The sequence below is a fragment of the Thermincola ferriacetica genome (assembly GCF_001263415.1).
Classification (GTDB): Bacteria; Bacillota; Thermincolia; order Thermincolales; family Thermincolaceae; genus Thermincola; species Thermincola ferriacetica.
The window spans coordinates 1-56708 of the sequence record NZ_LGTE01000016.1; the positions used below are offsets into that span (position 1 = coordinate 1).

General features: G+C 45.8%; 62 protein-coding genes. 13 read left to right on the top strand and 49 right to left on the bottom strand.

All coding sequences use genetic code 11. The features are described from left to right. The 3 genes from Tfer_RS16805 to Tfer_RS10480 form a co-directional block, all read left to right on the top strand. Positions 1-210 (top strand): hypothetical protein (locus tag Tfer_RS16805; RefSeq protein WP_207642445.1); only part of this gene is annotated, 210 nt, incomplete at its 5' end. Positions 211-612: 402 nt separating this feature from the next. Continuing rightward, the gene (cobS, locus tag Tfer_RS10475; RefSeq protein ID WP_052218365.1) at positions 613-1359 is read left to right on the top strand and encodes an adenosylcobinamide-GDP ribazoletransferase; all 747 of its coding nucleotides are present in this window, start codon (positions 613-615) and stop codon (positions 1357-1359) included. A gap of 163 nt (positions 1360-1522) precedes the next feature. Then, a complete protein-coding gene (locus Tfer_RS10480; RefSeq protein WP_013119431.1) occupies positions 1523-2563 on the top strand; it encodes a YeiH family protein in 1041 nt (346 codons plus the stop codon). A gap of 30 nt (positions 2564-2593) precedes the next feature. Here the strand turns inward: Tfer_RS10480 and Tfer_RS10485 are convergent, their stop codons facing one another. From Tfer_RS10485 to Tfer_RS10535, 11 genes are all read right to left on the bottom strand, one after another. Next, positions 2594-3490, bottom strand: a complete 897-nt coding sequence (locus tag Tfer_RS10485) for a selenium metabolism-associated LysR family transcriptional regulator (RefSeq protein WP_052218366.1) — start codon at positions 3488-3490, stop codon at positions 2594-2596. 110 nt (positions 3491-3600) lie between these two features. Next, positions 3601-5505 (bottom strand): bifunctional acetyl-CoA hydrolase/transferase family protein/GNAT family N-acetyltransferase, encoded by a 1905-nt coding sequence (locus Tfer_RS10490; protein WP_052218428.1) that lies wholly within the window; start codon positions 5503-5505, stop codon positions 3601-3603. A 995-nt stretch (positions 5506-6500) separates the two neighbouring features. Continuing rightward, a complete protein-coding gene (locus tag Tfer_RS10495) occupies positions 6501-7238 on the bottom strand; it encodes a methyltransferase domain-containing protein (RefSeq protein ID WP_052218367.1) in 738 nt (245 codons plus the stop codon). Between the two features lie 214 nt (positions 7239-7452). Further along, a complete protein-coding gene (locus tag Tfer_RS10500; protein WP_052218368.1) occupies positions 7453-8712 on the bottom strand; it encodes an MFS transporter in 1260 nt (419 codons plus the stop codon). Between the two features lie 36 nt (positions 8713-8748). Further along, entirely contained in the window at positions 8749-10215 is a 1467-nt protein-coding gene (locus Tfer_RS10505) for an MFS transporter (RefSeq protein ID WP_052218369.1), read from the bottom strand. After that, positions 10205-10654: a MarR family winged helix-turn-helix transcriptional regulator gene (locus tag Tfer_RS10510; RefSeq protein ID WP_052218370.1), complete on the bottom strand. Its 450-nt coding sequence runs from the start codon at positions 10652-10654 to the stop codon at positions 10205-10207. Before Tfer_RS10510 ends, Tfer_RS10505 begins: the two co-directional genes overlap by 11 nt. Before the next feature lie 110 nt (positions 10655-10764). Beyond that, complete coding sequence (locus Tfer_RS16065; protein ID WP_083436900.1) at positions 10765-12036, bottom strand: phosphatase PAP2 family protein; 1272 nt, start codon at positions 12034-12036, stop codon at positions 10765-10767. 23 nt (positions 12037-12059) lie between these two features. Then, on the bottom strand, positions 12060-12494 hold the full coding sequence (locus Tfer_RS10520) for a DMT family transporter (protein WP_052218371.1): 435 nt from the start codon (positions 12492-12494) through the stop codon (positions 12060-12062). Between the two features lie 83 nt (positions 12495-12577). Then, positions 12578-13489: a LysR family transcriptional regulator gene (locus Tfer_RS10525; protein WP_013119415.1), complete on the bottom strand. Its 912-nt coding sequence runs from the start codon at positions 13487-13489 to the stop codon at positions 12578-12580. Between the two features lie 463 nt (positions 13490-13952). Further along, a complete protein-coding gene (locus Tfer_RS10530) occupies positions 13953-14465 on the bottom strand; it encodes a NapC/NirT family cytochrome c (RefSeq protein ID WP_052218372.1) in 513 nt (170 codons plus the stop codon). A gap of 70 nt (positions 14466-14535) precedes the next feature. After that, positions 14536-15408, bottom strand: coding sequence for a C-GCAxxG-C-C family (seleno)protein (locus tag Tfer_RS10535; RefSeq protein WP_052218373.1), 873 nt, complete (start codon positions 15406-15408; stop codon positions 14536-14538). A gap of 259 nt (positions 15409-15667) precedes the next feature. Between Tfer_RS10535 and Tfer_RS10540 the strand changes: the two genes are divergently transcribed. The 3 genes from Tfer_RS10540 to Tfer_RS10550 are packed head-to-tail and all read left to right on the top strand — an operon-like array spanning position 15668 to position 17092. Continuing rightward, the gene (locus Tfer_RS10540) at positions 15668-16318 is read left to right on the top strand and encodes a YeeE/YedE thiosulfate transporter family protein (RefSeq protein ID WP_052218374.1); all 651 of its coding nucleotides are present in this window, start codon (positions 15668-15670) and stop codon (positions 16316-16318) included. Further along, a complete protein-coding gene (locus Tfer_RS10545) occupies positions 16300-16524 on the top strand; it encodes a sulfurtransferase TusA family protein (protein WP_013119411.1) in 225 nt (74 codons plus the stop codon). Before Tfer_RS10540 ends, Tfer_RS10545 begins: the two co-directional genes overlap by 19 nt. Positions 16525-16555: 31 nt before the next feature. Further along, a complete protein-coding gene (locus Tfer_RS10550; RefSeq protein WP_052218375.1) occupies positions 16556-17092 on the top strand; it encodes a YeeE/YedE thiosulfate transporter family protein in 537 nt (178 codons plus the stop codon). Here Tfer_RS10550 and Tfer_RS10555 read toward each other — a convergent pair. The 8 genes from Tfer_RS10555 to Tfer_RS10590 form a co-directional block, all read right to left on the bottom strand. After that, on the bottom strand, positions 17063-18007 hold the full coding sequence (locus tag Tfer_RS10555; protein ID WP_052218376.1) for a LysR family transcriptional regulator: 945 nt from the start codon (positions 18005-18007) through the stop codon (positions 17063-17065). The two genes, Tfer_RS10550 and Tfer_RS10555, sit on opposite strands and share 30 nt — an antisense overlap. A 171-nt stretch (positions 18008-18178) precedes the next feature. After that, positions 18179-18955, bottom strand: coding sequence for an ABC transporter ATP-binding protein (locus Tfer_RS10560; protein WP_052218377.1), 777 nt, complete (start codon positions 18953-18955; stop codon positions 18179-18181). A gap of 9 nt (positions 18956-18964) precedes the next feature. Continuing rightward, entirely contained in the window at positions 18965-19735 is a 771-nt protein-coding gene (locus Tfer_RS10565) for an ABC transporter permease (RefSeq protein ID WP_052218378.1), read from the bottom strand. 7 nt (positions 19736-19742) lie between these two features. Continuing rightward, on the bottom strand, positions 19743-20807 hold the full coding sequence (locus tag Tfer_RS10570; protein ID WP_052218379.1) for an ABC transporter substrate-binding protein: 1065 nt from the start codon (positions 20805-20807) through the stop codon (positions 19743-19745). A gap of 51 nt (positions 20808-20858) precedes the next feature. Continuing rightward, complete coding sequence (locus Tfer_RS10575) at positions 20859-21203, bottom strand: DMT family transporter (RefSeq protein ID WP_013119405.1); 345 nt, start codon at positions 21201-21203, stop codon at positions 20859-20861. Then, a complete protein-coding gene (locus Tfer_RS10580) occupies positions 21204-21557 on the bottom strand; it encodes an EamA family transporter (RefSeq protein ID WP_052218380.1) in 354 nt (117 codons plus the stop codon). A 5-nt stretch (positions 21558-21562) separates the two neighbouring features. Continuing rightward, positions 21563-22792, bottom strand: coding sequence for an ATP-grasp domain-containing protein (locus tag Tfer_RS10585; RefSeq protein ID WP_052218381.1), 1230 nt, complete (start codon positions 22790-22792; stop codon positions 21563-21565). Positions 22793-22821: 29 nt separating this feature from the next. Then, positions 22822-23562: a glycosyltransferase family 2 protein gene (locus tag Tfer_RS10590; RefSeq protein WP_013119402.1), complete on the bottom strand. Its 741-nt coding sequence runs from the start codon at positions 23560-23562 to the stop codon at positions 22822-22824. A 428-nt stretch (positions 23563-23990) separates the two neighbouring features. Here Tfer_RS10590 and Tfer_RS10600 point away from each other — a divergent pair, with 428 nt between their 5' ends. Together Tfer_RS10600 and Tfer_RS17135 are read left to right on the top strand one after the other, a co-directional pair. Next, entirely contained in the window at positions 23991-26213 is a 2223-nt protein-coding gene (locus tag Tfer_RS10600; protein WP_052218383.1) for a rhodanese-like domain-containing protein, read from the top strand. A gap of 441 nt (positions 26214-26654) precedes the next feature. Then, the gene (locus Tfer_RS17135; RefSeq protein ID WP_282432067.1) at positions 26655-26789 is read left to right on the top strand and encodes a hypothetical protein; all 135 of its coding nucleotides are present in this window, start codon (positions 26655-26657) and stop codon (positions 26787-26789) included. Positions 26790-27023: 234 nt separating this feature from the next. On the opposite strand, the gene Tfer_RS10605 is transcribed toward Tfer_RS17135, so the two are convergent. After that, positions 27024-28805, bottom strand: a complete 1782-nt coding sequence (locus tag Tfer_RS10605; RefSeq protein ID WP_052218384.1) for a hypothetical protein — start codon at positions 28803-28805, stop codon at positions 27024-27026. Next, the gene (gene rffA / locus Tfer_RS10610; RefSeq protein ID WP_052218385.1) at positions 28798-29931 is read right to left on the bottom strand and encodes a dTDP-4-amino-4,6-dideoxygalactose transaminase; all 1134 of its coding nucleotides are present in this window, start codon (positions 29929-29931) and stop codon (positions 28798-28800) included. The genes Tfer_RS10605 and rffA overlap by 8 nt, the downstream gene beginning before the upstream one ends. Before the next feature lie 464 nt (positions 29932-30395). Between rffA and Tfer_RS10615 the strand changes: the two genes are divergently transcribed. Further along, positions 30396-31265 (top strand): C-GCAxxG-C-C family protein, encoded by an 870-nt coding sequence (locus tag Tfer_RS10615; RefSeq protein ID WP_052218386.1) that lies wholly within the window; start codon positions 30396-30398, stop codon positions 31263-31265. A gap of 102 nt (positions 31266-31367) precedes the next feature. Here Tfer_RS10615 and Tfer_RS10620 read toward each other — a convergent pair whose 3' ends face one another. The 20 genes from Tfer_RS10620 to Tfer_RS10715 form a co-directional block, all read right to left on the bottom strand. Further along, a complete protein-coding gene (locus Tfer_RS10620; protein ID WP_013119396.1) occupies positions 31368-31967 on the bottom strand; it encodes a YeeE/YedE thiosulfate transporter family protein in 600 nt (199 codons plus the stop codon). Next, positions 31967-32491 carry a YeeE/YedE thiosulfate transporter family protein gene (locus Tfer_RS10625; protein WP_013119395.1) on the bottom strand — a complete coding sequence of 175 codons (525 nt, stop codon included), beginning with the start codon at positions 32489-32491 and terminating at the stop codon, positions 31967-31969. The genes Tfer_RS10620 and Tfer_RS10625 overlap by 1 nt, the downstream gene beginning before the upstream one ends. A 175-nt stretch (positions 32492-32666) precedes the next feature. Further along, the gene (locus Tfer_RS10630) at positions 32667-32999 is read right to left on the bottom strand and encodes a CGGC domain-containing protein (protein WP_052218387.1); all 333 of its coding nucleotides are present in this window, start codon (positions 32997-32999) and stop codon (positions 32667-32669) included. 26 nt (positions 33000-33025) lie between these two features. Beyond that, a complete protein-coding gene (locus tag Tfer_RS10635) occupies positions 33026-33205 on the bottom strand; it encodes an MBL fold metallo-hydrolase (RefSeq protein ID WP_052218388.1) in 180 nt (59 codons plus the stop codon). Then, complete coding sequence (locus Tfer_RS10640; protein WP_052218389.1) at positions 33184-33456, bottom strand: MBL fold metallo-hydrolase; 273 nt, start codon at positions 33454-33456, stop codon at positions 33184-33186. Before Tfer_RS10640 ends, Tfer_RS10635 begins: the two co-directional genes overlap by 22 nt. A gap of 68 nt (positions 33457-33524) precedes the next feature. Then, a complete protein-coding gene (locus Tfer_RS10645; protein WP_152909034.1) occupies positions 33525-34103 on the bottom strand; it encodes a hypothetical protein in 579 nt (192 codons plus the stop codon). A 54-nt stretch (positions 34104-34157) separates the two neighbouring features. Next, a complete protein-coding gene (locus Tfer_RS10650) occupies positions 34158-35414 on the bottom strand; it encodes a (Fe-S)-binding protein (RefSeq protein ID WP_083436905.1) in 1257 nt (418 codons plus the stop codon). Then, the gene (locus tag Tfer_RS10655) at positions 35380-36189 is read right to left on the bottom strand and encodes a respiratory nitrate reductase subunit gamma (RefSeq protein WP_052218392.1); all 810 of its coding nucleotides are present in this window, start codon (positions 36187-36189) and stop codon (positions 35380-35382) included. The genes Tfer_RS10650 and Tfer_RS10655 overlap by 35 nt, the downstream gene beginning before the upstream one ends. Continuing rightward, on the bottom strand, positions 36176-37090 hold the full coding sequence (locus Tfer_RS10660) for a CobW family GTP-binding protein (RefSeq protein WP_052218393.1): 915 nt from the start codon (positions 37088-37090) through the stop codon (positions 36176-36178). Before Tfer_RS10660 ends, Tfer_RS10655 begins: the two co-directional genes overlap by 14 nt. Positions 37091-37112: 22 nt before the next feature. Next, on the bottom strand, positions 37113-37460 hold the full coding sequence (locus Tfer_RS10665) for a DUF6951 family protein (protein ID WP_052218394.1): 348 nt from the start codon (positions 37458-37460) through the stop codon (positions 37113-37115). Beyond that, positions 37414-38259: a 4Fe-4S double cluster binding domain-containing protein gene (locus tag Tfer_RS10670; RefSeq protein ID WP_242843584.1), complete on the bottom strand. Its 846-nt coding sequence runs from the start codon at positions 38257-38259 to the stop codon at positions 37414-37416. Before Tfer_RS10670 ends, Tfer_RS10665 begins: the two co-directional genes overlap by 47 nt. Positions 38260-38289: 30 nt before the next feature. Then, positions 38290-38736 (bottom strand): carboxymuconolactone decarboxylase family protein, encoded by a 447-nt coding sequence (locus tag Tfer_RS10675; protein ID WP_052218395.1) that lies wholly within the window; start codon positions 38734-38736, stop codon positions 38290-38292. 110 nt (positions 38737-38846) lie between these two features. Continuing rightward, positions 38847-39599: an ABC transporter ATP-binding protein gene (locus tag Tfer_RS10680; protein ID WP_052218396.1), complete on the bottom strand. Its 753-nt coding sequence runs from the start codon at positions 39597-39599 to the stop codon at positions 38847-38849. Then, complete coding sequence (locus Tfer_RS10685; protein WP_052218397.1) at positions 39590-40426, bottom strand: ABC transporter permease; 837 nt, start codon at positions 40424-40426, stop codon at positions 39590-39592. The genes Tfer_RS10680 and Tfer_RS10685 overlap by 10 nt, the downstream gene beginning before the upstream one ends. A gap of 14 nt (positions 40427-40440) precedes the next feature. Next, positions 40441-41529, bottom strand: coding sequence for an ABC transporter substrate-binding protein (locus Tfer_RS10690; protein WP_052218398.1), 1089 nt, complete (start codon positions 41527-41529; stop codon positions 40441-40443). Between the two features lie 106 nt (positions 41530-41635). Then, positions 41636-42691 (bottom strand): uroporphyrinogen decarboxylase family protein, encoded by a 1056-nt coding sequence (locus Tfer_RS10695; RefSeq protein WP_083436906.1) that lies wholly within the window; start codon positions 42689-42691, stop codon positions 41636-41638. Positions 42692-42707: 16 nt separating this feature from the next. Next, a complete protein-coding gene (locus Tfer_RS10700; protein ID WP_052218400.1) occupies positions 42708-43676 on the bottom strand; it encodes a tetrahydromethanopterin S-methyltransferase subunit H family protein in 969 nt (322 codons plus the stop codon). Positions 43677-43782: 106 nt separating this feature from the next. Further along, a complete protein-coding gene (locus tag Tfer_RS10705; RefSeq protein WP_052218401.1) occupies positions 43783-44829 on the bottom strand; it encodes a uroporphyrinogen decarboxylase family protein in 1047 nt (348 codons plus the stop codon). 40 nt (positions 44830-44869) lie between these two features. After that, the gene (locus Tfer_RS10710; RefSeq protein ID WP_052218402.1) at positions 44870-46819 is read right to left on the bottom strand and encodes an ASKHA domain-containing protein; all 1950 of its coding nucleotides are present in this window, start codon (positions 46817-46819) and stop codon (positions 44870-44872) included. Between the two features lie 35 nt (positions 46820-46854). After that, positions 46855-47520 (bottom strand): cobalamin B12-binding domain-containing protein, encoded by a 666-nt coding sequence (locus Tfer_RS10715; RefSeq protein WP_052218403.1) that lies wholly within the window; start codon positions 47518-47520, stop codon positions 46855-46857. 696 nt (positions 47521-48216) lie between these two features. Between Tfer_RS10715 and Tfer_RS10720 the strand changes: the two genes are divergently transcribed. Genes Tfer_RS10720 through Tfer_RS10730 form a run of 3 tightly spaced genes read left to right on the top strand, consistent with a single transcriptional unit; the run spans position 48217 to position 50114 of the window. Beyond that, the gene (locus tag Tfer_RS10720; RefSeq protein ID WP_052218404.1) at positions 48217-48990 is read left to right on the top strand and encodes a helix-turn-helix domain-containing protein; all 774 of its coding nucleotides are present in this window, start codon (positions 48217-48219) and stop codon (positions 48988-48990) included. A gap of 48 nt (positions 48991-49038) precedes the next feature. Beyond that, a complete protein-coding gene (locus Tfer_RS10725; RefSeq protein ID WP_052218405.1) occupies positions 49039-49722 on the top strand; it encodes a corrinoid protein in 684 nt (227 codons plus the stop codon). Positions 49723-49763: 41 nt separating this feature from the next. Then, entirely contained in the window at positions 49764-50114 is a 351-nt protein-coding gene (locus tag Tfer_RS10730; RefSeq protein ID WP_052218406.1) for a DUF6951 family protein, read from the top strand. A 116-nt stretch (positions 50115-50230) separates the two neighbouring features. Here Tfer_RS10730 and tnpA read toward each other — a convergent pair whose 3' ends face one another. From tnpA to Tfer_RS10745, 3 genes are all read right to left on the bottom strand, one after another. Continuing rightward, positions 50231-50707 (bottom strand): IS200/IS605 family transposase, encoded by a 477-nt coding sequence (gene tnpA, locus Tfer_RS10735; protein WP_052218407.1) that lies wholly within the window; start codon positions 50705-50707, stop codon positions 50231-50233. A 175-nt stretch (positions 50708-50882) separates the two neighbouring features. After that, positions 50883-51251, bottom strand: coding sequence for a DnaJ family domain-containing protein (locus Tfer_RS10740; protein WP_052218408.1), 369 nt, complete (start codon positions 51249-51251; stop codon positions 50883-50885). An 11-nt stretch (positions 51252-51262) separates the two neighbouring features. Beyond that, positions 51263-51559: a carboxymuconolactone decarboxylase family protein gene (locus Tfer_RS10745; RefSeq protein ID WP_013119392.1), complete on the bottom strand. Its 297-nt coding sequence runs from the start codon at positions 51557-51559 to the stop codon at positions 51263-51265. 222 nt (positions 51560-51781) lie between these two features. Here Tfer_RS10745 and Tfer_RS10750 point away from each other — a divergent pair, with 222 nt between their 5' ends. Further along, entirely contained in the window at positions 51782-52468 is a 687-nt protein-coding gene (locus Tfer_RS10750; RefSeq protein ID WP_052218409.1) for a hypothetical protein, read from the top strand. On the opposite strand, the gene Tfer_RS10755 is transcribed toward Tfer_RS10750, so the two are convergent. From Tfer_RS10755 to murJ, 5 genes are all read right to left on the bottom strand, one after another. Next, a complete protein-coding gene (locus Tfer_RS10755) occupies positions 52465-53055 on the bottom strand; it encodes a DedA family protein (protein ID WP_083436908.1) in 591 nt (196 codons plus the stop codon). The genes Tfer_RS10750 and Tfer_RS10755 overlap by 4 nt on opposite strands. Before the next feature lie 48 nt (positions 53056-53103). Further along, a complete protein-coding gene (locus Tfer_RS10760; RefSeq protein ID WP_052218411.1) occupies positions 53104-53946 on the bottom strand; it encodes a hypothetical protein in 843 nt (280 codons plus the stop codon). Further along, on the bottom strand, positions 53939-54460 hold the full coding sequence (locus Tfer_RS10765) for an anti-sigma factor family protein (RefSeq protein WP_052218412.1): 522 nt from the start codon (positions 54458-54460) through the stop codon (positions 53939-53941). The genes Tfer_RS10760 and Tfer_RS10765 overlap by 8 nt, the downstream gene beginning before the upstream one ends. Continuing rightward, positions 54457-55020: an RNA polymerase sigma factor gene (locus tag Tfer_RS10770; RefSeq protein ID WP_207642446.1), complete on the bottom strand. Its 564-nt coding sequence runs from the start codon at positions 55018-55020 to the stop codon at positions 54457-54459. The genes Tfer_RS10765 and Tfer_RS10770 overlap by 4 nt, the downstream gene beginning before the upstream one ends. Before the next feature lie 73 nt (positions 55021-55093). After that, positions 55094-56695, bottom strand: coding sequence for a murein biosynthesis integral membrane protein MurJ (gene murJ, locus Tfer_RS10775; protein ID WP_242843585.1), 1602 nt, complete (start codon positions 56693-56695; stop codon positions 55094-55096). Positions 56696-56708: the final 13 nt, after the last annotated feature.

Here is a 56708-nt window from a genome sequence, read left to right on the forward strand (position 1 = left end):
CAATTTCAAGCCCTCACTGTCGTAAACACTGTCTATCCGCCCTCCACTAAGTCGCAACTCATCACTTTAATGTGCAGCGGTTTTTGGATATCCTGCAGAGTAAATGCAGTAGTAAAGCCTCAAAACGGTATTTTCGCCATCTTCGGGCATGCGGGAACTCCCTGCCTGCCCGGCAACGGGTTTGCGGGCGCAGTCGCTCCCAAACGGTAAGCGGAGAACCCTCCCTATCCTGCCGTAGGAGGGGAGAAAGAAAAATAGAAGCCGCTGTATAGTGAAGTAACCGTTGCTCCGAGGTTACGGCCAGCAACCATCTACCACAAAGGACTCAGAGAACACAGAGAAAAACCGAGAAAAAACCGAACAAGAAAATTACTAAGTGGATTCTCTGTGGATTCTGCGGTTTAAATAATTACGTCCTCGGGATTGAGGCGTCCGTGCCGGAAACAGCGATTTCAAGCCTTCACTGTCGTTACGATGCAACGATTATTTCACCGTTACAGACAGTGAAAATAAGTATTAAAACTAAAAGTTGAGTAAAGGAATTAGCCGCTGGCTGGCGAAATAGTTGAACATTAACGTTTTATTCAAAACAGTATAGGAGACGTGACAATAGTGGAATTTTTGCTGGCCCTGCAGTTTTTAACCAGAATCCCGGTGACCGTTCGCGGAAATGTGGAAGAAAAAAACCTCGCCCGTTCGATGGCCTATTATCCGGTAGTGGGGCTGCTATTAGGCATACTCACTGCGGCAGTCTATATTATCCTGTCCCAGTTTTTCAGCCCACCTGTTTGTGACCTTTTCGCCGTGGCTTTTACCGTATTTATAACCGGCAATATGCATACCGACGCGCTGATGGACACAGCCGACGGATTTTTTAGCGGCAAACCTAAAGACCGGATACTGGAAATTATGAAAGACAGCCGGGTCGGTTCCCATGGCGTAATCGCCGGTTGCCTTGACCTGTTGTTTAAATTCATACTGCTGGGCCAAATTCCGCCTGACGCGAAACTGGCCGGCCTTGTCCTTGTTCCGGCCCTGGGGCGCTGGTCCCTGGTTTATGGCTCCGCCGTTTACGATTATGCCCGTTCAGGTGGAGGGACGGGCACATTCACCGACCTGGTTGGCAGGCGGGAACTGGCCTGGGCATCTGTAACGGTAATTATAGCGGGCCTTTTTCTGCTCAACCTGCCCGGCTTCATCCTGACAGCCTGTGCCTTTGCCGGGTCCGTACTTTTAGGACGATATATAAATAAAAAAATCGGGGGCGTCACCGGCGACACCCTTGGAGCCATGAACGAATGCATTGAAGTACTTACCCTGGCGCTGATACCCTTGCTCCTAAAGTTAAATTTATTTTAGCAATAACGAAACGGAATTTATAAGTACTCATTATAAAACTTATGGTGAATTCGAATTTCATATTTCATTTTTTCCATGATATACTTAGGCCAGATAGTTAAGGCCTATTTTTATTTTTCCCGACATATTAGTGTTAATTATTAATGTTGGAGGTGTTCCGATAATGCAAACATATGAAAACTCCGGGAGAAACAGTATTTCTTTGCTTCAACCCAGACCAACGGGGTACCTGCAGGGCATCGCATTAACACTGGTATTAAGTGTGGTGGCACAAAAAATTGTGACTTTCCCTTATGTCTCCGTAATGGGGACCATGGTTACCGCCATTTTGCTGGGAATCACCTGGCGGGCAGTTATGAACGTACCTCTCGAGGCAAAAACGGGTATCGACTTTACAGCAAAAATAATTCTGCGACTGGGAATAATTCTCATGGGTGTGAGGTTGAATATCGATGATATCATTTCGGCCGGGCCCCGGATTGTACTGCTGGACATTACTGTAATCACCTTTGCCATAATCTTTATATACTTCCTTGGCAGGCAAATGCAGGTGGATAAAAAAATGGCTCTGCTCACCGGAGTTGGAACAGGGGTCTGTGGTGCCGCTGCCGTAGCCGCTGCCGCTCCGGTAGTAGATGCAACAGAAGAACAAACGGCTATTTCCGTGGCCATTGTAGCCCTGCTGGGCACTATCGGCACGGTGGTATATACTTTTCTGTTAAAAGCCGGAGTAATGGCTGGGCGTCTGTACGGCATTTTTGCCGGGTCAACTTTGCATGAACTGGCTCACGTAGTTGCCGCTGCCCAACCAGCCGGCGCCACGGCAACGGACATTGCTGTGTTGGTGAAATTGGGCAGGGTCGCTTTATTGGCCCCCGCCGTCCTGGTTATTGGCCTCCTGTTCAACAGAAAACAAGCCACCGGTCAGAAACCCGGCCTTCGCAACTTGCCTATTCCCTGGTTCATCTTCGGTTTCCTGGGAGTTAGCATTATCAATACGACAGGTATTCTTCCCCATCAGGTTATAGCTTTCATTTTAAACCTAAGTATCTTTTTATTAACCATGGCTATGGCTGCTTTGGGTTTAAATGTGGATATTTCCTCTTTCCGGCGCTTGGGTATAAAATCTTTTGCTATTGGCTTCTGCGGTTCAGTGGTCCTTTCTGCACTGGGCTTCGTGCTGGTCACCCACTTTAGATTTTAGCCCTTAAAACCCAAATCACCCATCAAAAAATCATGACAGGTTGAGCCCGGCAATAAAATTTAGGAAGTGTTCCACCGCAGGGGTGCGATGCCTTTTGGGATTATAGACTACATAAAAATTTCTTATTATTTTCAACCCATCTATAGCCAGCAGTTTCAGCGAATTTAACTGCAATTCTTTTTGCACTGTACGTTTGGACAGAATAGATATACCCAGGTTTGCTTCCACTGCGGCCTTAACAGCTTCTGTACTACCCAATTCCAAATTTATCAGCATTTCTTTAGGGTCCCACCCGGCATTGCGCAAGGCTTCCTCCATCACTTCCCGGGTGCCGGACCCTTTTTCACGCAGTACAAAAGGAAAACATGCCAATTCCTCCAGAGATACGGAATTTCGTCCGGCCAGCGAATGTTTTTGGCTCACTATAACACAAAGTTCATCCTCCATTATGGGCTCCACCGATAAGTCATCGTTATTTACCGGCCCTTCCACCAGACCTACATCAATATTTTGTTCCAGCAGGCGGCGTACGATATGCTTTGTATTAAAAACGTCCAGTATAATCTGAACTTGCGGGTACTCCACCTTAAAAGCGCCAATTATATTAGGCAGCAAATATTCTCCGATCGTCAGGCTGGCTCCAATCGTCAGCGTCCCTTTCACCACGCCGGTGAATTCGCTAAGGGCCCGTTCTGCATCGTCAAAAAGTTTACAGATCTGAATGGCATATTGGTAAAGTATTTTGCCTTCTTCGGTCAGGGTTACTTTTCTGGTCGTGCGGTTTAAAAGCTTAACGCCCAGGTACTCTTCAAGGGCATTAATTTGCTGGGAAATGGCAGGCTGACTAATATGCAAAGCCTCAGACGCCTTGGAAAAGCTCTTTTTCTCAGCGACAGTTTTAAATAATTCCAGGTGCTGGCGGTTCATCGGATCATAACCTCCTTAAGCAAAGGCCAATCACTTATCATAATACCTAGTTTATCAGAAATGTCAAAGAAAAACCACGGTACAAACCGTGGTTCGCCGGCAGGGGAGAATCACTCAACCTCCTCTTGCCCTTTCAAAGCCATTTTCAATTCATATACTCCGTCTGAACTTTTCCGTTCCATATCAAAACCCATTTTTTCAAACAAATGGAGCATTGGTATATTATCAAGTAATACCTCCGCTGTAAAATAAGCAATACCCTGTTTCTTGGCCAGATAAGTCAGGTAAGACATCAGTTCGGTGCATACCCCCTGGTTCTGGTATTCGTCCCTAACGACAAAGGCAACTTCTGCCGCAAGAGAATGTTCATCCACACCGTATTGGCCCATACCAACCACTGTTTCTTTATGCCCCTCTTTCAAAACGGCCAGAATTATCATATCGTTGGTATAATCCACTACCACAAATTGCTGAAGATGTTCATGGGGCATACTTCTGCGCCAGGAAATAAAACGATTGTACATGCTTTGTTCGGAAAGGGAATAGAAGAATTCCTTCAATAACGGTTCGTCACTTATTTTTACCGGTCTAAGCAACAACGTTAAACCTTTTTTGGTAGTCCGGTAGGTTTCCAATTCTTCCGGATATTCTCCTCTTTCCCCGGATATAAAGGCCTGGTCTTTATATATCAGGTTTAACTTTTTGGCTTTTTCGACCAGCCAGGGCCTGAATTTGGGATGAGCAATGGAAATCAGAGCCATAGCCCGCTCACGGATATTTTTGCCGTGCAAATAGGCAATGCCGTACTCTGTGACTACATAGTGAACATCCCCCCGGGTAGTGGTCACCCCTGCCCCTTCAAATAGAAAAGGAACGATCCTGGATACAGTTCCATTATTCGCTGTAGACTGCAGCGCTAAAATTGTTTTGCCGCCCGGCGACAAACAAGCACCCCGCATAAAATCGGCCTGTCCCCCAATCCCACTGTAAAAAGTCCGGCCAATGGATTCCGCAGTAGCTTGTCCCGTTAAATCAATGCCCAAAACACTGTTGATAGCTGTCATTTTATAATTTCTGGCTATCACTAGAGGGTTGTTGGTATAGTCAACGGTGCGAAACTCAATAGCGGGATTATCGTGGATGTATTCGTAAGTTTCTCTTTTCCCCATGCAAAAAGCGGCCACCGTCTTATTCCGGTCGATTGTCTTCCTACTGTTATCAATAACTCCGGCTTTCATTAGCTTCACTATCCCGTCTGTCAACAGCTCCGTATGTACGCCCAGGTGTTTTTTATCCCGCAGGCAGGTTAAGACCGCATTCGGTATGCTGCCGTACCCCACCTGGATGGTGTCACCGTCTTCCACAATACGGGCCACATATTTGCCAATGCGCATGGCAATTTCATCGGAAACCCTGGCATTATACTCAAGCAGCGGCTCATTAAACGGGATAATAAAATCCACGTCCCTGATGTGTACAAAGGTATCGCCATGCACTCTGGGCATATAAGAGTTTACCTGAGCTATTACCACCGAAGCGGCCTTAACAGCTTCCTTGACAATATCCACACTTATTCCGAGACTCATGTACCCGTGTTTGTCGGGCAGGGAGGTCTGGATCAAGGCCACGTCAATGGGTGTTATCCCGCGCCTGATCAAACCCGGCACTTCCGATAAAAATACCGGCGTATAATCAGCCACCCCCTGGTTAACTGCATTTCTGGTATTACTGCCGATAAAAAAGGAGTTATGGCGGAAATAATCCCGGAACTTATTATCTGTATATGGGGCCACGCCGAGAGTCCAGACATGCAGCACTTCCGTATCACAAAAGGCCTTGGGATGTTTCTGCACATAACTGACCAAAGCCTGTACCAGGAACTGGGGCTCCCCGCAAGCCGTACCGATAAAAATCCGGTCTCCGGGGCGGATATGGCTAAATACCTTTTCTTGTGAAACAAACTTTTGGGGATAGACTTTGCGTATTTCTTCGATGATGCCGACAGTCTCTTCCATACTCACCCTGGACACTCCTTTCTAAGCTTGTGCATTTTTTCACGTTCTCTCTTATTTTATAATACCATATTTTTATATTCCCGAGCAGCCTATTTTTCGTAAAAAACGATATTTCATAAAAAATAAACACCGCCCCTAAGGACTCAGGAAGCGGTGTCAATTCAGTATTAGCTATGACTTTAATTTTACCATACGCCATCGCCGAAGAAAAGGAGAATCAGAATCAAGAAGAGGATAAAAGCAAAGTTACCCCAAGCAACCTCTTGAGTTCTTATCATCCGCAGGCCCTCCTTTCTGTTTGCGGTATCAGGCACAGCTTTGGTTGTTTTTTACCAAACCCCATCCCCGAAGAAAAGAAGAATTAAAATCAGGAAAAGAATAAACGCGAAGTTGCCAAACCATTCCTGAGTTCGTACTTCAGCCACTCCAAACCCTCCTTTACTCTAGTTTTGCTCCCAAAGGGTACCTAAATTCAGTTAAAAGTTTTTCAAATCTGTCCAGGGGTCCATACTATTTAAATTAAAAATTGTCCGGCCCGTTGCAGGGCCGGAACTGTTTCTGCGTTTTTAAAACAATTCGGCTCTTTTACCATACTCCGTCTCCGAAGAAGAGAAGGATCAGAATCAGGAAAAGGATAAACGCAAAGTTAGCAAACCATTCCTGAGTTTTAACGTCTGCCATTTTATACCCCCCTTTACTACTGATTTTCAACTAACCTTCATTAAATACTATGTATATTTACTGCTATTGGTGCTTGTTCCTAAAATTATACCCTTTACCACCAACCGCCGACAAAAAAGAAAATAATGATTATGAAGAAAAAGAACCCGAAGCCGAAAATAAATTGCTGCTGCTTAGCTTCCGCCATATGAAAACCCTCCTTTTCCGTTCCACTTGAATCTCTGTGCAGTCAAATTTTCGGTCTTATTAAATACTACGCAAAGGGCCTTTTAAGGGTTACAGTTGGCTCGCTCAGTGGTTGATCAACTCCTGTGTTATTTTTTTTCAGCTTTTTTAAATGACAGGCAGTACAGATGCCCGTAGTAAATTTCTTTGTACTCCGGTCCTACTATTTCACGGGGAAGCAGGTGCAAAGGCGCTCCGGTTTTAGCCTGGTCTACTATGGTAATCCGGGCCCCCGGTTTCGCAACCCGTAGCATTTCTCTTATAGCGCCGCCTTTATCATTAAATAGTCTTAATCCCAAAACATTGAATACCACGTCAAAAACATTGTCTACAAAGGGTAGTTTTTCTGCTGCCGCCATGGCCAGTTCAACGTCAATGCCCTTTCTTTGCATGGACTTCTTGCATCGCCTCAGCATTTCCCAGGAAATATCAATGCCAAAACATTGTGCTGTTCTTGGAAGGTAAAGCAAATTTGCGCCCGTCCCTATGGATACTTCCAGGACCTTATCTTTATCGCCTATTCCCAACTCTTTAATATACTCCATGCGCATCAAATGCTCGCCACCCTGTCGGGCAGTTTGCATCCGGTGCAAAAAGTCGTAAAAAGGGGCCACTAAGTTATAAAACTTCTGTTGTTTGCGGTTATTGCCCGGCATCTGGCTTTTATCGAGAAACAGGGGAATACCCTCCCGCACAGGGAACTTTGCCCCCGTTTTTTGGCCTACCAGCAGTTCTACCGGCCTACCCCCAGCTCCCTGTTCGACTATTAACTCCAACCTCTCACCTGTGTGGGGACTGCATAAAAACTGTACATTTTCCGATTTCATGGAAATCTCCCTTCGTTTTTTTAAATTGCATAACAATAAATCTTTAAATCATTATACGAAGATCAATGCCATTAGGCCTATCTAAAATCAACCGGCCAAAACTTTTTTATTGAAACAACCGTTGCCCTGTGGATGCCGCTGTACTGCCGTCCGTAACTCATGGCCGGGTTTTAGGCAACTGACAAAAAAAAAAAACAGGACATCAGCCCTGCCATTAGAAGTTAATTTCTTGTTTTAACAGGGACGGTCTCCAAATAACCAAGGCCACAGTAAAAGCTAAGCTTATCAAAGCCCCTAATCCCAATGCTGCCGGGGCCCCCCAGGCATGGGCCATGGAGCCGCTCAAAAAACTACCAAGCGGGACAAGACCGCCAAAAACCAGAGTATATATGCTCATTACCCGGCCCCGCATATTTGGCGGAGATTGTACCTGCAGCAGCGAATTGCAGTTAGTCGTAAAGGTGATGACCCATAATCCTGTAATCCCCAGTAAAAGGTAGGCCAGGGCGTAACTTTTGGCCGGTACCAGCAATAGCTCAAAAATGCTTACCCCAGCCGCCGCTATAAAAAGGCTGCGCATTTTCGGCCCGTGCGCGCTCCTAATGGCCAAAATTACAGAACCTATAATAGCGCCGACACCGTTAGCGCCCATCAAAAAACCATAGGTTTTCGCCCCCGCATGAAATACGTTCTTCGCATATAAAGGTACCAGGACGTTGAAATTGAAGGCAAAAACATTTATAACGGCCAGCAGCGCCAGGGGTACGAAAATGCCCGGCGTCTTCCGGACATAATCCAAACCGGCTTTTATTCCCTGCCAAACCCCCTCCTGGCAGCGCCGGCTTGCCGGTTGGACAGGCTTTGGCAAACGAATCAGCCATATTCCCGTTATGACGGGAAGGAAACTTACCGCATTTATTAAAAAACATAAAGCAATGCCCAACTTGGCAATTACCAGTCCGGATACCGAAGGACCTACAACCCTCGCAGCATTAAAAATGGAAGAATTGAGCACAATAGCATTCATCAGGTCCGCTTCTCCGACCAATTCTATCATAAAAGCCTGCCTGGCCGGCATGTCAAAAGTATTCATTACCCCCAAAAGAACGGCCAGGATAAGCACATGCCATAATTTTACCGTGTGCATCCAGGTATCCACTGCCAGAATAAAAGCCAAAGTCATCAGCCCGGCCTGAGTAAAAATGAGCATTTTCTTTTTGGGAAACCGGTCTATCAGCGTACCGGCATACAGAGAAAACAACGTCATAGGCAGAAATTGAAATGTACTTACAACCCCCAACCAAAAAGCAGACCTGGTTAGCTCGAGAACCAACCAGGACTGGGCCACATTTTGCATCCAGGTGCCGATTAAGGAGATACACTGCCCTCCCCAAAATAAGCGGAAATTTCTATGTTTCAGCGCCGCAACTACCTGGGGAATCTGCAACCTTTTTTTTGACAACACCTTTTCCATTATTCATCTGTTCCCCCAATAAAACTGATGTAAAAGTCAATGCATATTCGGAACATTAGCCGGTCCCCGGACCAGGGAAGTGAAAACAGCCAACAAGGCAATGCCGCATGCAACAAGAAAGGCGAGCTGTATGGACCCGGTAAAGGCTTGAATTTTCAACGGCGCGCCGGCCATGCCGGCTGCTGCCAGCTTTTTCATAAGGTAATTCTGCCGGCCGGTAAATACGGCTCCTGATATGGCCACACCCAAAACCATGCCCACATTCCGCATGCCCGCCAGCAGACTGGAAGCTATACCCCTGCGGTATGGCGGTACCGCCCCCATTATGGCGCTGTTGTTGGGTGTCTGGAATATTCCCGAACCGAGCCCCACCGTAACCAGCGCCAACACCACCGTTAAATTGGAAGACTCGAAATTCAGGTTGCTCAACAACCACATACCCAGAGCCGTGATGGCCATTCCCAGGGAACTGATATAACGGGTATCCACCCTGTCGGATAAGGATCCGCTGATAGGCGCAATCAACATGGTGGTTAAGGGCATGGGAATAAGCATCAACCCCGCTTTGGAAGGAGGCATACCCCGCAGTTGCTGCAGATAAAAGGGCATCAGCAAAACAACCGAAAACATGGCCACATAATTCAACAGCGCTGATAAATTGGACATGGAAAAAAGCCTGTTCTTAAAGAGGGAAAGGTCAACCATGGGATGGGCCAGCCGCTTTTCCAGGAACAGGAATGCAACAAACAATAATATCCCCACCGCCAGCGAAGTAATGATATAAGGATTGCTCCAACCTACTTTTTCGGCATAACTCAAAGGGAGCAGAATAGCAACCAGGGCAAGGAAAACCAAGGCCGCTCCTTTAATGTCAAAAGGCTGGGCCCCTTGCCCCCCGGAATCAGGGATAACCTGTTGGGCTAAAATGATAGACAAGATACCAACTGGAACGTTAATATAAAAAATGCTCGGCCAGCCAAACTTGGCAGTCAGGAACCCACCAAGTACAGGCCCTGTGGAAAGGGCAATGGATACTGAAACAGCAATCACTCCCATGTATTTCCCCCGTTCTTGGGGTGGAGCAACATCAGTAACTATAGCCGGCCCCATTGACATTAGCATGCCGGCCCCAATGGCCTGCAGAACGCGGAAAGCGATTAGAAAGCCGATGGACGGGGCCAGGCCGCAGAGCAATGAGCCGATGGTGAAAACAACAAAACCCCAGATATAAATGCGTTTATGTCCATAAAGGTCTCCCAACCGGCCAAAAGTAAGCAGGAGACTGCTGATGATAAGTAAATAGGCCATAACAACCCATTCCACAGAGGAAAATGAAACCTGGAAATAGGAACGGATGCTCGGCAGAGCTATATTGACTACGCTGGAATCCAACGGTCCCATAAAGGTGCCCACTGCTACCGCTATGAGGACTTGAAACCGGCGACTTGGAGTTAACTGCTCATGTAAAGTCGGTAATGGTTTTATAATTTGGTCAGCCTTCATGTTCTTCCTCCCTGTCAGTTAAATTAGTAAAGATTTTTTCCAATAAGTTTTTCAATTGTTGAATTTCCCCGGTGTCAAACCCCTGTAACGCCTCATCAAGCGCTTTTGTTGCCGCAGTCACTAACACACCTTTGAGTCCATACCCCTTTTCGGTAAGAAATACAGAAAAGGCTCGCCTGTCATCAGGATTCTCCTGCCTTTTAATAAGGCCTTTTTCCTCGAGTTTATCCAGGATTCTGGTAACATTGGGCTGGTCCTTAAAACTCTTTTCCGATAGCTCCTTTTGAGAAATTCCTTCCTTTTCCCATAGCCAGTTCAAGATTCCCCACTGTTCAGGCGTAATTTCATATGGCTTGAGATGTCGGGCCAGATTATTTTTCATCTTTAAAGCAGTTTTATTGATAATAAATCCCAAAGAATCTTCCATTTTAAATTCCATAAGAACTCCTCTTATATCTTTGCCGATACAAATTCCCAAACCCAACAACAACATTAAATCATTGCCGAAACAATAATTGCTATGACAATTATTATAGCAAAAATTTTACTCTAATAATACTGTTTTTTATACCTTATAGTTTGCAACGCCAAAATGCAGCCGGCCAGCCAAAATCCCCCGCCTGCCCAGCCGGCCAGGACATCGCTGGGGTAATGAGCGCCTAAATAAATCCGGCTAATTCCGATCAAAACAACTAACAGGGTCAGTCCAGCAACTACCAAAACCCTAAACCGGGAATGGCGAAGGTACAACCAGGTCAGAAAAGCCAAAAAACCATAAAAGGCAGCGCTGGTCATGGTATGGCCGCTGGGGAAACTGTAGCCGCTAACCTCCACCAACGGAGTAAGTTCCGGCCTGGGCCTTTGAAAAATCATCTTCAGAGCTTCATTGAGTAGCCACCCGCCCAAAAGTGATATAACCACCATAGCAGAATCCCAATAATGTTTTTTCTGTCTGATCAAAATAAATACAACCAGCAAAGCAATTATCGCCAAAACTCCTGCTGAGCCAAAATTGGTAATTAATTTCATAGTTTCAGTGAGGGCCGGGCTGCTCAAACCGGTGATAAAGTTCGTCACTACAGTGTCGAAGAGTCTTAACTCGTTAAATATCAGGTCTTCAGCCAGTTTAGCAAAGATTAAAAGAGACATGGCCGCCAGGATGCTTCCGGAAACAAGATATGTTCCAAATTCCCCTAGCGGGCTCAATTTCTTTTCAATCAGTAATTCTATTTTCTTTGTCCAGACAGCAAAAATACCGCCGGCCGGTACACCTTGATGCCTAACTTTGTAAAGCAGATAAATAAGCAGAACTACTGCAGCCACAACCAGTGTCCCCGCACCAAGGTACTTGTTCAGGAATTGTTCCGCTGCCCGGCCCAACAGCATAATAATAAGTCCCTCCAAAAAAAACCGGGCGCCGCGGCCCAACAAGGAAGCCAATAAAAATGTATTCTTATTTACCTTAAACACTCCAGAAGCAATGGTAAAGACTTTAAAGGGTATGGGGGTAAAAGCCGAAATAGCCACTGCCCAGCCGCCGTATTTTCCAAACATCTCCTCAACCTTATGTATTCTGGCCCCGGAAACAAACCTATCCAGAACAGGCCGCCCCGCCCGCCAACCGATGAAATAGCCGAATACGGCTCCCGCCACCGAAGCCACAGTGGTGATCAAAGCCAGGAGCAAAGCTGAAGATGGATTTTTTATCGCCAGCGGTATTAAGAGCACATCCGGAGGTACAGGAAAAAAAGATGATTCCGCAAATGAAACCAAAAACAAACCCAAAGCACCGTATTGTAGAAAATAAGACGTGATATTCATTTACATTTCACCAACTCGTTAACCTACTTGCTCATAAGTCTTACACCAAGGAGCAGGAGCAGGGCGCCCATACCACGCACCCAATTCAGGCTATGTTTGGCCACGCCGAACCAGCCAAAGTGGTCTATCGCCATAGCCAACAGCAACTGCCCGGCAATAACTCCGGCTGAAGCGCTGCTTACCCCGATACGTGGAACCAATTTTATCATACCAAAAACAAACATAGCTCCGAACATACCGCCAATAAGCAGGTAGGGGGCAACCCTGGTTACGCCTTTTAAGCCTCCTTCACCCGAAAACAGATAAAAAACAACCAAAGTAGTTGTCCCAACGGTAAAGCTAACCAGGGCAGCCGCCACACCGCCAATGTATTTGCCCAATTCAGAATTAACGGCTGATTGAATGGAGGTCAAAGCTCCAATAACAACTGCCAGGCCCACCGCGAAAAAGTTGCTCATATTTTCACCCCGTAAGACACGGAATTCGTAACACCGACTTAATTTTACCATATTTCCGCTTGGGACTACAAACCAAAAAACAGCTAGCAGAACAGCGGGTCACCGGGCCCGGCCAGAAACCGGATAAACCTCTTACCTGTTATATTAAAGGGTTTCTTCGTCTTAAACACTAACTGGTAATTAATCTTAATGGATTTGCCCTCAATGGTCAGCGGGTGAATCAACCCGGCCCGAATAGCTGTCCGGCAGGCAATGCGGCTGCTGATGGACAAACCAAGTCCGGCCTCAACGGTGGATTTAATGGCATTGATACTGCTCATTTCCGCTTTTACGTTAAATTCGTCCAGCTTCAGCCCCCAGGAAGCCAGCGCTTCCTCAAAAATACGCCGGATGCCGGAACCTTTCTCCCGCATAATTAACGGCGCCTTTTTCAATTCATGTAGCGTGATCGTGGTACGGTTTATCCAGGGCTCACGGGGAGGAGCAATGACCAGCAATTCATCGTTGGAAACCGTCCGGGTAACGAAATCGTCTGTAAAATTGGACATGGGTTCTTCCAGAATAGCTATGTCTATTTGATCGTTTTTTAACATGTTCAGTATAGTGTCCGTATTATTTACCACCTGCTGAATTTCAGCTGAAGGATATTTTTCCTTAAAAGTCCAGATAGTACAGGGTAAAGCATAATTACCCACATTAGAACTGGCCCCGATGACCAGCTTCTGGTTTTCCGTTCTTAACAGAGCATCAACTTCTTTTTCCAACGCTTCGTGCAGTTTCAGAATTTCCTTGGCATAACTATAAACGATTTTTCCCGCTTCCGTCAGGGTAACACCGCTGCTGCTCCGTTCAAAAAGCTGGGTGCCGTAAAAGTCTTCAATAGAGTTAATCTGGGCGCTGACTGCCGGCTGGCTTAAGTGCAGGAGCTTGGCCGCTTTGGAAAAACTCTTGACCCGGGCAACCTCGCAAAGCAATTCGAACTGGCTCAGGTTCATAATAAAACCCCTTTATAATTAAATATTACTTTTATTATAGACTAAGAGACAAAGATATACAATCGGTTACCGCCGCAACGATGAATCATCACTTGCTTCAAAGCTACGGGCGAAAACCGTTTGCCACAGAGAGTTCGTTACACTAAAATGTTCTTTTTACCGCAATTTACGGTTTAAAAAAAATCACCACAGAGGGCCCAGAGAGCACAGAGCTTTTCCAATTAATTCTCCGTGTCCTCTGTGTACTCCGTGGTTCTGACAAATATTCAAAAAACCCCTCTCGCTGCGCTCGGGGGTGCAAAGGTTGGTTTGCCCGGCAAACCTCACATCAAGAGGGCATATTATTCTGGAGCGGAAACTAAAATCGTCCTCCGGCCCGCAATCCACACAGTGGGAGCGGCTGCCGGAGGAGATTTCGTCCGTTGAGCGGAAGAATAATATGCCCTCCTATTTTCCTACCTACTTATTTACTGGCTGTTTTTTGGGCTAAATGACAGGCTTTACAGGAATCAATAAATCCAACGAAGCCCTCTTTGGTATGCCCCACCGTTCTGTGGCAGGTTAAACAATCAAACTTATACTCCTTGTGCTGGGCATGGAATGCTGCGATTCTTTGTCCCGGCACAGTATTTTTGTACTTATCACCTGTAAAGTCATGGCACTTAGCGCACCTGCGGTCAGGAACATCGGCAACTACTTTGTCCATGTTTACTTCCTCAGTTAAGTGGATGTACACTTCGCGCAGACCGTTAACCTTAACTTTTGCTTTAGCAATGATTCCTTCGTCAGTATGACATCCGTAACAGTGCTCTCCACTATGGATCCCGGTCTGCCAGCCGGCATAAGTTTCATTCATCTCATGACAGCTATTGCAAAACCCCGTCTGTGAAGTATACTCAACTGCTCCTATGCTTACTGCCGCTATAACAACGGCCGCAATTATAATGATAAGCCGGAGCTTTTTCGGGTTATCCACACGCTATCCCCCCTCTGCCACAAATTGGTCTTTATCTCAACATCAACACAAATGCAAAATTTTTCGCCGATTACTGTTTCTTACCGGTCTTGGTATGATCGCCATGGCAGTACAAACAATCCATCTTTCCTTGTTCGTTGTCCAGCAAGCTCTTTTCACTCTGGTGACAGGACATACAATGTGAAAACTCATCAGGAACCTTGTATGTGGCCACAATAGCGCCTTTTTCGAGGGCTTCGTTTAATAATTCCGCTGCCCGCGCCGCAGTATCGCCGGACAGTTTGGCGCAGCGGTCTTTTTTCGCCTTCTCGTTAATCCTGGCGCCGGCCGCAGCGGCCCATTTGCTGACAGAAACATGGCAAAGAGGAGAATCAGATACGGTAGTAACCTGATTTTTGAAATGGCAGTATGCCTCATGTTTATTGGACGGAAATGGGAACTTGGTATACCAGCCGATTAATTCGTTTCCGATTTCAGCGTGTTTGGCAGATGCCAGGTTGATAACAGCCAGAGAACCATTGAGCGCACCGCACAGAGTTCCCCAACCGTATGCGCCAGCCGCTCCGTACTGGAACATATCCAGCGGAATGGTATCCCAGGGAGTCCCGTTATCTTCAGCCAAAGTGGTGAGCAGTGCGGAAGCTGCGGCATACATGCAGCCATATTTGAAATAGTTTTCGTAACCCCTTTTCCTTACCTTATCAACATCGATCTTCTTGTACTTCCAGGGCAGCGCCGGGGCCGGACCGTTGGTGTTTGTCTTGGTTTCGGCAGCATCAGTATTGCCGGTAGCGGCAGTTTTCGCCGGCTCCGATGTGCTGCAGCCGGTAATACCGGTGGCAATAAGCCCTGTAGCCAACGCACCGGCTGTAAGTAAAAACTTCCTCCTTGTGACAACTTTCTCGTTCTCATGCACTTGTTCTTTTTCTTTCTGCTCCAACATAATTATCCCCCTTATCATTATTTTTAGAGTAAAATTTAGTATAAGCGGAAAATCTTTACGAAACCCATAATAATATTTATTAATTCTCGCTTTAATTATAACACTGTTTATTGGACAGATGCTATAGTATTACTTTATACCCCCATCAAAGTTGCTGATAAATATTTTCGTCATATTTCGACAAAAAAGAGGATATTTGTACCCAAAAAGCTAATTTATAAAAAGCTACCCTTTCCTCAATTTTTTGGAGGTGGCTTACTTGAAACGGTTTTCACAATCAAAATTAGCTTTGGCAACCGGTTTGGCGATTTTAGTTTTCGGCATAAAGTTATATTTTGTCCAGCCCAAGCTTGTTTATCTGTGGTTGATTGGAATAGCCCTGGGCTTTGTATTGTACCGCTCCGGAATATGCTTCGCCGCCGCGTACCAAAACCTTTTCCTTTTTCGCAATTACAGTTTGGCCAGGGCTGTAATTCTCATGATCATTATTTCCCTGGCCGGTATCAGTCTGCTGCAGGCTCACGCTCATTTCCACGGTCAGGTCATTCCCGGCCGGTTCCATTCCTTCGGATTGCATACAGTCGTCGGCGGTTTTCTTTTTGGCCTGGGTATGGTCCTGGCCGGTGGCTGTGCCGCCGGCAGTTTGCAGAGAATTGGCGAAGGTTTTATAATTTTTATTCCCGTGCTTATAGCCGTAATGGTTGGTTCTACCTTCGGCGCATACCATTTCTCCTGGTGGAAAAGAAATTTTATTACCCATGAGCCAGTGTTTTTGCCTGATGTTTTTGGCTGGATAAACAGCATACTGGCGGCAATAATAATTCTAACTTCCATTTATTTTATAACCTTAATATTGGAGAAGAAGTTTTTCACGGCAAAGGAGTGGCAAAAATGGCGCAAAAAAAGTTAGACCTGCTGGGCGAAGTCTGTCCTTTCCCCCTGTTTAAGACCCAGGCCGAATTGGAACAAATGAATTCAGGCGACGTACTGCTAATAGAAGTTGATTTCAACCAAAGCGTCCGCAACATAATAAAATGGTGCGAAGACCAGGGACATAATTATGAGCTTGACGAAACCGGCCAAGGAATTTGGTTGGTTACTATTACCAAGAAATAACAAAAACCCACTTGTTAGGTAGTGAGCTACTATGAAAAGTAAACAATTCGATTTAAAATGGCTGCTCGGGAGCTTCTGGCCTGATTGGGTCGGCGGCATACTGCTGGCTTTATTAAATATCCTGCTTACAGCTATTTACAAACCCTGGGGGGTTACCAGCACCATCACCGACTGGGGAATGCGCATATGGGCTCTCCTGGGAGGGCATCCCGAAAAATGGGTTGATTATTTAAAAGAAGCCGATTATAATTTCCTGTCCAAACATCCGTTTTTTAGTGAAGAAACAATTCTTAATCTGGGCGTAATCACCGGGGTCCTTTTTGCTTCTGCCCTGGCTGCTCAGTTTCGTATTAAGCTGCCCCGAGGATATCGCCAGCTTGTATTGGGTTTAACCGGCGGAATTTTGATGGGCTACGGCGCCAGACTGGCAGCCGGCTGCAACATCGGAGCAGTAGTTGGCGGTATCGCCTCACAATCGCTGCACGGATGGATTGCTGGAATATTTTTATTCTTCGGCGCCCTGGCCGGAAGCATGGTCCTAAAATATTTCTTTATGCGAACCAGATAACCGGCAGGAAGGGGGACTGCCCGAATCCATCAACATCCGGATAAACCTCTTGCCGGCGCTGTTCAAAACCGAATCATCACGATAAATCAAAACATAATGAAATTTAATGGCCTCTCCTTCTATCCTCAGGGGATGCAGCCGGCGGGTATGGATTTCTTTCCCCACAGCTATCCTGGTACATATGGCTAAACCTACTCCCGCTTCCACTGCCATCTTGAGTGCGTTCATACTGTCCACTTCTTTTTTCACCACTAACTGATTTAAAGCAATCCCTTTAGAATTCAGTGTATTTTCGAAGACCCTCCTTATTCCGGAACCCTCACAGGGAACAATCAGCGCGGCCTTGCTCAATTCTTCCCAACTGATTGAATTTTTTCCGATCCACGGCAGTTCATAAGGAGCTATAACCAATAGTTCATCATCAGAAACAGGGTAAATAACGTATTTGTCCATGTCTTCAATTACCGCATCCTCTTCCACAACAGCCAGGTGAATTTTACCCTTTTTTAATAAGGACAATACTGTTTGGGAATGATGGACCTGCATGTCTACCCGGGTTAACGGGTACTTTTCCTGAAAATTCCATAAAATGCAGGGCAGCACATAATTGCTCACCGTATGGCTTGCACCGATAATTATTCTATTATTCTCAGCTTCCTGGTAGCTGTCTATCTTCTTTTCCAGGGCATTATGCATTTTTATGATTTCCCTGGCATGGCGGACTACTTCCTCTCCTATTTCAGTCAAAACAACCTCGCCGGTATCCCGTTCAAATATCTGAACGCCATAGTAGTTCTCTACGGCAGCTATTTGATTCCTCAGGAAAAACTCTCCCAGGTTAAGAAGCTTTGCGGCTTTGGAAAAACTTTTTACCCTTACCACTTCACATAGCAGTTCCAATTGGGAAAGGTACATAAGAAATGACCTCTTTCGCAAACAAATTAACAATTTCCCTCTGTTTATTATAGCACCTGCACCGACTACCCGGTCATAGTATTACATTATAGCGCCATCATGGATGGTAATATTGCTCATTACCGGGAAACTGAAAGGCTGCAAGGTGCAAAACCTTACAGCCTTAGTTTGTTATGCCGAAGGCATGATGCGATTATAATCCAGCAGGGCATGGAGTTCCTGCCACATTTCGTCAAAACCGGGGTAGCCCACAAATCGCGGTCTGCCCAGTTGGTTGGTAATAATTTTTTTAATAGTACCGGGACGCTTGCTCATCACGGCTATCTTACTGCCAAGAATAATTGCTTCCTGAATATTATGGGTAATAAAAATTATGGTGGGACGGAATTTTTCCCAGATACCGATTAATTCTGTCTGCAAGACAGTCCTGGTTTGCGCATCCAGGCTGGCAAAGGGCTCATCCATCAACAATACTTTTGGTTTTAGAGCCAACGCCCGGGCAATGGCGACCCGCTGCTTCATGCCCCCTGACAACTGGTGCGGATAGTTATCTTTAAATTCACTGAGCCCTACAAGTTCCAGAAATTCTGCCGCCCGTTCCCTTCGTTCCGTAGGAGAACCCAGTTTGTTTACCCTTAATGGGTATTCCACGTTTTCCAGCACCGTTTTCCACGGGAGCAATTGGTCGAAGCCCTGAAATACCATGGTTCGGTCCGGCCCCGGTTTATCCACGGGCCGACCGCCAACCAGTATTTCCCCTTCTGTCACCTGTTCGAAACCGGCAATACACCGTAAAAGTGTTGATTTGCCGCATCCCGAGGGCCCCAAAATACACAATAATTCCCCCTCATCAATTTCAAAACTTATTTTATCCAGGGCCACTATCTGTTGCTGCCTGTTGGTATATACTTTTGTCACGTTTTTTATTTCCAAATGATTTACTGCCATATCTCAACCTCACACCGTCATTCCCCATCGTTTGATGGTTTTCTTTTCAATATAGCCGAATAACAAATCTTCAACAAGTATACCGATTATTACTATTACCACTAACGCAGCAAATACGCCTGAAATATCCATCAGATACCTCTGCTGATATATGTACCAGCCAAGGCCGCCGCTGACACCGGCCGTACCGAAAACCATTTCCGCCGCTATCAAAGCCCGCCATGCTCTAGACCACCCAATTTTAACCCCTGTCAAAAGGTAGGGAAAGGCAGCCGGTACCATAATGCCCAGCACCAACCTGGGCCCTCGCAGGCCGATATTTTCTCCCACTTCTTTATAAATGGGGGGTACTGTTTTAAAACCGGTAACTGTATTTAATATCATAGGCCATAATGTAGAATGGACAATAATAAATATTATAGCCTTTTGCCCCGTTCCAAACCATAGAATGGCCAAGGGGAGAAGGGCGATACCGGGCAAAGGGTCCATTACCGCCACTGCCGTATTAATGAAGTCATCAAAGGTCCTGGACATTATCGCCACAGTAGATAAAATTATAGTCAGGAACACGGAGATGACCAGACCTATGATAATTAAATACAAGGAAAAACTTGCGTTATCAATTAATTCCCCACCGAAAATCCCGCTTTTAAAGGCCTGCCAGATGCTGCCCAGGGTAGGGAACATCATCCGGGGAAATATGCCCGTAAGAGCCGTTGCTTCCCACAATCCTAACAAAATGATGATAAATAATATCCTTTTCCGAAAAATTTCCCTCATGCTATTACTACCTCTTATTATTTTTGTTGCTGTCCCGATATTGAGCCTTTTCTACAGGAGATAAGCCGCCAGACTTTTTGCCGATGGCTGCTGTAACATTCTCCCAGCAAACTTCATCCAAACTTTTGGGCACCTTACTGATATATCCCGCTTTTTTCATAAACTCGGCAAATCCCAATAACCCGTACGGAGTGGAAGTATAGTTGGTGCCCGGCCAGGTAAGATATTTTTCCACTTTCTCCGCCGGCATCTTGTAGCTAGGGGCCAGGATCTTGGCTGCTTCCTCGGGACTGTTATTAATGAAGGTAATTGCCTCATCCATGGCCATGACAAAGGCCGCATAAGCCGTAGGATGGTTATCATGAAAATCCCTGGTTGCCGAACCCACCAAAAAACCAAACTCGCCGCCAAAGGCATCTTCCCCGTTTAAAACAAGTTCCACTCCCGGTGTATCTAACTCCTCATACAAGTACGGCGGAGCAGAAAAATGGGCGGCAATAGCCCTTTTGCTTACCACGGCAGTAGCTGCATCAGGGTGCTGCATAGACACCAGGTTTTTGTCCATGGCTTTGGGGTTGCCCAGTTCCTTTTCCGCGGCCATGGCCAACAGCATATGTTGAATACTGCCGGAATAGGGGGTCGCTATCTTATCTCCTATCTTAAAGTCCTTTAATGACTTTAAATCCTCGCGGTAGGTCACCAGACCCAGGGGCGCAGTCCCGAGGGCTGTACATATCTTCCAGTCAGCGCCTTTATCCCATGCTATCCAGAAGGGCGTCTGCCCCGTAAACCCAATATCCAGGTCGCCGGAAACCATAGCCTCTCTGATCATTTCCCCACCCATCTGTTTCCATTCCACCTGAGCCCCCGGCAGGTACTTTTCAATCAGTTTCTTTTCCTTCACAATTTGCACCGGCGCATAGCCAAGGCCATATTGTATAGCAATGCGAATTTTTTCGCCCGAATAGCCGGCTGCCTGATTTTGGCTCCTTTTGGAGGTCGTACATCCCGCAACAAAGAGTACGGACAATATCAAGAGCAGCGCTATCAAAAATCCGGTTATTTTTTTCAATTTCTATCGCCTCCCTGTAAAATCTTAACTCAACTTTTTAGTCTTCAACAGTCAAAGTTGGATGATGCTCAAACCGAGGCATATGCAGGCTATCCCAAGATAGTGAAACCTGGTAAGTTTTTCTCCGAAAAAGATTTTCCCGCCCAGGCTGACCAAAAGGTAGTTCAGCCCGGTAAAGGCGAAAGCTATCGAAAGCTCCAGTTCCCTGAGGGCCAGGATGTAAAAAACCGGGGTAATCAGCACCAATAAAACAGCCGGCACAGTAAACCTGTTGAAAAGCGTCCTGGCAACGGCTGCCATGTTGCCCTGCCATTGAATTTTGTCGGCGCCTTTTTTCAGCAAAAGCTGCCCGGCTGTAGTAGCCAGGACCATAAAAGCAATATAGACATAGCCCATTTAAGACCCTTCTCCCTTAAACCCGCCTAATGAAGTAAAAATAACACCGGCAATGATAAGTAAACTGCCCAGAAGTTTATACAAAGTAATTGTTTCCCCGAAAACAAAATACGAAGCTACCAGAATTAATACAAAAGAAAGGCTCATCATCGGGTAAGCGAAAGATACAGGCAGTCTTTTCAGGATGAAAAGCCACACCAGGCCCCTGAGCAAGAGAGCTGCGTAGCCCAAAACCACAAATACATTAAACAGGGACTCATAAGACGAACCCATTTTTGACATAATCTGCCCAAATACCATGAGGAACAAAGGCAGCAATATTAAATAATAACCCTGCTTATTTTGACGGGACATGGTCCTTACTCCCATATATTGTGAATTAGAAGGTCTCTGTTATTTTTATCATAAAAGGCTAACTCCGCATCAAACCTTTTTATGAACCGGTAATACTCCTCCGGGTTATCGGTATAAAAATCAAAACAGCCCACCCTGGAAGTAGCGTTTTCTATTTTGGCGATTTGTTTTCCCTCTTTTACAAATATCCGGCCATGATAGCCGGCAAAATCCTGTGGAACTGAAATCTTCTCAACCACCCCGGGCTGTGCAAACATAAAGAAAATTGAACCTAACCTGGCTTTCTCCCTGACCTGCCCTGGTTCGAATAAATTTTTCCCCTCGGTGACCAGGGTGAAATATAAATCAAGAATATCAACTCCTGTTACCTGGGGAATAGTTTCCGATTCAAACCCACCTCCTATCCGGTAACCAAATTCAATTATTTTACTTCCCTCAGTGCCAACTACCATTTGAATATATAAAGGCCCGTCTTTAATTCCAAAAGCATTAACCAGGTTCTGCACAATGCCGTCAATTTCTTTTTGCCGTCCACGGGCTCTTCTGGATGGATAACGCTGTTGCTTACAGACACCCAAAGCAATGCTGTCGTCAAAATGCAGCCGGTCGGTAATTAACAAATTAAAAGCCTGTCCATCTTTAACCCAGCAATTTACCGTAATCTCATCACCGGGATAAAACTCCTCCACAATCACCGTTTTGGTCAGGCTGAACTGCCGGGCAAGAGCGAACTTCTCTTTTAGCTCTGCCCGGTCTTCTCTTCCTTCGAGAACAAATATCCCCCGCTGGCCCTGACTGTCTACAGGTTTCATCACCAGCGGGTATCGCAAACCGTCCGGCGAAAATTCGGAAAACCTTGCAAACACTTTAAAACTTGGTGTGGGAATCCCGTGTTCAGCCATTTTTGCTTTCATATAAAGTTTATTGGTTACGCTTTTCCCCTGTTCTTCCGTGATGGGAAAAGGTAACCCAAGTCGTTCCGAAACAGCCGCCGCAGTATATACCGGTTGGTCTGTGCCGATGGTCATAATGTAGTCAATGTTTTCTTCCAGGGCATACCTATAGTTGTCCTCAACGGAAAAAGTACTTATTTGCCTGGCGGTATGGCTGTATTTTTTCCCGGGCGGGTCAGGGTAATAGTCAGAAAGATATACCTGATACCCTTGCTCCCTGGCTTTCAGGATCAGGGGAATTTGCAACAACCCTCCACCCAGTACCAGAACTTTTTTGCCCAAATAGTTTTCCTCCTTAAAATAATGCGACATTACAAGTTTATCACTTTTTCCACTATATAGGCCGGTTTATCCTTTCTTATCAGTTTCATAATCAACCGGTTGTTAATGGTCAATTGTCCGGCAAGTTTAAACATCTTATACGCGGAATAATTGCTGGCTCCGTATTTTCGCGGCCGGTGTTCCACATCGGCGTTGACCACATTGGCAGTTACCCGAAATATAAGCGCCGGTATATAGGGGTATGGAAAATCTATTTCCAGCATCCCGTCAACAACCTGCCTCTTAATTAAACGGAAAGAAGACAGGTAAAGTCCTTTTGGCTTGTTTATGGCAATTTCCGCTAATTTCCTGTTTAAGTCGCTGGCCAGACGTTTCAACCAACCATGCTTTTTCTCCGTCAGCTTTGCTATAACTGCATCTGCTCTGGTTTCCTCCATTTTATTAATAAGTTTTAAAATATCGTCGGGATTGTGTTGAAGGTCGTCATCCATGGTAATGACATACTCCCCGCGACAGTAATGCAGACCGCATACAATAGCATTATGCTGTCCGAAGTTCCCGGCAAGTTTAACCGCTTTTATCCGGGAGTCCCGGGCCGCCAATTCCAAAATTTTAGCCCACGAATTATCGAGGCTGTAATCATCTACAAGGATGATTTCATAAGACTTCCTCAATTTATCCTCGAAAAATGTTCCCAACAACTGCAGCAATTCCGGCAAAGTTTTTTTTGCGTTGTATACAGGAATGACCACAGAGTATGTGACTTCCATAACAAAACCTGCTCCTGCCTAAAAATTCCCGTTGTTTTAGCCCGGTCCTCAGCCAATATCCACTGTATTTCAACAAAAAATCACGTAATTCCTTTTAAGTTTAAAAATAATTAATTTGTTTTCCTGATTTGTGAGTAATTCCTATTACTAATATACTAAGAAATTAAATATTTAGGAAAGTTTTGTCTGGTAGCTTGAAATCACTGTCGTTATCCATTTTATATAAAATAGATCTCATTCTGACCAAGGAATATTCCTGTAATTTATTGAAAATTACAACTTTAATTAACTGGCAGGAAATTTTTCCTGCAGTTACTAATAATATTTATAATTGTCGAATGCTAAAAGTTGCCAACCCGGAGGTGGTAAACGGGAAAAGGGAAAAACTACCTGTTTTAAAAATCAATTAAAAAACGGAGGGATGAAAGATGAAAAAACGCTACAGCGCCATTTTCCTGGCATTAACTCTGGTATTGTGTCTGACTTTGGCAGCGCCTGCCTTTGCAGAAACGAAAACCATGGTACTGAAAATCGGCGACCCAAAATTTACTGTGGGCAATGCCGCTCAGGAAGTTGACCCGGGCAGGGGTACAAAACCCGTTATTGTTAAAGGGAGAACGCTTGTACCAATTAGAGCAATTGTCGAAACCATGGGCGGCACAGTTGAATGGGCAGCCGCCGAACAAAAGGTTACTGTCAAGGTACTGGACAAGACCGTTGAACTATGGATTGGCAAAACGGCTACCATTGTCAATGGAGCCAGCAAAAACACTGATGTTGCGCCGCAAATTATAAACGGTCGGACAATGCTTCCTGCCAGGTTTGTAGCGGAAAACTTAGGCGCTACTGTCAGTTGGGACCCGGCTACCCAGTCTATTCCAATAACCTTTGACAGGCCTACTGATTTTGCCCTGATCGCCAAAGCCGCTGACAAAGCCCTGAATGCGGAAACCTTTGCGGCAACCATTAACCCGGAAACCCTTTACGACGCCATCAAAAAAGGAGATAAGAGCTACTTCCTGCTCAGCATCCAAAGCCGTGAAGATTACGCCAAAGGACACGTACCCGGCGCCATTAACATTCCTTTTAAGGAAATAGCCAAAAAGGAAAATCTGGCTAAACTACCCAAAGATAAGAAGATTGTGGTTATCTGCTACACCGGCCATACCGCTAGCTATACCGCTATGTTTTTAAATCAGCTCGGCTACAACGCCACCGTTCTCAAGTACGGTACCGAAGGCTGGAATGACAAGACTGCCGGGATGGGTACCGTTGCACTTTACCCCGGTTCCAAGGGTTACGAGGTAGAAACAACTCCTGTTGCTGCAACAACCAATGAACTGCCGGCAACAAAAACAAGTACATCTTCCGTAGATGACATAATCATCAACGCCACTGATACATTCCTTAATTCCGGCAAAGCTGCAACCATTAGTCCGGAAGCCCTTTACGACGCCATCAAGAAAGGCGACAAGAGCTACTTCCTGCTCAGCATCCAGAGCGCTGAAGATTACGCCAAGGGGCACGTGCCCGGCGCTATCAATATTCCTTTCAAAGCAATCGCCAAGGAAGAAAACCTGAAAAAACTGCCCAAAGATAAGAAGATTGTAGTTATTTGCTATACCGGTCATACGGCCAGCTACACCGCCATGCTGCTCAACCAGCTTGGTTATGATGCTACCGTTCTCAAATACGGTACTGCCGGCTGGAACGATAAGACCGCAGGTTTAGGTACTGTGAAGCCTTACCCCGGTTCCAAAGGATATGAAGTAAACACCAGCAATGACTTTGCAGTAATTGCCGCCGCTGCCGATAAGTTCTTAAATGCTGCCAACTTTGTGGCAACCGTTAACCCGGAGGACGTTAAGGCTAATCCTAACAAGTACTTCCTTTTAAGTATCCAGAGCGCTGAAGACTATGCCAAGGGACACGTGCCCGGCGCTATTAACATTCCTTTTAAGCAGATAGCCAAAAAGGAAAACCTGGCTAAACTGCCGAAAAACAAAAAAATTGTCGTTATCTGCTACACCGGCCACACGGCCAGCTATACCGCTATGTTCCTGAACCAGTTGGGTTACGACGCCACTGTACTCAAGTTCGGTACCATGGGCTGGAATGATAAGACTGCCGGTATGGGCGCCGTTAAGCCTTACGCCGGTTCCAAGGGTTACGAAGTAGAGACTAAGGCCGTTGCGGCAACTGTTAACGAACTTCCCAAGGTAATTACCGGTTATGAAGCACAAGAGGATATCATCATCGCAGCGACCAACGCTTTCCTCAACTCCGGTAAACCTGCCACTGTTAACCCGGAAGACGTGAAAGCCGATCCCAGCAAATATTTCCTGCTCAGTATCCAGAGCCCCGAAGATTATGCCAAGGGACATGTTCCCGGTGCCATTAACATTGGCTTCAAAGCTATTGCAAAAGAAGAAAACCTGAAAAAACTGCCCAAAGATAAGAAGATTGTCGTTATCTGCTACACCGGCCACACGGCCAGCTATACCGCCATGCTGCTCAACCAGCTCGGCTATGACGCCACCGTTCTCAAGTTCGGTACTATGGGCTGGAATGACAAGACAGCCGGTATGGGCGCCGTTAAACCTTATGCCGGTTCCAAAGGTTATGAAGTAAAGCAGGGCGTTAATCCCTAGTCAGAAACGTTAATCCCTAGTCAAAAACTCTGTTAAGTTGAAATTGCTGAAACCCGGCCAAATCGTCATCCGAGACTCACGGCCGGGTTTTCAGCATTAGGCCGGAAACAGTGATTTCACGCCCTCACTTTTGTTAAAACAGGCTTGCCGCCCTCCGCCAAGTTGAAACTTATTGTTTTACCTCCATAGCGGCTACCTGCAACTACGAAACAACGGTTGCCTCACCGGTACAGCATCTACCTGACAACGGAAGGGTGTAGGGTTCGCAGGCTACCGTTAAGGAGCGACTGCGCCCACAAAACCGCAGCCAGACAGGCTGGGGGTTCCCGCATGTTTGAAGATGGCGAAGGCCCACTGGACGATGAAAAATACTGTTTCAAAGCTATACCTCTGCACTGTTCTACGAAGTAGCAAAAAGCCGCTGTATAGTAAAGTAATAAGTTGCGACTTGGTGGAGGGTGGATAGACAGTGTTAACGACAGTGAAGGCTTGAAATCGCTGTTTCCGGCACGGACGCCGGAAACCCGGCCATTGAGTCAGGACGACGATTTGGCCGGGTTCAGCGATTTCAACTGAACGGAGTTTACACTATCTCCGCCCGTAACCTCGGAGCAACGGTTACTTCACTATACAGCGGCATTTATAACTACTGACTTTTGAAAATAATATGAGCCATCAAGTTCGGGAACACTGCCTGCCTGGCCAGGGTTTGCAGCTTAAAGCTCCTTGGTAGCGGAGAACCCCGCCCGCCCTTCCGTGGTTAAAGGAAGGTGTAGCCTCGGAGCAACGGTTGTTTTACCAAGAGCGGCATCATCTGTACGGCGGAGGCGTCAGGATTTCAAAAAAGCTGTTCTGCCATACGGTTTTATACTGCTTTTCCCGGATAAACCTTTCCATTGTTTTACGGTTCTCCACGTGATAAACGGTCTGCACCAAAGGTGATTTCGATTTGGGCCAGTCAAAATCTTCCGTATTCCCTTTCGCCCTAACAATAACAGGTAAATAGGGTCTTTCCTTTTCCGCCTTTTCCAATGCTTCCCTGAACTTATCTGGCCCGTACAGCATGGGCCATGCGCTGTACAGATACGGTTTCGTTTTGGTTAAAAAATAAACCAGGGAAATTTGTTCATAAGCCAGTAAATAATCGCCCTCTTTTACGTAATGCGGCAGCTCATCCAGCAGTTCCTGGACTACTTGGGCCCTCTCCCGGGTGGTAAAAACCCCTTTCAGCCTTTCGTGCTGCACCGGGTAAGCCATTTTAAACCTGTCGCTGGCATCCCGGTAAGTATAATAATAGGCAGACTGTAGGGTGAAGAAAACAAAGAGCAGGGTGGCCACCGCTTTGAGCAGGTTTAATTCGCTTTTATTTACCCTTAACCCTAATGGGCCGGTGCTAATTTTTATTTCTTTTATTCTTGCACAAAAAGCAAAGACCAGTGGAATCGCTAAATACATGCCGTATATGGAATTTCTCAGAGCCACGTTGGAACCCAGGGGAGCCAAAATCAAAATCAACAGCGCTACCAGGGCTACCGGCCGCAATTCCTGCTGTCCCGCCCCGGTCAAATTCCCTCGCCACAAAAGCAAAACCAGGCCAAGATTCAAACTCCCCAGCGTAATCATAAGCATGTTCACCCAATCCAGGCAGAAATCATAAAAGTAATAGAGTGTAGCGGCAGCGGCAGCAAGTATAACCGCAAATTGGAGCAACCTGCTGCCAAGTTTGGCCGTTACAGTCAGTACCAACGCCACAGCAGTAAGGCCCAGGATGATCCAGCCCATTACATAGGCCATTGTTTTATGATGGCGCAGGAATATATTTATGAGTTTATCGCTGTTATGGTGTCCCGTAGGGTCCTTCAGCATGGTAAAGGTCCCCTTAAAAGCAGCAATGTAACCGTCAAGATGTCCCAATAAATAAATGGCCAAAAGCGTCAGCAAAACAGCGGCAATGTACCCCGACAGGAAAAAAAGCGCCTGCTTTACCTGAGAGGAAATGGGGTCGCGCCTGATATAGCCATAGAAAAAAATAGCTATAACCAGAAAGAACCCTAGTATGTTGGGCAGCCGGATAAATATATTCAGGCCCAGCACAAAAGCGGCCACAAAAATCTTTAAATTTTCCCTGCTTTTTAATCCGTCTATGAAGAAATAGGCGGCCAAAACATAAAAGAAAGCCGTTAAACTGTTGTAATTAAACAGGTAACCGGACCTGTTAATGAAGATAAGGGCCAAGAAAAGCCCCCAATACAGGTATCGCCGCTCAATATAGGGCTGTAATATCTTGAAGGAACAATAAAGGGTGGCATAAACAAGCAGCACGGCAGCAATCCGGTAACCCAAAAGTCCTAGGGTATCACCGAAAAAATAGCCCCAGATGCCTCCCAGTATGTCTGTTAACCATATCCTGAAACTGGCCTCCACACTTGACGGATCGCTGAATATCAACTGATAATTGGTGATAACATAACCTGTATCGGTAAAGTCAAGCCCCTGCCAGATAAACAGAAGAGGATAAAAAACCAAGAGAGAAATTATGAAGAAATTATTGACAGCAGACCGGTCGGGGTTTAGAGGAAGCTTTCTAAACATCAAAAAAACTCCTTACCACCTGAATTACATAATCCACTTGACTGCTCTCCATTTTGTAATATAAAGGCAGCCGTACCAATCGTTCACTTTCTCTGGTAGTGTAAATATCGGCACCGCTGAAAAGACCAAATTTTACCCCAGCCACAGAGCTGTGTAAGGGAACATAATGAAAAGCTCCTTGTACACCATGCTTTCTCAGGTACTGCAGGAATTCTGTGCGTTCCTGCAGGTCACGGACCTTGATATAAAAGATACTGGCGTTATGTCTGCAATCGTCCGGAATATGGGGCAGTTCAATGGCACCTCTGTCCCTTAAAGGCTTTAAGCCGATATAATAACGTTCCCAGCTTTTCAGGCGGTCTCTGTTAATGGCCTCAGCTTCTTCCAACTGCGCATATAGGAAAGCAGCATTTAACTCACTGGGCAGGTAGGAGGACCCTACATCTATCCAGGAATACTTGTCCACTTCTCCGCGCAAAAAACTGGACCGGTTTGTCCCTTTTTCCCTGATATATTCAGCCCGGTCAACAAAGCGCCGGTCATTGATTAGAAGGGCTCCCCCCTCGCCGCAGGTATAATTTTTGGTATCATGGAAACTATAGCACCCTAAATGGCCTATCGTGCCAAGAGCCTTTCCCTTATAAGTACTCATTACCGCCTGGGCCGCATCCTCGATGACAAGCAAATTGTGTTTCCCGGCAATTTTCATGATAGTATCCATATCACAGGCTACACCTGCATAATGCACGGGTACAATCGCCTTTGTCCGCTCCGTTACAGCCCTTTCAATCAGTTTTTCATCCATGTTCATCGTATCCGGACGTATATCTGTAAAAACAATCTTCGCCCCCCTTAGCACAAAAGCATTGGCCGTGGAAACAAAGGTATAAGAGGGCATGATCACCTCGTCCCCTGGCTGGATGCCGGCCAGTATAGCACTCATTTCCAGCGCATGGGTACACGATGTAGTCAGTAAAGCCTTCAGACAACCACAATTCTCTGTCAACCAGGCATGGCACTTGCGGGAAAATTCCCCGTCACCCGACAGTTTATTATTGGCTATGGCCTTTGCAATATAATAAGTTTCTTTGCCTGTAACAGCCGGTATGTTAAACGGTACTTTCATAACAAGCTCCTTCCGGTTTTTTGAAAAACAGTAAGGCTAAAATTTCGAACCAGTCGCCATTTTTGCCCGTACCAAATCCAACAAGTACTGGCCATACTCGCTGTTTTTCAGCGGTTCAGCCAACTGAAGCAGTTGATGGTTTTGTTCACGAATGCACATTCAATACCGGCAAATCCTTGTCCCCTGCATTACCGGCAGCCCCTTCTATTAATTATAAGCTTAACTTTTGCATTTTGAAAGTCATTGTCGGTCCCTGTAATGGTGATACCATTGTTTCGAAACTTTGGCTTCCGTACATATTTCTCTGCCAGGCAGTCATAAGCGTAATTTATATCCTTATCAAAGTTTCTTTCAGTAAAAAAAAACAGCTTTTCCATATGTTAAAATAAAAGTGAAAAATATAACAAGCCAATGCGCATGGCTGGAACGAGAGTAACTTGTTAAAAAAAACTGGAGGTGGTCGTATGTCTGACAAAAACAAGTTTCTGGAAAACCTATCCCGAAGAAGTTTCCTCGTCAACGCCGGGAAATTTGCTGCCGGCGCCATGGTGGGCTTCAGCGGCCTGAGTCTGGCCGGCTGCGCGGCTTCTCCGAAAGAGTCCGCATCCGAACAGGCGTCTCAAAACGGTCCAGACGTAAAAATTCCCAAGCTGCCCTGGCCGTATAAAAAACTTGATCCTGAAGTGGTCAGAAGGAAAGCCCACGACAATTACTACCGTGATGATGCTCACTGCATGGAAACAACCTTCAGTACTATTGTGGAAGAATTGGCCAAAGAAGTCGGGTTTCCATACACTGTTATCCCGGTCGAGATGGCTCATTACGGAGCAGGCGGCGTAATGAACTGGTCTACTTTGTGTGGAGCCTTAAACGGCTCATGCATGGCCATGAACCTGGTACTCGGCAAAAAAGGCGATGCCCTGGAAAAAGCCGTCAATGAATTGATGGGCTGGTATACCAAAGCAAAGTTTCCCTCCGATCAAAGCAATAAATTTGACGGACCGAAAGTTAAAGGGCCTCTGCCCCAAAGTATCGGCACCTCGCCATTATGTCATGTTTCAGTATCTATGTGGTGCAATGCTTCCGGTATGAAATCATTCAGCCCCGAACGGGCCGAGCGGTGTGCGCGGCTTAGCGGTGATACCGCTGCCAAGGCCGTGGAAATATTAAACCAATACCTCGAAAAAGGGGAAATCACACCCGTTTATGCAGATCCCGCTTCCATCCAGGAATGCGGCGCCTGCCACGGCAAAGGCGGCTTGATCGAAGACTCCCGCGGCAAGATGGATTGTGTCCAATGCCACGAACCACATGAAAAGAAACCGGCAAAATAAGTTCCACGGCATTTAACAACAAAGCTACCCAGTCATCCCCTTATTTCAAAAGTCCCTAAAACCAGGAAAGGAGGCTTCCCGGTGAAGAGCCTCCTTTCTTGGTTATACGTCTTTGGCAGGTTGTGTATTAACTCCGGCCGATTCTTTTTTACCGCCGGGCACAAATAACTTGTGGATAAGGAACGCGCCTCCTGCAAATACTGCCACCCAGATTATCAACCCGACTCCGTAGCTGACTCCCAGGGCGCTGTACAATGTCATCTTGCCAAGGTTATACGGAGCAATAAAGAGCTTATCCATTACAGGGTAGACATGGGCATACAGCGCGGCGCCCAGTAAACCTCCCAATATTCCATAGAGGGCATCTTTTTTCCCTTCCCCAAGGGAAACCATTACTGTACCGGGGCAGCCGCCCAGCAAAGCAAAGCCCACGCCGAATATCAGGCTGCCGACAATCAGTCTCATCCACTGCATCGGCGCTATATAGATTACACTGTCGGTCAGGAAAACACCGATAGACCCGACAGCAACTGCTACCATCATAAACTTGAGCACACCAAAATCTTTCAGCAAAAGCATTTTAAGAATCTTATCATAGCGGGACGCACCTATTTTAAAGATAACAAAACCAAAAGCTATACCTGTAATAAGTCCTAACAACAAAACACTGAAGGGTGTGCCGGTTCTCACAAATTCCGTCATTATACATCCCTCCCTCTATAGAGAAGCTTGGCTGTAATTACACCTGAAACAAACATTCCGGCAGCAAAAACCAGAGAAGCCAGGGCTAACTGGCTGCCACCGCTCATAAAGAGCCCGCTGGTGCAGCCGCCTGCCAGCCGGGAACCAAACAGTAAAAATACACCGCCAAGAAATGCGTGCCAGTATCTTCTCCCGGGGCTACGACTGATATGTTGCGCAAACATTTCGGGAACATCCTCTGCTTTCTTGCCTACAACAAAGAAACGTGCGATGAGACCGGCAACTATTAATCCCAAGACAAAGAAAGTCTGCCACTCTGCGACCGGAGCTGCTTCCCTATAGTAATGAACAGTATTCGCAACATATTCCGGGGAAATGAACTCCAGGATATGACCGGCTACACGTTCATAAGTCGTAGCCGTTCCGACCGGGTGGCCTGTGGCAAAAGCAAAAGTAATAACCAATCCCAGGGCGATTCCGGCTACAACCCAGTGCCATTCACGATGACTCTGATTTTGACTCATATTACCCCCTCCTTTTCAATTTGGTATATATTGTTATATACATTATACCGGTACGGGGTATTATTGTCAAGGGGTTTATTTCAGGAAGGGCTGTTCACAATCATTTTTACAGCCACATGGACCGGTCTGTTCTGCAATGGCATTATGGGTTGAGCGGAACGCATGCAAAATCAGGTTAATGGGTGTAGTCAATAATTTTAATCCGATCACCCAGTTTCTTCGCAATCGCTTCTTTTATTGTTTTAGCATGTGGACAGGCAAACCCAATCGGGTTGCCCCGGGTAATGCATGATGCCAGAACAACGGTATCTGCTCCGCGTTTAACCATTTCAACGGCCCTCGTCACAGCTTTTTTACCCGGACATCCGCCACAGGTATTGACTCCGATCAATTCAATATTTTCCTGCACATTTTCAAAAGCACATTTTTTATCTTTCATCACCAGAAAATCTGTAGTAGCCGGGCACATGTCCTCAGTTTGCCTGCATCTGATCAAGCCAACTTTCATATCAACACCTCTTTAAAAAAAACAGATTAAACTTTTTCTCTCTCCCGACAGTGGTTACCCCTGCATGCCCGGGATATACCAATAACCTTCAATTTCAGGCTGCCTGTTTCTATTTCATCGCCTTCATTTATCAAACAATCTGCCGGTCGCTGTCTGACAGGGGCGCTGATATATGTAGAAATATTTAGGTCCGGGTCTTCCAGCATGACCGCATCCTGTGAATGAATAAGCCGCTGGCGCACGCTCCTTCCTGTAGCTCCTGGCCGGCTCCGATATGGTCTATATGCCCGTGGGTGTTGATGATATATTTTGCCTGCAGCCTCTGTTCGTCCAGATAAGCCAGTATTTTCCCCGCGTCACCTCCGGGATCTATTACCAATGCCTTTCCGGTCTCTTCACAGATCACAACATAACAGTTTGCTCCCAACGGCCCCACTGAAAATCTCTTAACCAGCATGCAAACTATCCCCTTTTCCGGCCGGCAACACTAACAATTCTGTCCTTCTGTCCTGCAGAACGGATAATTTATGTCTCATACCGTACCGGGATTAATTCCCTGGCAATAATATAAATAAGCTTCTCTGCCATTTCATTTTCCAAACCAAGGCCAATGTTTTGTTTGATACTTTTTATCGAAAAAAATCGGTCAAACACTTCCTGGGCCCATTCTTCAGTCCTTGGCGCATTCGCAAAAACGGTACAGTGAAAATCGCTGTCGGTTTCTACTTCAAACTGATAAACATTTTCCCATCCGGATACTAAGTCTGCATATTTTGCTTCATTCCACTCCCAATCCCATACGGCAAAAGCAAACTTACCGTAAGGCCTGAGCAGCGCCTCCAGTTTGTCCCGCAAAGCCCGGCAGAATTTTTTTTTAGTTGCAGGAAGCCCGCCGGCCAGATTCATCAACTCCCGGTCGAAGTTTTGCTCAAGGTGTTTGCGGAATCGTTCCACAGCCAAATTTTCAAGCCTGTTTATTTCATTTACCAATTGGTTCAAACGTTCTTTTTCTTCCGCGGTGAGAAAACTGAGCATCCGAAGTTCCTCTCGTGTTAACCTCTGTTTGTTTAAGAACAATGCTATAACCCCCGTCAGCCCCGGCATAAATCAGCCACTCTTCCCATACCGGCAGCCGTTTGTTTTTAAAAAATTTCCTCACTATAAGTCAGATTTTATTCCCATGGCTTTGGAAACAAGCTCGGCAAAATGATAGAGCTTTATCGGCGAACCATTTTTCTCCGCTCCTCCTGCCAGACCGGAATAACAGGTCGGGCACGGAGTTGTCAGATAACCTGCTCCCGTTGCCTCCGCTTCCCTGATCCGGTAAACGGAAGCTGCTTCCTGAAGGTCATGGTTCGCCATTTTAAGTCCGCCACCAACCCCACAGCATCTGGAATATTGCCGGTTCCTCTCCATTTCGACCAGCTCCAGTTGCGGGATGGCCCGCAGTACTCTGCGGGGCGCTTCGTATATTCCGTTATGTCTGCCCAGCAAACACGGGTCGTGATATGTTATCTTGCCGGGTATAGGGACATTAAGGCTGATTTTCCCTTCAGCAAGCAAAATATCTATATATTCGGCCAGATGGTAGACCTTAAAATTCTGCCTGCCGATTTTGCTGTAGTCCTGTTTTATAGTTTTGTAACAACCGGCACAGGCCGTCACCAGTGTATTTATGCCAAGAGTGTTGAGTTTTTCGAGATTGGCCCGGGCCAGACTTTGAAACTCGGGATCCCCGATCCTCCTGAGTTTTCCATAGCAGCAGAATTCATCGGGCCCCAGAATACCGAACGGAATCCCCGCATAACTGAGGATATTGGCTGCATGCTGGGAAACCAGGTTGATCTTCTCATCAAAACTGGCTGTGCAGCCCAGGAACAGTAAGACCGGCGCCAGGTTAACCTGGATAAACTCAGGTCTTGCCAGCAGAGTTCCTTTCGCCAGTCCTTTCTCAATCCAGTCCGTCCTGGCCGATTGTTCCTTCTTATATGGATTGCCATACTGTTTTAAGGTCTCACAATATGTTCTGGAATCCGGTGCGGGACCTAACCGTGACACAAACATTGCTTCCCGGATGTTTTCCCATAACTCAACGGTATCAATCCTTACCGGGCAGACAAAGTGACACTGGTTGCAACAGGAACAGTCATACAAACGCCTGCTGAAATTATCAAAAATATCAGGATTTATTTCCGGCTTAAATAATTTCAGTCCCAAGAAGCCGGAATACTGACTCCGCAAAATATCCTTCAGATATTTCATTTTGGCCCTTGGGGTAACATCTTCCTTATTCTCCAGAGTATACACCGGACACCATTTCTGACACTCCCCGCATCTTGTGCAGGCATCCAGACTCATCAACTGTCTTGGGCTCAGTTGGTCAAGAGGCAGCTTTGGTGTTTGCACTGTCACCATAGTATAAATCACTCCTCATTCTTTCCTCGGAAGCATTTAAAACAATTTCCAGCGGGCTGCTTATTATATGAAGCAGTTTGCTGTGCGGAAGGTAAGCAAACAACAGAGCATTCAGCGTTGAATGACAGACCCACAAGCCCGTTGCCACAGCCTTAATGCCCGGCATCCCGCGCAACAATCCGGCCAACTGATACCCGAAAAAAGAATACTGCAGTGCAGGTGTTGGCTCCGCCAGAGCAATTCTGGCCGCCTCCAGCAGAAATCCTGTAAGGACCAGTACAAAGAGGATTACCAGTGTTACTGAATCATAAAAATCTGTATCCAACTGGCTGTCCCTGAGTATATAACGCCTGATAAAAGCCACAACCAGACCGGTTAAGATGAACAGGCCAAATAAATCCCCTGCTGCTTTATAATAATTATGCCCCTGCCCGTAAAGCATGTAAAGACTTAAACCGGAACCCCGGGGAATTACCGTTTCCAGAGCAACTGCAATTGCTGATAACAACAGCAAACCCATAAATCCGTAAAATATGGCCATATGGGCAAACCAGCGGATGAAACTTTTTTCCGCCAACTGTTTCTGAAAAAGGACTTCCCGCAAGAATGCCCTCAACATGATCAGATAATCAGGCTTTTTATACAGTGATTTTCTTTGGGCTTTAAAGTAAAAGGATATTTTATACGCCATTCCTGATGCAAACAGCAGCAGGCCCAGAGACTGTACGATCCAAAAATATATCCAGGGTTTATAGTAAAGTTCATTCATCTCCATGCACCAACCTTCCCCTGATGGTTTTTTCCAGTCTAGCACGGTCAATTTCACGCCCGATAAACACCAGCCTGTTTTCCCTGTTTTCTCCCATGCTGTCTATTTCCCGGAAATTGGTCAGCCCATGCACCCAGTCAAATACCTGTAGACCTTTTTCGGTTCTCACAATTCCTTTGGCCCTGAATATTTCCCCATATTCTTTGCTGTCCAGACCAGCCAACAGAAATGCCAGCCCGGAACGATGCATGGCACCCGGAAAGATAAAAGACTCCGCCTGAAAATCCGGCGAAAAGTGTATATGCGTAACTTCACCTTTTGCTGTAATGCCGGGAAGCTCCGTCTGGCAGTAAACTGTCGGGATAATCAGCGCTGCCGGATTGACAGACAAAATCATTTCCTTGCAGCGGTTTATATCCTCTTTATCCACCAGGTCTGCCTTGTTAAGCAGGATAATATCCGAATTCAAAATCTGATCCTTAAAAAATTCTCCTATATCGTCCATATCACCAGGAAGTACTACATCAACAAAGAACACAGAATCAATGATCCCCACTACCGGCGCCAGTTCAATTTCAGCCCGGAAATCAGCATTCTTTAGGGCCAGAATAACAGAAGAGGGAGAAGCTATTCCCGAGGGCTCAATGAGCAGTTGCCCGGGAGCATATTTTTCCATTATCTCTCTAACCGCATCCACCATGCTTTTTCTGAGGGTACAACAGATACAGCCACTCGGCAGTTCCACCACACTGAAGTTGCCTCCTTCAGAAATAACATCTCCATCGATACCGAGTTCCCCCAATTCGTTTACCAGGACAACCGTGTCAAAGGCCTGCTGCCGGAGCATTTTTTTCAGGAAAGTAGTTTTCCCTGCTCCCAAGAATCCGCATATCAGTTGTATTTTCATCTGCCCACCTGCACTTTCTACATTACTCAGAATCCGCACACTCCTGATTAAAAAACCTGATTTTCATGTGTACTTCCTGTTCCACGGCCGCACCGGCCAATACCTGGACAGATTTTAAAATTGCGCTGGGCACAGGACAATCCACATGCTTCAAGTGTTCAGAACATACCTTATATATGTATGAATCAAGCATTTTGCCAAAGACGCCTTTTTTCCAGTTCAGACTCTCAAATTTGCCGTTTAATTCCATGACAGGTTTACATGCGCTGTGAAATTTCAGGTTGAGCAGTTTTTGCTCATCAAGTTCTGCCATTATAAGTACTTTAAAACCGCATGCTCCCGCTTCTACCACTGTTTTGACGGCTTTCACCCTTCCCACCTCCCAAAGGGCAGGCAAGCACACAAAGCCCGCAAATATATTTCTGAAAAACCCTGGCCGTATAACTCAGATATTCCGAACAGGCCTTCACGTTAATAAATACTTCCGCTTTTTCTCCCCGTTTCCAGATGGCATTTCTTATAGCAGATGCCGGACAGGCATTCACACACCGGGAACAGTTTCCGCACTTACTTTCCACATAGGGCGACCGGCAGACTTGCAGGGGCGCATCCGTTAACACAGTGGCCCAACTCAACCGCGCCCCGAACATCGGATTAACCAGCAACCCGCTCTTGCCAATCCAACCCAGACCGGCACATGTGGCAGCAGTTTTATGGGGAAACAAAGGATAAAGCCTGGATACGAATGTCCCGTCGATTTTGGCCGAATCGGGAGGTATGGCCAAGGTCCGCCATCCCTGCGATTTGAGCAAGGCCGTAATATTTTTCTGGACCGATTCCAATGTTCTGTCAACTTCCTCATATTGATTAGAATAGGCGGTCATTGACCCGCATCTGTATATTCCACGCCCGACAGGATGTTTTACTGCCAGAGAAATAGCATTGGGCATATGTTGAAATTCGGATGCCAACCCAATACTCACATCCCCGAACCCAACAAGAGACGCTCCCCACTCAAGAATTTTTCTTTTTAATTTTTCTGAATCTATGGTTCTCATATGTCGCTCCCTTCGTTGCAGCGGAAAATTAAGCATAGTCCGGCACCCTCTTTCCAAAATTTTTGAATATTCTCCGTCAAAAACTACGGTATATCGGGTAAGGAGGGGCATACGCCCCTCCCGGACCCCGACTGGAAAATTTTAATAAACACCGTGGTCCCATTTCGGCTTCGGCAGGTATTCCCAGGGCTCGCCTTTATGAGTCTTTTCAACTATCTCAACACATTTTGCCGCATACTCAAATGCATAGGGTATTCCAGGTCCACCGGGAACAAAACCGGCTGCAATCATGCCGATAGCCGCTGCCTCAAAAGTTTCCTCTACAGTAGCGCCGGCCTTAGCTGCCGGATATGCATGAACAATACATCGGGGGGAACAATAAGCTACAGCACATGCCATGAAAATCAATTCTTTTACCTTGCGGCTAAGCGCTCCGTCTTTCCACAAACTGTTGTAAAAATCAGCAAAAGTCTTGCCTGCTTCAGGATTAATTTGATTTGCCACCTTAAACATCCTGGGTACAAAAAGCATTTGTTCTTCCATGTATTTGTTAGCTTCTTCCGGAGTCAATTTCTTTTCTTCACTCATAATTTTAAATTCGCTCCTTTCAAAAATTAGATTTTTTAGTTTTTTAATCCACCACTCAACGCCGTCCTTGGTAATTCCACTTCACCTCCTCCTTCTATTGAGCCTCCGCCTCATTCAGAAAGGCCTTCAGACATTGCTCCTTCAATCATGGCCAGGATCCTTCGTCTGAGACGGCAGAACTCAGCACCTGTTCGGTCCCGCGGCCGGGGCAGGTCAAGTTCAAGGATTTGTTTTATCCTCCCCGGTTTGGAGCCCATAACGACTATCCGTTCAGCCAGGAATACCGCTTCATCTATGTTATGGGTGACAAATATAACTGTTTTTTTCTCTCTGTGCCATAAATCAACCAGATCAGCCTGGAGCCTGTTCCGGTTTAAAGCGTCAAGGGAGGCAAAGGGCTCATCCATCAGGAGCAGTCTGGGATTATAAGCCAACACCCGGGCAATGGCTACCCGTTGCTTCATCCCGCCGGATAGTTGTTTCGGGTAATAATGCCTGTATTCAGCAAGACCGACTTTCTGCAAAGTATAATCAACGGTCCGGTCCCACAAGTTTTTGTCAATATTCCTGGCCCTGAGGGCAAATTTAATATTTTGTTCCACCGTATACCACGGAAAAAGGGTATCTTCCTGAAAAACAAATCCAATCTCACCTTTTTCCAGTGACAGAGGCGCTTTGTCCAGTAAAACCCTACCCTCTACAGGCTTATATAGCCCGGAAATAATTCTCAGCAGTGTGCTCTTTCCACATCCGCTGGGCCCGACTATGCAACAAAAACAACCCTCCTCCACTTCCAAATCCAGCTTTTCAAAGATCTTTATTTCTTTAAACCGGTGGGTAACACCGCTTAAAACTAACGCCATTGTATCAACCTCTCTTCCAGGAAGAGAACCATTCTGTTTATAGCCGTACCCACCAGCCCGATAGCTATTATGCCGCTGATAATTTCAGCTTCCCGGCCCCCGATGGAATATGAAGACCAGATATAATATCCGATACCCAGTTTACCCCCAACAAATTCTGCTGCTACAATGCACATCCAGCCAACACCAAAGCCGACACGGATCCCGTTAAATATCGACGGCAAAGCCCCGGGTAACATTATCCTTGTTAGGATCTGCCACCGGGATGCTCCCATTGTCATGGCCGCTTCCACGTAGATACCGCTGACCATATTAATCCCGTGAATTGTATCAAGCAAAACAGGGAAAAAAGCGCCGATAAAAACCACAAAAACCTGCACACACTCAGTAGGACTGCCTGCTCTGGCAAAAATAACATATGCCAGCGGTATCCAGGCCAGCGGCGGAATAGGCCTTAACATTTCCAAAACCGAGTCAACATATTGCCTGACCCAGGTTACCGTTCCCATTAAAATGCCCAGGGGAATCGCTACCGCGAAACTTAACAGACACGCCTTGATAACTATCTGCAAACTTGACCAGACTATCTCCACCAGTGTCTTGTTAAAAAGCGGGTCTCCATATACAAGTAAATATATAAATGTCTTTATTGTTTCCCATGGCGACGGCAGTTCCAGCAACCGAAGACTGACCAGTACTTGCCAGAGTCCCAGCACAGTAATAATTGACAGGACTCTTAGGAAAACCCAATTAATCTTTTTACGGAAACAGATACCTTTCAGTTGAACATTTGCAGTTTCTGCCGGCGGGCAAATAAACCAGTCCATGAAATATCATCCTTTTATTTGATTATTGGCCGCAATCCATTATTCTTCAGCGCTTTGTCCAATAAAGTAAATTGCACGGTGCCCAATCCGGGAACAGCAATGGTTTTGCCCTTCAGGTCCGCCACCGAATTGATGGCCGTATCGTTTCTGACAATCAGGCCGGACCCTTCATTATTAGCCCCGGCAACCACCTCGACGGGAATATTGTCATTGATCCTTTTCAGCGTGGCCGGAGCTCCCCCCAGGTATGCCATATCTATGTCTTTTGCCTTAAAAGCTTCCATAACAGCGACACCGTTAGGAAAAACCCTGGTTTCCAGGTTTCGTCCCGGCAGCAGACCGACTTTGGCATAGTAACCCTCTTTTTCGGCAACATACATGGCTAACTGATGCAGGTCATAATTCAAATAACCGACCCTCAGCCTGGTATTGTCCGCAACCGGCTCCGGTACCCAATCAGAATTCCTGTCCAGTCTGTCAGCCACATCCTTATAAACGGATTCCTGCAAAAACGCGGCAAAAAAACTGTCTCTGTCCTGATACCCAAGGTCACTCACCGACCTTTTGATAAGGCCGCCCTGTTCCAAACTGTTATAATAATCCTGAAATTCTTCCTTGGCGGGATATTCAACATAAGTAATATTGGCCAACGCCTTTTCTGCCACATCGGGACTCTTCCCGGTGAATTCACTGGCATATTTAATAACCTTATCCCTGTTAGCGGGATCATTAATAAACCTGGTAGCTTTTATATGTGCCCAAACAAAGGCTTCGACCGCTTGCTTATCTTGAAAATTACCACTTACAGCAACCACACAACACGGATGATTTTGCCAGACATCCGGTGACTTAAATAAGTATTTGCCCTGACCGGCTTTAGCGGCCACCGTACAAAACGGTTCCCAGGCCACAAAGCCGTCAATCTCCCCCGCTTTTAGCTGTTCCAACATGTTAGTGGGAGCTGTCTGCACCAGATATACAACATTGTCCTTTTTGTCAGCAGCCTGCTGAGAACCGTTATCTTTCTTTTTCGGACCTGAACACCCACTCAGAAGCATAATAACAAGCAAAAACGCAATTACAGAAAAAACCCTTACTTTCATTATGGCACTACCTCCCACCTGTGTTATTATTTGGTGGTGGAATCGGGACCGGTCCGCCCCGTCACCGGACCGGCCCTTTTCCACTTTATGTTAACGCCAAGATTGTTTATCTCTTTTTGCGGGCCCACTTTTCAGCGCCGTATTTTTTGGTAGTTTCCACCATTGCCTTCATATTTTCCATGGGAGCTGTGGGCCAGATATCGCAACTGGGCCAGATAGCATCAGCACTGCCTTCGAGAGCCTTGATAACTGCTGCTTCCACATCTGCCGGGCTGCCAGTAACAAGAACATTATAAGCGTCCACATTGCCGAATAGGAGGGTGTCCCAGCCAATATCATCCCGGCTCATTAACAGATCGTTGCTCTGCTCGACAGAAATAGCCGGAGCACCTGTCCCCTTCATGATGGACATAATCGGGTTCGTCTTACCGCACATATGCAGCACAGCCGGGCACTTAATTTCGGCCAGCGCTTCAAAGACTCTCTTCAGGTGAGGAGCGATTACATTTTTAAATACTTTTGGACTCAGTACATCAGTCGGAGCGCCCATTTCCCTGACGGTAATATAATCCGCTCCAGCCGCATGGTACGCTTTAGCTATTTCAATGATTACAGTAGCCAACCGGTCCAAAGTGGCATTAACCAGGTCAGGCTTTTTAAAAGACAGCTTCAACAGGTCGTTAAGGTCCATCAGTTGCCCTGCCAGGGTAAAAGGCCCGAGCACATAAGTGCCTACAGCCACTTCGTTTCCTATATCTGCCTGGAGCAGTTTAATCGCCTCACATACTACCGGTACCCGGCCACGGGAAGAAATATTGTCAGGGATGGGGAAGGTTGTCATTTCATCTTGCGAATGGCAAACCTTCTCTTTGATAGTCGGATAAAGAAGATTGGAAACATCCTCATATGGATTCATCACACAGCCGATAGCCTCAGCCTCCACGCAGAGGTCATAAGGAACTACAGCACACTCGTAGCCAAAAAGCCGGTAGGAAGTAGCGGCTGTTTCAGCCAGCTTTTTGGCGTCACCATGAACAGTGGCAAATTTGTACCCCAGTTGGTCAAGTCCCGCAGTAGTAACATTGCCCATTCCGCTGAAGCAAGCCGGCCTGTCAGCTTCTTCGCCCTTTAAAATTTTTAAAACTCTCTCTTTAGAATTCATAGTTTTCCCCCCAATATTAGTCATGTACCGGGAGGGCCTGCTGGTCTCCCGACTTCAGCTTCTCAACAAAGTCTCCGAAAAACTTATACAGCGGGTGATTTTCATTTGACGGTAATTTCCCTGTTTCATAGAATCCCATAGTGGCTGCCATTACCGCACCGGAAACTACTGCCGGGAACATCTTGGGGGCTGCAACGATGGGGCCGTAGAAAATAAAGTCGGACCATAACAGCGCCGAGCAGCCCTGCCCCGAAGCATTCATAGCCGCAAAACCGTCTGTTCCAAACAGTTCACGGGCCTGTTTCCACATGTACGTACCATTTGAACTGGCTACACCGCAAGGCCACCCGGTAGCTTCTTTAACAATCCGGTTGGCTACTCCGGAAAAGGCTATGGCCGGCAGATTCATGACCGAGGTGTCAATGAGGATGGATTCAAAAGTCCCTTCCCCAATCATCTCCATCATCTTATTAAAACTGGTTAATCGGCCGTTCGGAGAAGGATCGGTAACATCATAAGCCTGAACAATCACATGCTTTATGCCCATTTCCTTCAATGCCTTGACCTGTCCGGGAATGTCCTTATCCCAGGGGGTAATACTGTTGTAAACCAAACGATCCTGCAAACCCTTCTTGGCAATGTATTCTGCTGCTTCCAGCCTGGGTTTTTCCATCCACATGTCAATTGCAAATGCCCGGTCACTGATACTGATAAACCAGTCCACATACCTGGCCATTTCTTCCGCCGAATTGGCCACCATAGCGGTAATTGCCGGAATACCTGTCTTGTCTTCCAGTTCTTCCTGCCTTTTTATATATTCCTCTGCTTTGGCCCTGTCCCACTTGCCTTCTTTCCTGCTTTCCAGTATTTTGTCCCCGTTATGGAACATAGAAGAAATCAGAAGTGGGGGATTTTCACCATACTGTCCGCCAACTTTAAAATGGCCGATCTGGCAAACTTTCTGTGGTTTCTCTAATTTAAACATTTTTTCACCTCATTTATCAGAATTGTTGTCATCCATAAATATTTCAGTTGATAAAAGGGGAATTGAAGAGAGAACCGGCAATTCCCCTTTTATCTTAAATAAACCGTTAGTATTTCCACTCTCTTCCTGTTTGCAGATATGCATGAATGTTTTCAACCGGCGTTCCGGGCGGAATATCACATCCGGGTAAAAGAACATAACCTCCGTCAAGGCCTGCCTTCTGGATACATTCTTTGGCTGATGCAATAATTTCTTCCTTGGTGCCGTTATTTAACACAAACACGGGATGAGAGTTGCCCCCGATGCACATCTTGTCGCCAATTTTGGCGTGTGCCACAGCTAAGTCTACCTTCATGTCAATGGCAATACACTGAGCTCCCGTCTCCGGGAACAGTTCCAGGCTCTTGGTCGTGTCCCCACAGATGTGCAGGAACCGGGCGCATCCCAATTTTTGTACTTTGCCATGGAACTTCTGCAGCCCAGGAAGGGCAAATTTCTTGAACATCCTTGCAGATACAAGGTCACCGGACGCTGTTGCATCAGCAACAGCGGTTGCCTCTATAGCCCCTTCTTTAATCATAGGCTCATAGAAATAGTAGACAATTTCAGTGGCAAAATCGATAGTCCGGGCAACTATATCGCCTTTTTTGAACATATCCTTCATCATTCTTTCCACGCCGTACATCTGGGCAGCCAGAGAAAAGGGGCCCCAGGCCGTAGCCGATACCAGGTAATCATCGCCGATAGCCTCATGTACGTACCGGGCAGCTTCCCAGATAGTATTGACCACCGGATCACTGGCCAGAGTGGCGCGGACATCAGGATATTTTTCAATCAGCCTGTCCAGGTCTTCATCATTGTTGATCAGCGGTTCTTCCAGGTCAGGAGCGCCGACAGGACGGTATTTTATCCTCCCGCCAAAAGGCTGTAAATGCACGTTGTTATAACCCGAACCCACATACACCATGTCAGACTGGATTTCCTCATTGACCCTGATAATCATATCCGCCATCTCTCTGGGCTTCCCAATCAAGCCGTCAAACGTGTTACCGGTATGCTTCATGGTCCACACGCCACCACCGTAAATGATGGCGGGCACCCTCTCCGGTTTCTTGTTTTCAAAGGCTGTCAGTACACACTCTTTAGGTTTCATTTTCGCACCTCCATTTAAAATGAGGCCCTTCACAACCTGTTTACTTATATCCGGGAATCCTGTCAAGAATATGCTGGATACTGGGGAATGGATCAACAGCATGTGGAAAAGCCATTGCTTCGGCAAAACGCTCCTGGAAGTCAGGTTCGACCGCTGTCTCTACAAACTGGACACTGGCCGCCACATCCCGGGCCTCAATCCGCTTGTTTTTGTCAAGCAGCGCTGCCTGAGCGCCGTCACCGGCGGCATTACCGACTGCATGAACCTTTTCCAGATCACAGTCAGGGAACATGCCAATAACCATGGAAGATTCTTTATCGATAAAACTTCCAAAGGCGCCGGCCAGAGTTACCCGGTCCACCTTCTCAACACCCAAGTGGCGCATCAGCATCTTTGCTCCAACATACAGAGCAGCTTTAGCCAATTGTACAGCCCTGATATCACCCTGGGTCACCGTGATATCTTTGCCAATACCGCTGTCCTCTGCAAATACCAGGACATATTCCGGCTTGCCGTTTTCATCCTTGCGAATACGGTCTGTCTTGAGCTTGGTGTTAAAACGGCCGGTCTTGTTAATGATTCCTGCCTTGAAGACTTCTGCCACCATGTCGATGATACCGGACCCGCAGATACCCTTGGCATTACCCTTACTGCCGCGGCCATGCCACTTGTCGTCACCGATTACCTTGTATGTACACTCCAAGGTTTCCGGATCAATCTTGATTTTTTCAATTGCTCCGGGAGCGGCACGCATACCGAACTTGATCTGCGCACCCTCCAATGCCGGGCCGGTAGCACAGGAAGTTGACAGCAGTTTCTTTCTGTTACCAAGGTCAATCTCGCCATTGGTACCGATATCGATAATCAGGCGTATTTCATCATCCTGCTTATATGGTTCTTCAGCTATCAGTACCGCTACGTTGTCAGGTCCCACGAAACCTGCTTCCACCGGTAAGACATGAATGTTGGCAGCTTTGTTGATCTTGATTCCCAGGTCGCGGGCTTTAACATCGTATGGAGCGCTGATGGCCGGCGCAAACGGGGCCCTGCCCATATATTTGGGTTCCAGGTTCAGCAGGCAGTGGTGCATCGCCGTGTTGAACACCAAGGTAATTTCCAGCACATCATTGGGCGTCAGGCCGACCTTTTCGGTCATCCGCTGAGCCAGGGTGTTTATCCCTTCAATTATGGCCTGATGTAGCTTCTCACGACCGTCTTCGTGCATCATGGCGTACGTAATCCGGGACAGTACATCCTCACCGTAACGAACCTGCGGGTTCATCATCCCATCCTTGACAAGCATTTCACCCGTGCTCAGATCGCACAAGTAGGCTGCCACAGTGGTTGTTCCGACGTCTATGCCAATACCGTACCATTTTTGTACAAATCCAGGCCTGACGTCAATTATTTCCCGGTCATACAAAACACTTGCCGTTACCTTCCAGTCGCCGTCTCTGAGGATGTTGGGCAGTTCCCTCAGCACAAAGTAATCTATGCTCAGATTTTCCAGGCCAAACTGTTCCTTCAAAGCGTCCTGCAGCCGGCGCAGGTCATCCCTGTGGTCTTCCAGAGTGGCCGGCGGCATTTCGACATAATAGCTTTTCACTGCCGGATCGAGCTTAAAGGTCCTTTCCTTGCCGGTATCCAATACAACCTGGTCTGCTTTGCGGCTTTCTTCCGGGACAAATACCAGCACATCCCCCTTTATCTCAGCAGCACAGGCCAGGCGATAATTGTTGGCAATTTCGTCTTCTTTGAGCAATTTCTTCTCTTCTTCGGTTAACGGCGAAAGATGATCCATCTGTGAATCTATGCCGAATTTCTCAAAAAATCCGGTTTCAATTTTTACTTTACACTTGCCGCATACCTTATGCGCTCCACAAGGTGCCTCGATATCAACCCCCAGCTCATGGGATGCTGTCAAAAGGGTTTTCCCTTCCGCAACCTTTCCCCGGCGGCCGGAGGGCTGAAATATCACATTATACTCCATTTGGTATACCTCCTCCAGGGCTGTTGATATATTCTTTATTGCATATCTTTCAAGGCCTTAACCATGTTCAGCGCCTCTTTCAAGGCGTTATTGGCATCCTTGGCAAAACCGTCGGCCCCCCACTTACCGGCCAGGTCTTCAGAAACCGGAGCTCCACCGATCATAATCTTGCATTTGGGGTTCTTCTCTTTTACTTTTTTAATGATTTCCGGCATCCCAACCATAGTAGTGGTCATCATCGCCGACAAGCAAAGTAAATCCGAGTCGGTCTTTAACTGTTCTTCTACGAATTTCTCCAGGGGAACGTCACGCCCCAGGTCATGCACCTCAAAGCCAGCCACGTCAAACATCATCTTCACAATATTCTTACCGATGTCGTGCACATCACCCTGTACTACGCCCATAACAACTGTTCCTTTTACACCCATATCCTTCTTCTGAATGTGAGGTTTGAGAATCTCAAGGCCGGCATACAGAGCATCGGCACACATCAATATCTCAGGTACGAAATATTCCTGCTCTTCATAGAGTCTGCCAACCTCATTCATACCTTCCACAAGACCCTCAAATACAGCCCTGTAAGCGTCAATACCCTCACCAACAACAGCCTGGGCTGCCTCCCTTACCGCATCTTCATCATAATCAATAACTCCCTGCTTCAATGCTTCAAACAACTCTTTTTCTCTTTCTGCACTTGCCATAAATGAAAACCTCCTCCGAAGAATTTTGAATTCTAAACAATTGCCTACCAAATGATATGAAATCTTACTCTGACCCGGAAAACCGTTTCACCTCCCTTTTACCTGCCAATTTGTTTATAGCGGCCGCAATTAACAATTAGCATTATTTGGTTCATAAATATTTCACTGATGCTAAATACGGGGATAACAAAAACCCCTTAGCTCGGTTTTTTGTTTTTATCATACCTCTTTTAACTCCCCTTTTTAATTAAACTTCCTTAAACAGTCATTTTGTGCACCCAAACGGTTTTCTTCCGCCTCTTACTGGTTTTATTGGTTCATTATAATTTTACTTATACTACATAATTAGGCTGTAAAAAACGCCCCTAAACCCTTTATTTTCATGGTTTTTAGGAACTTTCTTCCATGACTGCATATCTTCTGCAGATCCTGCAAACCTGTCAAAATCACATTGGGAAAAGATATTTTTGGACATACTGACAGTGTCGCCCAACGGTTTTATAGTTGTCCCCAACGGTCGAAATCGAACCGCAAATGGTTTATTTGGTTAATCAAAGTTGTGCCTATGCTGAAAAAATTGCAGTAAACTTTTATTTATTTCTTTCCAAAAGTTATATCTTGTGTTAAAATGTTTTTTAAAAAATATAATTCGTAAATAATAACATATCGGTAAAATCATGATTAAGGGGTTTTGTCATGTCTTTAGGCAGTAAAATCAGAGAATTCCGAAAAGAGAGGGGATTAACCGTTACCCAGTTGGCAGAAAAACTGGGCGTGTCTCCTTCCTATCTGAGCGCAGTCGAGCGTGATATCAAAAAACCGTCGGTTATAATGGTAAAAAAAATCAGTTCGCTTTTAAATATTTCTGTCTCCTATCTGATGACTAATTCGGAAAATAATACAGTCACCGGTGAAAAACTCAAAAATATCCGGAAAAGCCGCGGTTTAAGCACTGAAGACCTGGCGGAGCTGAGCCAGATACCGGTTGAGGATATTCAGAACATAGAAAGAAACCTGATCAGGCCTACCCTGGAACAACTGGAAAAACTCTCATCAGCCCTCAATGTAACTTTACGTTACTTTGTTGAGAGAAACCCCTATTCAATACAACTGGGCGATAAAATCAGGGATCTCCGGGAAAAACGCGCCATGTCCCAGGCGGATCTGGCCGGTTCCGCAGACCTCTCACCCAGTTTAATCAGCCAGATTGAAAATAATATTACCATGCCATCCCTGGAAACGCTGGAACGGATTGCTGAAGTGCTGGATGTGGAAACCTCGTACTTTCTTCTCGATACAAACTCTACTTCCCAGTTTTTGTCAAGCCTGAGCCCGGAAATTGTTTCCCTTCTTGGCGACCCCAAGGTTGAGGCAATTCTTCTGGCAGTCAGGGATCTTACTCCTGGCGAACTGAAGTTCTTACTGTATTTTGTGGAATTCTTTAAAATGAACCGCAAATTTTTATCCTGAGTTATTAGCCGAAAACATCAAAATATAAAATTAGGGGGGAACCGTTAAATGGCACAGGAAAAAGAAAGCCCTCTTCTGGAAGCACTTAAAAAAGCAGTAATTGATTTTGATACGGAAAACATAGAAGCCTTGTGCCATGAGTATCTGGACCTTGGCCTGGATGCCAACAAGGCTGTTTTCGAAGGACTTATCCCCGGCATGCTGGAAGTTGGCCGATTATACGAAGAACAGGTCTACTTTATCCCGGAAATGCTAATGTGTGCCGAAACCCTGTACAAAGGACTGGAAATATTTCAGCCCCACATGACCTCAAGTGTACAGAATGCGTGCGGCAAAATACTTATCGGGGTAGTTGAAGGAGATGTCCATGATATTGGGAAAAACCTAGTCAAGCTGATGTTCGAGATATCCGGTTATGAAGTGACCGACCTGGGCAGGGATGTTCCAGTAGAGGTATTCCTGAAAACAGCTCTGAAAAACGATTTTGACCTGGTATGCATGTCTTCTATGATGTCTACTACAATGTACGAAATGAAAGGACTGATTCAAAAACTCAAAGAAAAGAAACCTGATCTAAAAGTCATGATTGGCGGTTCACCGGTCACAAAACTGCATGCTATAAAATGGCGCGCTGACGGATACGCCCCCGACGCCCACAAGGCCCTGTCAGTGGTTCAACAGATGCTTAATACAGCTAAATTAATCGATGAACAGAGAAAACAGAAAACTTAAATTTACTACCATTTCAGGTTTGAAGGAGGAGAAACATAATCGTGACCAAAGTGCGCATTAGCGCTGGCGCCTGTGGCTATACTACCGTCGTAAAGGTACAGGCCCTTGACAAAAAAAAAGTGCATATAAACATAATTACCGCCTGCCGTATGCTTCAGTCACTCAATGAAGAATTAGGCGTAATAGATTGGACCAAAGGGGTTTTTAACCGGTTTTGCGATTCTATAATATATAAAACAGCCCACCAAAAGCTGAAACACACGGACTGTCCTGTTCCAATGGCCATAATTAAAGCTATTCAGGTAGAAATAAACGGTGCGACCCCCAAAAATGTAACAATGACCTTTGAAAGTACCGAGACAGGTGCAAAAAAAAGAATAGCCGAATCATGACCACCCGCTCAGCGGGTGGTGCTCTAGCCCTATAAGGGCATGTTACAGGCTGAGCCTAAAGGCTCACTGAACGGTCCGCCAACCGCACACCTTCTCAAACTACCCCTAAAGGGGTTTTATTTTTTCTTGTTTTTTTCTACTGGCTCACCCGTATACGGGTCAATATATTCTTTCAAAGTCATTTGGTCTGCGGCGATATTCTCTTGCAATTGCTTCCGGATGTGCTGTTCTATCGCCTTCTTGTTCCGGCCAACTGTGTCCACATAATACCCTCTACACCAAAAATGTCTGTTACCATGCTTGTATTTCAGGTTGGCGTGCCGGTCGAATATCATCAATGAACTTTTGCCTTTCAAATATCCCATGAAGCTCGACACACTTATCATTGGCGGTATCGAAACCAACATGTGTATATGATCCGGGCAGGCGTTGGCCTCAATTATTTCTACCTTCTTGTATTCACACAATGTTCGTAATATCTTTCCGATATCGCTCTTAATTTTATTGTATATCACCTGCCTCCTATACTTCGGGGCAAATACTATGTGATATTTACAATTCCACTGTGTATGTGCTAAACTTGCAGTATCCATATTGAATATCTACCTCCTTTTGTTACGGTACGGTTGGCGAACCTGTACCATTTTGCCACATGGAGGTAGATTTTTCTCATAGCTAAAGCTTTTTGGAACCACCTGCAAAGCAGGTGGTTTTCGTTTATACAACAAAAAGGTAGTTCCAAAAATCTGTTGGAACTACCCCTTTTCCTTAACCCAATTTATTATAAATTTTATCTTTGTAAATACCTAATGCAGAACCGCTGCCCTTTCTTTTTTCCATAAGAATGTTGAACCGCAATATTTTTGCATTTAATTCCCTTTTTAACGACTTCCTGTCTTCTTCATCATAGCAACAGTCAACCAGCGTCTGCAAAGAAATAATTTCCTTTCTTAATTCCAGTTCTTCCGGCAGTACCCCGGCATTTTTCAGCAGGATGTAACCGGCCCTGAGCTCTGCTGGAACGTTGGATAAATCCTGGATTTTCAAAGGCTTGCCCTGTCCCGGCAGGTTTTCCAGTTCACCGTTTTTTATTGCTTGCAAGATTTTCTCTTCGGCAATCACGGCAACAACATCCATTGTCTTTCTCCCTACTTTTCAAAAGCGGCCATAGAAGTAACCAGCGTAGAGTTTGCTTTGGTGAAATAAGTGATCCGCAAAACCTCGGCAATTTGTTCGTCAGTTACTCCCATTTGCCGCAGAATATTTGATATGGACTTTACCCCCTCGTCAGCTCCCATAGCTGCGTCGACGGCCAACGAAATCATCAGCTTGGTTTTCATATCCAGGCTGCTATCGGAATAAACCAGCTCCTGCAGCCCCTTCATCAGTTCATAAAACTTTTCATCCCTGTCTTTAATAGCAGCAATAAAGGGCAGTACATTCATCCAAAATCAATCCTCCTCAGTCAACTTTTTTACCTGATTCTTATTCTCTGACCATTGAAAAATTTCCTGCTATGATAATCCCAATTACAAAATATAACCGTAAACCATCAAATTCATAAGTATTTCGGCAAAATTTTTACGCCGTGTCATTCTTTTTTCGCTATAACTTTTTTGCCAAAATACGTTACAATAACAGGGAGTCCTTATCCGGAGGGAATGCAGATGGCTTCCGAAATAAAGTACAGGCAAAGCGTAACGAAAAGCGACATTGTCAGATTTGTTTATGACAGTCTTCTTAAAAACGGCTGGCAAACCACCTTCGAGTACACCAAATACTCACCCAGATTGTTTTATGAAAAACCCCTTGCCATTCCTGAGGTAAGCCGTATAGACTTCGCCAAATATACTTATTACTGCTTTTTATTGTCCCATAACTTTGTGGAAAAGGACGAGGCCGCCAGATATAAAGCATGCGGGGTAAGCATTTATTGTTCTGTGGTGCTGTACTGGCTTTTGGTCCAATACGGGGTAGTCAGCGAAAAAAGGCTGAAGTTTTGCCAGGGATACTTTAAGTACCAAACACGGGCAGACACCCCGCCGCAAAGCCGCTACCGGGTGGATATACACGCCTGGCTTTGTTATGACGGTTCTGTAATTGATATAACTATTTGGCAGCAACAGGAAGGGTTTGACTTTTTAAAAAAAGGGTTCGAAATCCCGGTAATTATGGGAAAAATCCCCGCCGGATTAAGCCTTTTTGGCTATGAGGAAGAAAAAAGCCTGGCCAAGGAATATGCCCGGCGGTTCGCGAAAGAATCGGAGTTGACCTTTTCCGAATGGATAAACTACCATAAAATGCAGGCAGACTTCCTCTTTGATGTCCGGGCGCAGGAAACAGGCCCAAGTTAGGCTTCTGTCCGTGACCAACCATAAACTATAAGAAACACCAGTACAGCGACGAATAACCAAATTGTATACCTGTGCAGCAAAGGATCGAGCGCCCTCCAGTGCTCACCCAGATAGGCGCCTAAATTGATGAAAACTGTAGTCCACAGGGCAGCCCCAATGTAAGCCATTAACGCGAAACCCTGATAGGGCAGACGGGTAATTCCCGCCGAATAAGCCGTAATTTGCCGTAAGCCGGGTACAAAATAACCGATAGCCAGTGTCCATTTCCCATATTTTTTAAACCACTTTTCCGTTTTGGCCAGTCTTTCAGGAGTGATACCGACCCTTTTACCATATTTTCTTATAATAGGCGTTCCTAACCGCCGGCCGATCAGATAAGCTGCTGTCATGCCTGATGTTGTGCCAAGAAATGCAAAAACAATACTCCATCCCAAGCTAAGATTTCCCCTGGAAACGAGAAAACCGATAAACACCATCGAAGTTTCCTCAGGAACAGGCAAAATGCCAAGCATGCCGACCATCAGCGCCAAAAAAACCGCATAGTATCCGTAAGTTTCGATAAAGGACAAAAATGTTTCTGCTGACAAATGCAATCCTCCCAGCTAAAACAGCATATAGCTTTTGTGCCGTACAATTTAATCGGCGGCTTTTTTCTTAAACAATATCTGAATGGTTGCACCCAAAGCAAAAATAATTACAATTACGGCCCATATAGGCCCTACTATGGGTAAGTTAAGCATGGCCACAAGCAAGAGACTCCCTATAGCAGTGATGATTAACGGTGATTGCAAGGAAGAGTCCAACCCTTTTTTAAATAGCTCGCCAAAAACCAAACTCATACCGGTATAGCCAATAATTATCAAAACAATAAGCAGAAGCAGTATGGATACGGCCAGGGGAATACCCCAGAGTAATTTCGTTAAAACCGCAATCAATAAACCAAAGCAGATTAATCCTAGTATCCCCAAAATAGCCGACTTGAACATTGCCCCTTTTAACTTGGCCGCTGAATTTTCAGCAGCGGCAGGGGCCACAAGAATTACAATTAAAGCCGCCAGAATAAGGCTCCCGCTTAACACCAGTTTGATTAATTCAATACCGGCAAAAGTAACCAATCCCAACATAAATGAATTAACTGTAGCGTTAGAAGTGCTGATATTAAAAACACCTTTACCTACTTGGGCGCCGGGCTCCTGCTTAATATCCCCACCTATAACAAAGACACGGTCAGCCACTTTGGCACTGCTTTTAAGCGTTAAACTGCCCTTAATAACTATTACTTCATCATTAACTTGGCCGGCAATTATACCGTCTTTACCCACCAATAAAACATTTTTTACAATTTGCCCTTCGGGCACGAGGGTTTCCTGATATGCGACGATCTTTTGGCCTAAACCGGGCCCGGCAGCAAATACGGCAACAGGCAGGGAAAATAATAAACCTACTAATAATACTATTATCACAATAGTTTTATTCATGAAGCGGACCTCCCAAATTTGAATCCTTCAGGATCTTGCGCAATATCCAAAAGGTAAATATAAAACCCAGAAACAAGGTCAAAGTAATCGACCAGTCCTGACTTCCCATAGGTGACCTGGCAGAAACCCTTACCATGAGCATCGTTACTTCAAATATATTCCTGAAAAAGGCCCTTATCAAACCCAGCAGCGCCTGCCCCAAAGGTGAAAGGGAAACCAAAGCTGCTATCCCGGCCGTCAAGACGGCGAATATTCCAAGCATCGCGTTAAAGACATAATATGATTGAACAGCTTCTTTCCGGTTAATTGAGGCCATTACCAAAGCCGATAAATCTGTTTTCAGCAAGGGCAGGTCCATATTTTGTACCAGGCTGATGGTACCGGCCAACCGGGCTTTTTCGGCCATACAGGCCGGGCATTGTGCCAAATGCCCATTAATAATTTCCTCCAAATCACCGGACAGTTCTTTGTCTAAATAAGCTGACAGGTGCTTTTTTACATCGTCACAGGTCATCGTTTGTTTCCCCCTTCACCTGCAGGTGGTTGCAGAAGGCCTGCTAACATTGTTCTGGCCTGATGTATTCTCGATTTTACCGTTCCCGTTGGAATGTTGAGAATTTCGGCTATTTCCTTATAAGAATATCCCTGTAAGTCACGCAGTACTAAAGTTACTCTATATTCCACAGGAAGTTTCAACAGCGCCTTATGAACATCCTGTTTAGTTTCCAGCGCCAAATATTCATCTTCTGAACTCAGGCCGCTCATTTCCCGCCCTTCGCATGCATCCAGTGGTACTATTGCCTTTTTGTTATTTGCCTGTATCTTTTTCAGGCAAAAATTCGTAATTATTCTGCCCAGCCAGGTAGGAAATGCCTCCGCACGCCGGAGACTTTTAATTTGGTAGTATACGGTTATGAATGCCTCCTGGACTATATCTTCTGCGTCACGGTCATGGCCAACAATTCCGTAAGCTATTTTAAAAGCGTATTGCTGATAGTTCTTGACCACCTGTTCAAAAGCACCTTTTGAACCCTGTTTACATTTTTGGATTAATTCTACGTCTGATATTTCCACCAGGGCCATCCCACCTTAAAACAGGCCTCTATGAGAACCTATTTCTATTCCGGAATCCATTCATCCTTATCTGTTAACCATAACTGCGTTTAAACCTTTTTAATAAAATACCAAACACAATATCGACCTCTTCCATTTTCAACAGTTTGGCCAAGCCAAAATATACACCCGCAGCAATACTAACTACCGTTAAAACCTCTGCTAACTGGACCAATTTTCTTTGGACCGAAACCGTAACTTCGAAATAACTTGCAATGAAATAAGCTGTGAGCCCCATTATTGCAGCAGCAACCAGGGTTTTCAGTGCTGAAATAAGGATTTTTCTGATACCCAAAGGTCCAATCTTCCGTCTTAATAAAAATAAAAGCGCGGTCATATCAACAAAACCTGTTAAAGAATAAGCCAAGGCCAGCCCCCGGGCTCCTAAATATACTATTAATAAGTGGCTTAATATATAATTTCCCGTTATAGTCAAGAGTCCTAATTTCAAAGGTGTTTTTGTATCATGGAGCGCATAGAAACCACGAATAATAATAAATACCGCCGACTGAGCAAAGAGGCCGATGGCATAATAAATCAGGACAGATGCCGTAGCCACTGTATCATTATGTTGAAATTTCCCCTGTTCGAAGAGTAACCGAATAATGGGCATTCCCAAAACCATCATGCCAACGGCGGCGGGTATAGTGATAAAAGCTATAGTCCGTATTCCCAAAGAGAAGGTCTTTTTATAATCGTCCATGCGCTTAGTAGCAACATAGGCCGTAAGGGTTGGAAATATAGCCATACTAATGGAATAAGCAAAAATCCCGAGCGGTACAAGCATTATCCGGTTGGCCATCCTGAGAGCGGTAATACTTCCCGACGACAGGCCGGAAGCCAGGTTTTGATTAATCAGCAAATTGATCTGACTTACCGCCAAACCCAATACAGTGGGTATCATTAGCAAACCTATCTTTTTTACCCCAGGATGCCTTAATTTTAAAACCGGCCGGTATTTCATTTTACGCATTCGTTTTAGAGAAGGAAATTGAATTAAAAAGTTTCCAATTACACCTACAATAACTCCTATGGAAAATCCGGCAATACCCAAATGCGGCCCCAGTAATACACCCATGGCGATGATACCCACATTATAAACAACAGATCCAATGGCCGGGTAGGTAAAATCATTGTAAGAATTCAGAATCCCCATCATCAAGCCGTTTAGACCCGTAAAAAGTACAGCCGGAAACATAATCCGGGTCAGTTTAATAGTCAAATCCAACTTCGCACCTTGAAACTTACTGGCTACAAGAGGGATTAAAAAGGGAGTAAAGTACTCTCCAAAAATGATACCAATCGTTAGGCCTATGACCGCAATGTTGATTACTGTGCTGGCCACTTCCCAGCCTTCGTCCTCTTTGTCCTGAGCCAAATAGCTTGAAAACACCGGAATAAAGGCCGAGCTAAGAGCCCCTCCTACCAGTAGGTTATATAGTAAATCGGGAATTGAAAAAGCAGCAATATAGGCATCTGTGATATAGGTCCGGCCAAATTGGCTGGTCATGGCCTGGTCCCGTACAAAACCGAGAATACGGGACAAAAACATGGCAATCATAATAACTCCGGCAGCCTTGGCTACCCCTTTGTTACTGTCCACCTTTTTCGCCGTTGCTTCACTATTTGTTACCACTGGTGAAACCTCT

What these genes read in the sequence shown, in the direction of transcription:
- Tfer_RS10480 (WP_013119431.1), top strand. Translation starts at nt 1,523, where the DNA reads ATGCAAACATATGAAAACTCCGGGAGAAACAGTATTTCTTTGCTTCAA.
- Tfer_RS10485 (WP_052218366.1), bottom strand. Translation starts at nt 3,490, where the DNA reads ATGAACCGCCAGCACCTGGAATTATTTAAAACTGTCGCTGAGAAAAAG.
- Tfer_RS10490 (WP_052218428.1), bottom strand. Translation starts at nt 5,505, where the DNA reads ATGGAAGAGACTGTCGGCATCATCGAAGAAATACGCAAAGTCTATCCC.
- Tfer_RS10495 (WP_052218367.1), bottom strand. Translation starts at nt 7,238, where the DNA reads ATGAAATCGGAAAATGTACAGTTTTTATGCAGTCCCCACACAGGTGAG.
- Tfer_RS10500 (WP_052218368.1), bottom strand. Translation starts at nt 8,712, where the DNA reads ATGGAAAAGGTGTTGTCAAAAAAAAGGTTGCAGATTCCCCAGGTAGTT.
- Tfer_RS10505 (WP_052218369.1), bottom strand. Translation starts at nt 10,215, where the DNA reads ATGAAGGCTGACCAAATTATAAAACCATTACCGACTTTACATGAGCAG.
- Tfer_RS10510 (WP_052218370.1), bottom strand. Translation starts at nt 10,654, where the DNA reads ATGGAATTTAAAATGGAAGATTCTTTGGGATTTATTATCAATAAAACT.
- Tfer_RS16065 (WP_083436900.1), bottom strand. Translation starts at nt 12,036, where the DNA reads ATGAATATCACGTCTTATTTTCTACAATACGGTGCTTTGGGTTTGTTT.
- Tfer_RS10520 (WP_052218371.1), bottom strand. Translation starts at nt 12,494, where the DNA reads ATGAGCAACTTTTTCGCGGTGGGCCTGGCAGTTGTTATTGGAGCTTTG.
- Tfer_RS10525 (WP_013119415.1), bottom strand. Translation starts at nt 13,489, where the DNA reads ATGAACCTGAGCCAGTTCGAATTGCTTTGCGAGGTTGCCCGGGTCAAG.
- Tfer_RS10535 (WP_052218373.1), bottom strand. Translation starts at nt 15,408, where the DNA reads ATGTTGGAGCAGAAAGAAAAAGAACAAGTGCATGAGAACGAGAAAGTT.
- Tfer_RS10545 (WP_013119411.1), top strand. Translation starts at nt 16,300, where the DNA reads ATGGCGCAAAAAAAGTTAGACCTGCTGGGCGAAGTCTGTCCTTTCCCC.
- Tfer_RS10550 (WP_052218375.1), top strand. Translation starts at nt 16,556, where the DNA reads ATGAAAAGTAAACAATTCGATTTAAAATGGCTGCTCGGGAGCTTCTGG.
- Tfer_RS10555 (WP_052218376.1), bottom strand. Translation starts at nt 18,007, where the DNA reads ATGTACCTTTCCCAATTGGAACTGCTATGTGAAGTGGTAAGGGTAAAA.
- Tfer_RS10560 (WP_052218377.1), bottom strand. Translation starts at nt 18,955, where the DNA reads ATGGCAGTAAATCATTTGGAAATAAAAAACGTGACAAAAGTATATACC.
- Tfer_RS10565 (WP_052218378.1), bottom strand. Translation starts at nt 19,735, where the DNA reads ATGAGGGAAATTTTTCGGAAAAGGATATTATTTATCATCATTTTGTTA.
- Tfer_RS10575 (WP_013119405.1), bottom strand. Translation starts at nt 21,203, where the DNA reads ATGGGCTATGTCTATATTGCTTTTATGGTCCTGGCTACTACAGCCGGG.
- Tfer_RS10580 (WP_052218380.1), bottom strand. Translation starts at nt 21,557, where the DNA reads ATGTCCCGTCAAAATAAGCAGGGTTATTATTTAATATTGCTGCCTTTG.
- Tfer_RS10590 (WP_013119402.1), bottom strand. Translation starts at nt 23,562, where the DNA reads ATGGAAGTCACATACTCTGTGGTCATTCCTGTATACAACGCAAAAAAA.
- Tfer_RS10600 (WP_052218383.1), top strand. Translation starts at nt 23,991, where the DNA reads ATGAAAAAACGCTACAGCGCCATTTTCCTGGCATTAACTCTGGTATTG.
- Tfer_RS10605 (WP_052218384.1), bottom strand. Translation starts at nt 28,805, where the DNA reads ATGTTTAGAAAGCTTCCTCTAAACCCCGACCGGTCTGCTGTCAATAAT.
- rffA (WP_052218385.1), bottom strand. Translation starts at nt 29,931, where the DNA reads ATGAAAGTACCGTTTAACATACCGGCTGTTACAGGCAAAGAAACTTAT.
- Tfer_RS10615 (WP_052218386.1), top strand. Translation starts at nt 30,396, where the DNA reads ATGTCTGACAAAAACAAGTTTCTGGAAAACCTATCCCGAAGAAGTTTC.
- Tfer_RS10620 (WP_013119396.1), bottom strand. Translation starts at nt 31,967, where the DNA reads ATGACGGAATTTGTGAGAACCGGCACACCCTTCAGTGTTTTGTTGTTA.
- Tfer_RS10625 (WP_013119395.1), bottom strand. Translation starts at nt 32,491, where the DNA reads ATGAGTCAAAATCAGAGTCATCGTGAATGGCACTGGGTTGTAGCCGGA.
- Tfer_RS10630 (WP_052218387.1), bottom strand. Translation starts at nt 32,999, where the DNA reads ATGAAAGTTGGCTTGATCAGATGCAGGCAAACTGAGGACATGTGCCCG.
- Tfer_RS10635 (WP_052218388.1), bottom strand. Translation starts at nt 33,205, where the DNA reads ATGCTGGAAGACCCGGACCTAAATATTTCTACATATATCAGCGCCCCT.
- Tfer_RS10640 (WP_052218389.1), bottom strand. Translation starts at nt 33,456, where the DNA reads ATGCTGGTTAAGAGATTTTCAGTGGGGCCGTTGGGAGCAAACTGTTAT.
- Tfer_RS10645 (WP_152909034.1), bottom strand. Translation starts at nt 34,103, where the DNA reads ATGCCGGGGCTGACGGGGGTTATAGCATTGTTCTTAAACAAACAGAGG.
- Tfer_RS10650 (WP_083436905.1), bottom strand. Translation starts at nt 35,414, where the DNA reads ATGGTGACAGTGCAAACACCAAAGCTGCCTCTTGACCAACTGAGCCCA.
- Tfer_RS10655 (WP_052218392.1), bottom strand. Translation starts at nt 36,189, where the DNA reads ATGGAGATGAATGAACTTTACTATAAACCCTGGATATATTTTTGGATC.
- Tfer_RS10660 (WP_052218393.1), bottom strand. Translation starts at nt 37,090, where the DNA reads ATGAAAATACAACTGATATGCGGATTCTTGGGAGCAGGGAAAACTACT.
- Tfer_RS10670 (WP_242843584.1), bottom strand. Translation starts at nt 38,259, where the DNA reads ATGCCCCTCCTTACCCGATATACCGTAGTTTTTGACGGAGAATATTCA.
- Tfer_RS10675 (WP_052218395.1), bottom strand. Translation starts at nt 38,736, where the DNA reads ATGAGTGAAGAAAAGAAATTGACTCCGGAAGAAGCTAACAAATACATG.
- Tfer_RS10680 (WP_052218396.1), bottom strand. Translation starts at nt 39,599, where the DNA reads ATGGCGTTAGTTTTAAGCGGTGTTACCCACCGGTTTAAAGAAATAAAG.
- Tfer_RS10685 (WP_052218397.1), bottom strand. Translation starts at nt 40,426, where the DNA reads ATGGACTGGTTTATTTGCCCGCCGGCAGAAACTGCAAATGTTCAACTG.
- Tfer_RS10690 (WP_052218398.1), bottom strand. Translation starts at nt 41,529, where the DNA reads ATGAAAGTAAGGGTTTTTTCTGTAATTGCGTTTTTGCTTGTTATTATG.
- Tfer_RS10695 (WP_083436906.1), bottom strand. Translation starts at nt 42,691, where the DNA reads ATGAATTCTAAAGAGAGAGTTTTAAAAATTTTAAAGGGCGAAGAAGCT.
- Tfer_RS10700 (WP_052218400.1), bottom strand. Translation starts at nt 43,676, where the DNA reads ATGTTTAAATTAGAGAAACCACAGAAAGTTTGCCAGATCGGCCATTTT.
- Tfer_RS10705 (WP_052218401.1), bottom strand. Translation starts at nt 44,829, where the DNA reads ATGAAACCTAAAGAGTGTGTACTGACAGCCTTTGAAAACAAGAAACCG.
- Tfer_RS10710 (WP_052218402.1), bottom strand. Translation starts at nt 46,819, where the DNA reads ATGGAGTATAATGTGATATTTCAGCCCTCCGGCCGCCGGGGAAAGGTT.
- Tfer_RS10715 (WP_052218403.1), bottom strand. Translation starts at nt 47,520, where the DNA reads ATGGCAAGTGCAGAAAGAGAAAAAGAGTTGTTTGAAGCATTGAAGCAG.
- Tfer_RS10720 (WP_052218404.1), top strand. Translation starts at nt 48,217, where the DNA reads ATGTCTTTAGGCAGTAAAATCAGAGAATTCCGAAAAGAGAGGGGATTA.
- Tfer_RS10725 (WP_052218405.1), top strand. Translation starts at nt 49,039, where the DNA reads ATGGCACAGGAAAAAGAAAGCCCTCTTCTGGAAGCACTTAAAAAAGCA.
- tnpA (WP_052218407.1), bottom strand. Translation starts at nt 50,707, where the DNA reads ATGGATACTGCAAGTTTAGCACATACACAGTGGAATTGTAAATATCAC.
- Tfer_RS10740 (WP_052218408.1), bottom strand. Translation starts at nt 51,251, where the DNA reads ATGGATGTTGTTGCCGTGATTGCCGAAGAGAAAATCTTGCAAGCAATA.
- Tfer_RS10745 (WP_013119392.1), bottom strand. Translation starts at nt 51,559, where the DNA reads ATGAATGTACTGCCCTTTATTGCTGCTATTAAAGACAGGGATGAAAAG.
- Tfer_RS10750 (WP_052218409.1), top strand. Translation starts at nt 51,782, where the DNA reads ATGGCTTCCGAAATAAAGTACAGGCAAAGCGTAACGAAAAGCGACATT.
- Tfer_RS10760 (WP_052218411.1), bottom strand. Translation starts at nt 53,946, where the DNA reads ATGAATAAAACTATTGTGATAATAGTATTATTAGTAGGTTTATTATTT.
- Tfer_RS10765 (WP_052218412.1), bottom strand. Translation starts at nt 54,460, where the DNA reads ATGACCTGTGACGATGTAAAAAAGCACCTGTCAGCTTATTTAGACAAA.